Here is a 46,979-nt window from a genome sequence, read left to right as displayed (position 1 = left end):
TGCTTCCTTTTTGGGCTACATCCATAGATACACTAAGAGTAACCAGACCTTGGGTTATAGGGTTAGGATAGGCTTTCAAAGCTGAAACGCCATTAGAAGACTCTTCCTCTTCATTAGGCAAAGTATTGAAAAAGGCAGGATTGAAGCCATTAGTCAAATCATTGCTTGCTATACGAGCATCAACAAGCGCCTTACTAGCTGCTTCTACTATCTCCCTGTTAATAATTATTCCATCTACATCATACCCATCTGCTGAGGGGGGAAAGAGTGAGCTATTGGAAGCATCAGTTATTTTAATGTAACGGGCATATTCCATACCCTGGTCTACGGCTGGCTTAATATCAATAAAAGATGTTCTACAATAAAGGTTAGGTAAACTATACCAGCTGATGCCGTCTTCTGACACTTCTACAAAAGCTTGCTCAGGATAATTATTATCCTCATCAGAATAACAGTATTGATCGGCCCTACCATAGCTGGTTTCTACTAGGATCATATCCGGCTCTGCTGTGCCGTCATCCCAAACCTTACTAGCCAGCTCTAAAGTAATGCTTCCTCCAAAACCCAGAGCCACAAAGTTATAATCATTATTTTCCTGAGGGTTAGCCAAGGTATTACCTGCATCACTACGCTCTTCAGGTATCTTACCTCCGTTATTTTTTTTTCCCTGCGTAAAAGACATCACCCTACTCACTCCAATAGGATATCTGTATATTTCCGCGCCATAATCTAGGTCAGGATCATATTCATCAGGACTAGTAGGGTAATGTTCTGCTACAAAAAGCACCATACCATCATGCACTGCTGACGGCTCATAAACAAGCATATTAACCTTATTTCTGAAAATCATTTTAGTACCTTTAGAGGTACCATCAGTAGTCCATAGCTCAACCTTGTGACCATTATTTTTCCAAAAATAAATCTGATCTCCATACTGATGATTCAAATCATGTTTCTCAAGTCCTTTAGAATCAAGATATTCCCTGGCACCTGTAAGCACATCATAACTCCAAAAGCCCTTGTCATTACTTACAAAAAGCTTAGCATCCCCTCCTATCAGGTTAGCCTTGCCAGTCATAAATTTCTTAGTTCCTTCAGCCGTTCCGTCAGAAATCCATACTTGATAGCCTAATATGTGACCATCATTATAATCATGTTCTGCAAATTTGAAAAAACTAAAATCACCTACTTTTACATATTCGTCGATTATCAAGTTATCAGGAAACGTAGAAATGAGTTCAATATCATTTTCATTCACCTTCCATAATTCTGTATATTGCCCATCTGAATAGTCATTAGTCTTATCACTTACTATTAAACTATACACGTCATCGCCTATTTCGACCACCTCAAAAGGTTCATAATAACTGAGTTTTTCCGGCGTATAACCAAGGAGCTCTTGCTCTTTATCTTTTATCCGATATATGCCATATAAGGTAGAATCTGTAGTACCTCTATAATACACCTCATCGCCAAAAACATAAGGCCGAGTAGCCCAACTATAATGGCCATGATAATCCTTATTAGTACCATCAGGATAAATAATACTTACAAAACCTTCATTGTTACTTACAATCCCCACCACGGCTATCTCTTCCGAGAACACCGTACCCCAAAAGTTATATACGGTATCAGAATAGTATGATCGAAACAAACTAGAAGCATATGCTCTACCATCACTCTTATAGACATCATAAGAAGCATAGTCATCTCTGTAATACACATAATTTTCTAAGCTAAAGAAATCAGCAGTAGAGGTACTTTCCATAATATAAGTTCCTGTTTCTGTTCCATCAGTTCTAAGAATTGCTTGACTTCCGCTGATATAAACAGCCTCATCTGTTTGCGTAAACTTATAGTCATAAGTATACTCAGATGGATAAAAAGAGCCGTAAAATTGGTCCTTCACTAAAGATATTTGAGCATAAGATAAGGTACAGACCAACGCAAAAAGGATCTGCAAAATGGTTTTTGTGATTAAATTTTTCATGGTAGACTAAATTTTAAAAGTTTAAGATGAATCAAACCATCCATTATAGCTTCTTGATTTTCAAATAAATACGCGCAAAATATCATTTCACACTTATTTAAATAATTAAAGTGAAAGCCTATAAATGATGGGAATATGATACTCGTATGGCCATCAAAATGAGTGATCATGATGAACCTTTTGAGCAAGACAAAGCACTAAGCATGCTTCTTCTCATCTCTTACAATAAAGAGAAAGAGACAGCAATACCACTCTGCTTACTGACAGTCCGCTTAATACTCTGAGTTAGAGATATTAATTTGCCAACAGCCTATAATCACATGTCAGATAGGTGCAACATACAATGGAAAATCATCCATTGCATTTTTAATAATATTAAGATAGCTCTTAAATGGCTTCCGTCGAGAAGAGATATGCTAAAGCCAAAAATGCACTGAGGAAGTAGGTTAGGTAATTATTTTTCATAGCCAACTATTTTTTATTTCACTTATTTAATATATCATATATTTTATTTAAACTGTAATTACAAAATAAAGTTATATATTTTAATATTTAATTAAAATACTGAACATTAATAAATTGTAAACTTTTATTATCTGGATGTGACTTTTCAGTTTTATAAAGTCTTAAGGATAAATAAAATTACAAGTTTATTTATTTGGTTATTCCAAATAAGTTTTTAACCTTTGAATGCAAATGACCAGTACTAACTCATATACACTAAAAAACTACCCAGCTTCTCCGGCTGTGGTTGTGTATGCCCCTGAGTTTAGGATAAGGACATTTAGGCCCCTTTTGGGGTAATATAATCTATGCGTGGGTACGTCCCGGCGCAATCACACACACCATTTAGTATATTTATTTTAAATTTTTGCCGCCAGGCATTCACTTAAATAATTTCGATTTTCAATAATGTCGGAAATAAAACTCACTATCGCGAACGAGGATCATCTTGAGTTTGCGGAAGAAATTTGTAACATGATGGAGCGCGCCGCAGCCCAGAGAGGCACCGGTATCGCTAAGCGTTCACCTCTATACGTAAGCGCTAAAATGATGGAAGGAAAAGCGGTTATCGCCATTTCTGACAATCAGCCAGTAGGGTTTTGTTATATTGAAACCTGGGGGCATGGTAAGTATGTAGCTAACTCAGGTCTCATTGTACATCCTGATTTTAGAAATACAGGACTGGCCAAGCGCATTAAAGACGAAATTTTTCAGCTCTCAAGAAAGAAATATCCAGAGTCTAAAATATTTGGAATCACTACCAGCTTGGCAGTGATGAAAATAAACTCTGACCTAGGCTATAGACCTACAACATTCTCAGAGCTCACTACTGACGAAGACTTCTGGAAGGGCTGTCAGAGCTGCAAAAACTATGACATCCTTACTCGTACTAACAGGGCTCACTGCCTCTGCACAGGTATGATCTACGATCCTGCAAGGCAAACTAAGTCCACTTCTGCCAAGCTTACTAAAGAAGAAAGATGGAAGCGATTCACAGGATTTTTAAAAGATGGCGCTGATCGCCTGAAAGGAAAAATCAAACTAAAATTAAATAATCAAGATCCTAAAAATTCTAATAAATTATCATGGCTGACCAAAGTAAAGTTGTTTTAGCTTTTAGTGGAGGACTAGACACCTCCTATTGTGTAAAATATTTAAAACACGACCTGAACATGGAAGTTCACTCTGTGTTGGTTAACACCGGTGGCTTCGATCAGGAGGAGCTTAAAGCAATTGAAAAACATGCTTTGGAACTTGGAGTAGCGCATCATGAAAGCATCGATGTGGTAGATGAGTTCTATCAAAAAGCTATCAAATACCTTATTTTCGGTAATATTCTAAAAAACAATACCTATCCCCTTTCAGTAAGTGCGGAGAGAGTTTTTCAGGCTATGGCCATAGCAAGGTATGCCAAAGAAAATAATGCAGAATATATAGCTCATGGTAGCACAGGAGCAGGAAATGATCAGGTTCGTTTTGACTTGGTATTCAACATTATGGCTCCTGAAGCTAAAATAATCACCCCTATTCGTGACTTGCAGCTTTCACGCCAGCAAGAAATAGATTATTTAAAATCTCATGGGGTGAATATGAACTGGGAGAAAGCCAAATACTCCATCAACAAAGGCTTATGGGGCACCAGCGTAGGCGGTGCAGAAACGCTTACTTCTAAAGAAGCTCTGCCAGAAGAAGCTTACCCTAGCCAACTCACTAATAAAGAGCCTAAAAGCATTACTTTAGAATTTAAAGAAGGCGAAATAACGGCTATTGATGGAGAAAGCATGAGTGCTCCGAAGGCTATACAACTATTAAACAAAATAGGTAGCGAATATGCCATAGGCAGAGATATACATGTGGGAGATACCATTATTGGTATAAAAGGAAGAGTAGGATTTGAAGCAGCTGCCCCAATATTGCTTATTAAAGCTCATCACTTACTAGAAAAGCATACGCTTACCAAATGGCAACAGCACTGGAAAGAACAACTATCAAGCTGGTATGGCATGATGATGCATGAAGGTCAGTACCTCGACCCTATTATGCGCAATATTGAAAAATTCATGGATGATACCCAGCAGTTTGTAACTGGCAAAGTGCACCTTAAGCTCAGCCCTTACCAATTTGCCTTACTAGGCATTGAGTCTGAGCACGATCTTATGACTTCTAAATTTGGTAACTACGGAGAAATGAACAAAGGCTGGAGCGGTGAAGATGTCAAAGGCTTTACTAAAATTTTGGCCAACCAGACCAAAATTTTCTACGCCGTAAACGAATTATAAAAACACCAGAAAGCCAATGTCTAAACAATCACAGCATTGGCTTTCTTCTGCTGGCATTTTGCACAAACCAGCTCTAACTAAATACTTAAACAATGATTAAAGCAGGAATAATTGGGGCGGCTGGTTATACAGCTGGAGAGCTTATTAGAATTCTCATCAACCACCCTGATACTGAAATAGCATACCTATATAGCAATAGCCAGTCTGGACAAGCCATCACCTCCATTCATGATGACCTGCTAGGGCAGACACCCTTAAAATTCACAGATGAAATAAAAGAGGCCGATGTGGTGTTTCTATGCCAGGGTCATGGAAAATCGAAAGAATTTTTAGACAACCATACTTTCAGTGATTCTACAAAAATCATTGATCTTAGTCAAGACTTCAGACATCAAGCCCAATCTCAATTAGGTAATAGGCAGTTTGTATATGGCTTGCCAGAGCTCAACCGCTCAAAAATCATTAACGCCCAGAACATAGCTAACCCAGGCTGTTTTGCTACTGCTATACAGCTAGCATTGCTACCACTAGCACAGGCAGGCTTACTTCAGCAAGAAGTACATGTAAATGCCATTACCGGCTCTACCGGAGCAGGGCAAGCCCCTGGTGGCACCACACATTTCAGCTGGAGAAACAACAACATTTCTATTTACAAGGCCTTTGAACACCAACACTTAATAGAAATCACCGAGAGCATTACAAGCCTTCAAGCTGACTTTGATCAAGACATCAATTTCATTCCTGTGAGAGGTAACTTTAGTAGAGGAATTCTGGCTTCAGCTTATACTCACTTTGATGGCACCGCAGAAGAGGCACTAAAACTATATCAGGAATTTTATGCCGATGCAGCCTTCATCACGGTGACTGACAGCAGCATACATTTAAAGCAGGTAGTAAATACTAATAATGCCATTGTAAGTGTAGAAAAGCATAAGAATAAAATACTTGTCACCAGTATTATTGATAACTTACTCAAAGGTGCCTCAGGACAAGCCGTGGAAAATATGAACCTCATGTTTGGGCTAGACCAAAGCACCGGACTTAGACTCAAAGCTAACTTATTTTAACCATGCAAAAGCAATCTATAGCCATTCTTGGGGCAGGCAATTTAGGATTAGCCATATACAAAGGGCTGGAAACTGGCGGACTATTAGAAAACAACCAGGCCATTCTCACCAGAAGAGACACCAATGCCATTAAAAACGTTAGCCACCCAGCTACCACCATCACCTCAGACAACAGGAAGGCCGTAGAAGATGCTGATATCATCATTTTTGCTGTACAACCCAAGCAATTAAAAGATGTAATTGATGAAGTAAAGCCAGCTATCCACCAAGATAAACATACGCTGATATCTGTAATTACTGCAGTATCAACTGAAGAAATTGAAGAGATGATTGGCTTTGACCTACCTATTATCAGAGCTATGCCTAATACAGCCATAGCTGTAGGGCAATCTATGACTTGCATAGCTTGCAATAAAGCTGGCAAAAGTAAGCTGGATGCTGTTCAAACTATATTTAATTGTGTAGGTAAAACTATGGTTATTGAAGAAAACCTGATGCAGGCCGCCACAGTGGTTTGCGCCAGCGGCATCGCTTTTTGGATGCGATTTATCAGAGCTACCACCCAAGGAGGTGTACAGCTAGGCTTTGATGCTGAAGACGCTCAAAAAATAGCTGTGCAAGCTTGCCTAGGCGCTGCCAGCTTACTCAATAACAGTGAAAGCCACCCTGAACAAGAAATTGATAAAGTAACAACGCCACAAGGCTGCACCATTGCCGGACTCAATGAAATGGAGCACAATGGACTCAGCTCTGCTTTGATAAAAGGCCTTGTAACTTCTTATGACAGAATTAATAAAATGAAAAAATCATGAAGCCATTTGATGTATATCCACTCTTAGATATAGAACCGGTAAAAGCCGAAGGCTGCAAAATAATAGATAAAAATGGCGTGGAATACCTGGATTTTTACGGAGGTCATGCCGTTATATCCATTGGCCACTCTCACCCTGTTTATGTAAATAAAATAAATGAGCAACTACTGCAGTTAGGCTTTTACTCCAACTCGGTGCAAATACCACTGCAAAAAGAGCTATCAGAAAAGCTGGGGCAGCTATCTGATTATGAAGACTATGATTTGTTCTTATGCAATTCTGGAGCTGAAGCCAATGAAAACGCATTAAAACTGGCTTCATTTCATACGAATAAGAGTAAAGTAATCGCCTGCAAAAAGGCTTTTCATGGTCGTACTTCGGCTGCTGTGGGAGTTACTGACAACGTAAATTACTCTGCCCCCATCAACAAAACTGATCATACCATTTTTGTAGAGCTGAATGATCTGGAGGCTGTAGAAGATGAATTGAGCAAAGGCAACGTATGCGCTGTTATTATTGAAGGCATACAAGGGGTTGGAGGCATTCATATCCCTGATGATCAGTTTTTAAGAGGCTTAAGTAAGCTTTGCAAAGAATATAATGCTATATTAATATTAGATGAGGTTCAGTCAGGCTATGGCCGCACCGGCAAATTCTTTGCCCATCAATATGCTCAGATAAAACCAGACCTGATCACTACCGCCAAAGGCATGGGGAATGGTTTTCCCATAGGCGGTGTATTAATCAGCCCTGAGTTTGAAGCTAAACAAGGGCAACTGGGTACTACATTTGGAGGCAACCACCTGGCGTGTGCTGCCGCGCTGGCAGTATTGGAGGTTTTAGATAATGAAAAACTGATTCAAAATGCAGCTAAACTGGGCAACTATTTACTAAGTAAATTCTTAGAAATACCAGAAATAAAAGAAATTAGAGGAAGAGGACTCATGATTGCAATTGAGTTTGACTTTCCAATAAAAAAATTAAGACAAGTGCTTATTCAAGAAGAGCATGTTTTTACGGGGGTAGCATCTCACCCCAATGTACTTAGACTTCTTCCTCCTTTGAGTCTAAGTGAAAATGATGCTAATTTGTTTATACAGAAATTAAATACTGCAATAGGAAAAATAAAGGCTAATGAAGAAATTCATCTCCGTTAAGGACACAGAAGACCCGAAAGGGTTAGTAAAGAAGGCAATAGATATAAAAAAAGATCCATTTTCTAATCCCATAGGAAAAAACAAAACCATGGGACTTGTATTCTTCAACCCTAGTTTAAGAACCAGGATGAGCACCCAAAAAGCGGCCATGAACCTGGGCATGAACGTCATTAATATGAATATAGATAAAGACGGGTGGAAAATAGAATTTAATGATGGAGCCGTGATGGATGGTGATAGTCAGGAGCATATTAAAGATGCGGTAAAAGTAATGAGCCAATATGTAGATATACTTGGTGTAAGAACTTTCCCTGGCCTTAAAGACAGAAATGCCGATTATAACGAAGAAGTAATTTCTAATTTCATAAAATATAGTGATGTACCCGTGGTAAGCCTGGAGTCTGCCACACGCCATCCGTTACAATCGCTAGCTGATTTGGTAACTATTGAAGAAATAGGCATTAAAAAACCCAAAGTAGTACTTAGCTGGGCACCACACCCCAGAATATTACCACAGGCAGTACCTAATTCTTTTGCGGAATGGGTAAAAGTAACTGATGCTGATCTCACCATCGCTTGCCCAGAAGGATACGAGCTTGCAGATGAATTTATGGCTGGAGCTAATGTATCTTATAATCAAGAAGAAGCGTTTAAAGATGCGGACATTATTTATGCTAAAAATTGGAGCAGCTATCATCATTATGGTGAAAAACCAGAAGTAAAAGAAGATTGGAGAATAACTTCTGAAAAAATGAGCTTAACTAACAATGGTAAGTTTATGCATTGTTTACCAATAAGAAGAAATGTAATAGCCACGGATGAGGTTATTGACAACTCCATGATTTACAAGGAAGCAAAAAATAGAGAATATGCCGCTCAGGCCGTATTACAGGAAATTTTAGAAAACTTATGAAACCGAAACTAACCATAGTTAAGATAGGAGGAAATGTTATTGATGATCCGGAAATGCTGCAAACTGTGCTCAAAGAATTCGGGCAGCTTGACGGCGCAAAATTACTGGTTCACGGTGGCGGTAAAATAGCATCAGACATATCCAAAAGATTAAAAATACCTACTCAAATGGTAGATGGCAGGAGAGTGACTGATGCTACTACCTTAGAAGTAGTAACTATGGTTTACGGAGGACTTGTAAATAAAAATATCATTGCACTACTTCAAAGCTTAGGCACTGATGCAATAGGACTAACAGGGGCCGATGCTAACACCATAACTGCTCATAAAAGAGCTGTAAAAGAAGTAGATTACGGTTTTGTAGGCGATATAGACGTAGCTAATATTAATACAAAAAAGCTCAGCTTTTTAATTAATGGAGGCCTGGTACCCGTATTTTGTGCATTAACTCATGATAAACAGGGTCAACTGCTTAACACCAATGCTGACACCATGGCTTCTTCTCTAGCCATTGCTCTGTCTGGAGAATATGATACTGAACTGATCTATTGCTTCGAAAAAAATGGTGTACTGCTCGATGTGGAAGATGATAACAGCCTTATAAGAGAACTTACCTATTTGCACTTTCAGCAACTAAAAGATGATGGCGTAATCCACCAAGGTATGATACCTAAGCTGGACAATGCTTTTTTAGCTAAAAGACACAATGTAGGTGTAACTGTAAAACATGCGCTGAACTTAACCTCTCCTATAGGCACAAGCTTATTATGACAATAAAAGAAGAAGCTATTTCACTTTTAAAATCACTCATCTCCATTCCTTCATTCTCAAGAGAAGAAGACAAAACCGGAGACTTACTTGAGCAGTTTTTACAAGAGAAAGATATAGAATACCAACGTAGTAGAAATAATATTTGGGCTAAGAACAGGCATTTCTCTACAGAAAAGCCTACTATTTTGCTTAATTCACACCATGATACGGTTAAACCAAATTCTGGTTATACGAGAGATCCTCATGCCGCTGAAATAATGGAAGGAAAACTTTATGGGTTAGGCAGCAATGATGCCGGAGGTCCTTTAGTATCATTGCTAGCTACCTTCCTTCATTTTTACGAACAGGAAAACCTTACCCATAACCTCATTTATGCGGCTACTGCCGAAGAAGAGGTGTCCGGCAAAGATGGTATTGAAAGCATTCTACCATTATTAGGTACTATTGACCTGGCCATTGTGGGAGAGCCCACCAGTATGGAGGTGGCTGTATCAGAAAAAGGCCTTATGGTTTTAGACTGTGTAGCAAAAGGTAAAGCCGGCCATGCCGCCAGAAATGAAGGTGAAAATGCCATTTACAAAGCTGTAACCGACATCGAGTGGTTTAGGAAATATGAGTTTGAAAAGGTGTCTCCTACTTTGGGACCTGTACACATGAATGTAACCCAGGTAAACGCTGGCACCCAGCACAATGTGGTGCCAGATGAATGCCACTTTGTAGTAGACATTCGCCTTACCGATGCTTACTCTCACGAAGGTTTGCTAGAGATTATAAAAGAAAACACGCTAAGTGAAGTGACACCACGCAGCACCCGATTAAAGCCCTCAGGCATCAGCATGGATCACCCATTGGTAAAAAAAGCCATTGAAAAAGGCATGAAAACCTATGGATCACCTACCATGTCAGACCAAGCCTTAATCAACGCACCGAGCATAAAACTTGGGCCGGGAGACTCTAAGCGTTCACATTCGGCAGATGAGTTTATTTATGTTCACCAGATAGAAGAAGGCATAGATACTTACATAGATTTATTAGAAAGATTTTTAAAAGATTAACGCCTGAAACACTCATAATACTTTAGGCTATATTTCAATATTTTTTGACAAATAAAGCCTATCGTGTTTCAACATAGTCGTTAATAAACAAACAAAATAGACATGAAACTTTGGGATAAAGGATATAAAATAGAAAGTGCAGTAGAGGAATTTACAGTAGGTAATGATCGTCAGCTAGACCTACACCTGGCAAAATATGATGCGCTAGGCTCACTAGCTCATGCACAAATGCTGCATGAAGTGGGCATACTCACTGATGAGGATATCAAAGGCATTGATAAAGAAATCAGAGCCATTCTTACCAATATTGAATCGGGAGACTTTACTATAGAGGAAAGCTTTGAAGATGTACACTCAAAAATAGAACATCAACTTACTGAAAAGCTGGGTGAGGCTGGAAAAAAAATACATACTGCGCGCTCTCGTAATGATCAGGTTTTGGTAGACATGCACCTATTCTGTAAAGAGGAAGTATTCACTATCAAAAGCCTGGTAAAGAATCTTTTTGATCGTTTAATTTCACTAAGTAATGAGCATAAGGACGTGCTTATCCCTGGCTACACACACCTGCAAATCGCCATGCCTTCTTCATTCGGCATGTGGTTTGGCGCTTACGCAGAAGCCTTAATTGATGATATTCATTTTCTAAATGCAGCCTTCAAAATATCTGATCAAAATCCTTTAGGATCAGCGGCAGGTTACGGAAGCTCCTTCCCTATCAACAGAACATCTACCACTCAAAAGCTAGAATTCGCTACATTAAAATATAACTCCGTAGCTGCCCAAATGAGTCGTGGTAAATTGGAAAAATCGGTAAGCTTCGCCTTAGCCAGTACAGCGGGCACCTTAGCTAAATTTGCTATGGATGTATGCCTGTATATGAGTCAAAATTTTGGATTTCTCACTTTCCCTGCTCACCTCACCACAGGCTCTAGCATTATGCCACACAAAAAGAATCCTGACGTATTTGAGCTGATCAGAGGAAAATGCAATAAAATTCAGGCCCTCCCTACTGAGCTAACATTGATCACTAATAACTTGCCTAGCGGCTACCATAGAGATTTCCAACTCTTAAAAGAAAGCCTTTTTGCAGGCCTTTTCGAGTTAAAATCATGCCTCCAGATTTGTGAATTCATGCTTCAGCATATTATCATCAATAAAGAAGCTATTAATGATCCTAAGTATGATTATCTGTATAGCGTAGAAGTAGTAAATAAAGAAGTGCAGAATGGTCTGTCATTTAGAGAGGCTTACCAAAAAGTAGGAAAAGAGATAGAAGAAGGCAACTATTCTCCCAGCAAAGAAGTGCATCATACCCATGAAGGTAGCATAGGCAATCTTTGTAACGATAAGATTGTAGAGAAAATGGAGAAAGCATTCAATTGAATTTTATTAATAATCACTAAATATTAATGGCTAAAACACTCATTTATATATTGGCAATTTCATCCATATTGGCAGCATCCTGCAGCAAAGATGATGAGTCAGTACTCAGAATTAATTCTTTTGTATTAACTACTAAGTATGGAGTAGATAACGGGGAATTCGGCTTTGACCCTTCAGACCAATGGCTTTCTACAGATAACGAGAACATAGAAGGTTTTGGAATTTTAGCCGAGCAGCAAAATGAGACTGCAATAACCAACTCAGGAATCTCTAACGAAACTAATTTAAGAATTAGAGCTTACCCTAACCCGGTAGTTGATCACTTAAATTTACGCCTTTACCCTAAGTCCGAAACGTATTTTGATATGATCATCTTAGATGAAAAGCGGAAGATCACCCATAAGTCTAGCTTAAAAGTAAAGTCAGACACCACCTTAAATTTGGATTTTAGAGATTTCAGTTCAGGAGATAAGTTTAAAGTGATTTATAGTCTCTCCAATGAAAACACACTCAACTTTGTTAAAGGGTATGGAAATATTGCTTACTGTCCGGACCTAAATGATAGCTATGAGTTGGAAGAATTAACTCGATGCTTACATTAAACCTATAAGCAACTCATCACCTCTTCTCTTTTTGGAAGAGGTGATGATCATACTAAAACTAAAAAGCAGAAGGTGCCATCGTCTTTGTAGAAATCAGATACATTGTGAAATTATCTTCAAGCAGATACTATTACCAGTAAGAGCTAAGGGTAATTTTGACACTAAAAAATCACAATCACCTATAAATCTTCATATTACAGGATTTTTCATCTAAAGACATCTGTTAAAACAGAACCATAATCATCAATAAATCGTTAATATCATAGATTATATTATAGAAAAGCGATATATTTAACACCATGGGTAGAGATAATGAATTGATTAGTTTGCTGGCAAAACCAGATATGCTGAATTTGTTTAAACGAATTCTGAAGTCGAGGATATTATCCAGATCTGAACTGGAGAGACAATATAACCCCGTCTCTATTGAAGCTAGTTTGAATGAACTCGAGATGCTTGGCCTAATTAACCGACAACCTTCAGCTTTTCATGATTTTGATAAATTCTATCCCACCAGAGAAGGATTAGAAATCGAAAAAATGGTTAGATGAATGACGTAGCCTGCGCGCTCCTTGTAAGCTCTTTACTATCAGTATTACTAGCAACCATACAAATATCAATAGATGCAAAAACGAATGATCTGAGAAGTATTATCACTTCCTCTTTCGTCTTTTACATTCTTATTATGATGATAGGTAATATTATCACTACATTGCTATCCGCTAACTTAATAGATAATAACCTCCCAGCTCCTGGCAGCACCAAAACATCATTTTTATTAGCTGGCCCCAGGTGGGTCTGGTATTCAATATTCGGAGTATTTGGCTTTGAGGCTATTATTCAAAAAGTCAATGTCACGTTTTTTGATCAAGGTGTACTCACTATTCATGATTGGCTAACTAAAGCCAAAAAATCAGCCACAGCAGCCTCCTTAGAAAAAATAGTAATACTCAACTTTCAAGATTCTCAACTACTCGCCACCCGTTTGAAGGCACAGCTCGACCAGGAATCTATTCACACCTTTGCCTCTATGCAGCTTGGCTTTGATCAATACGAAAAAATCATAGCTTCTATTAAAGGTAACGATAAAATCAACCATGAAGAATATCTGGCCTATGTCCTTGCTGAACAATCTCCAAGGGTAGTGAAGGCTAAAATTAGGGCAAGATAATAACTTAATTATTCCTGCCCATCATTTGATCTCAGCACCATACCCTCCTCATGTCTTCACCATTTACTATAAAAGGTTATTTAAGTGATCATTATAACTCCTTATAATGTTACGAAAAGCTAACTCTATTTTAGGCTATAAGACAATTCCATCCAGACTATCAAGCTAACCCACGTAAACTCCTACTATATCTAAATTGATTTTCTAGGCAGGTAATTTCACATTAAAAGAGGTGCCTTGGCCAAAGGTAGACTCTACTTCTATTTCACCATTAAGTAATGTTACAGCCTCCTTCACTATATACAGACCCAGTCCGGAGCCGGATCGGGATTCATCTGCGCGGAAAAACATGTCAAAAATATTACTTAGGTATTGCTCAGGAATACCTATCCCATTATCCGTAACGGTAATATATATAAAGTTATCTTTCTTACTCACCAAGATTTCTATTAGAGAATCTTCTTTATCTGTATCACAATATCTGATACTGTTAGAAATCAAATTATTAAAAATAATCCGAAGCCTGTTTTTATCAGAAAAATATACCCCCCTCTCCACTCTTACTACTCTTTTAATTTTATTAAAATGGTTTAGGTATTTATATACACTAAAAACTTCACTAATTATTTCATTAAAATCAATCTCCTCTTTAATAACATCAAGACGAGAATTTTTAGAGTAAGCTATCACATCTTTTATAAAAGAATCTAGCTTAAGAATACTTTCCCTCATTCTCTGTATCAGCTCATCTTTAGACTCCTGAGTAGTTTCCAGGTTATACAGGTTAAGCAAGCCTATCATTGAAGATAATGGAGCTTTTAAATCATGAGAGGCTGAATAGACAAACATATCCAACTCTTTATTGGTCTGGCGAAGCTGCTGATTAGAAAGCTTAAGCTGGGCAGTTCTATCCTCTACTATGGCATTTAACTTATCTTTTGCCTTCCTAAGTCTATAAGAATAGTACGCAGATAATGCATAAATAACTATAAAGGCAGTGACAATACAAGCTATTACAAACCACCTCCTTGAATAAAAAGGCTCTGCAACAGTAAATTCAATCTTTTCAGACTCACTCCATAAATAGTTTCCACTTTGCCGAGCTCGTATCTGCAGTGTATATGTGCCGGCGTCAAGCTCATTGAGCTTAACTATATTATTTAACTCAAGATCGGCCCATGGTGCGCTATCATTTATTTTATACTGATAAGTAAGCAAAGAACCAGGGAAAGTCAACGACAGAAAATGCAGCTCAACTATTGAATGATTAGGAATGGACTTATTGCTAATATCATCTAAGCTCCACTCTCTTCCATTAATAATCAAATCAGTTAAAAAAGGCTTTTGTGTGTTATTAAACTTTTGGCCGCCCTGTATTGAAGAGGATAGCCCAAGAGCCGTACCTACCCATTTAGTACCATTATCATCAACCCTCAAATCTCTGGGGTTACCGGAACTAGAAGGCAGCCCAGAATCTTTATCAAAGGAGATCCAACTTTGCATATTAGTGAGGTCAACCCTAACAACCCCCATAGTATTGACCAACCACACAAATTCACTTTCCAGTGCTACAGCTCTTACAGGAATGGTGGTCATGCTTCCCAACTCTAGCCTATTCACTGTGCCATTAACATATTGAATAACACCATCAGTGGAAGCTAGCCAAAGCGTATCGTTCCTGGCCGCTAAATCTGATATCTCAAAATTATCACTTAACTCAAAGCTTATAGGCACACTTTCATTAACAAAACGATCAGATTTTTCATCATACCTATAGAGGTAAGAATCTTCACCTATGCCACCAAAATATAAGGTTCCATTCACCTCACAGCCAGAAATCAGCATACCATCAACACCGTCTTTACTTTTATAATGCTTTAGCACTCCCTCAGGATCCAGCTTACAGATACCGTCCATATTCTGCTGATGAATCCATAGATTATGTTTACTATCTGCATACATAAAAGACACAAAACTCATTTGATTGGATAGCCGAACAGTATCCGTAATTACATCTTCCTGCAGGTGTAATATGTTAAATTTATTACTTACCCAAACATCAGACCCTATCCCAGCAATAGCGATAAAAAACTCATTATTCCCTGTTACAATAGTAGATTGCTCATAACCATCTTCATTGTGCTCCAATTTAATAAGCGCATCTTTGTGGGAATAGTAAACCTTATCATCCAAGGGCATAATAGCCTCAATATAATGATCACTATTATTAATCTGTCTAAAGTAATTTTTCTTAAGCATGACAAGACCTTCATCTGACCCTACCCAAAAATGGCCGTCGCTATTGACCAAAATATCATTAGATCTTAAAATATCATACTTATCTTGAACAGAAAGGTCACGCTCCTTTACTAATAAAAGCTCATTTTGAAAAGTACCTATAAGTATCTGAGTACTGTCATACCTTACTATATTAGCCACCTCTTTCACAGGGATCTCATCCACTCTTTCACCATGAAACCCATCTTCAGATCGCCATACTTTATGCACTCCACTTATATTACCCACTAGGATAGTATCTCCTAAATCTAAACATACATTTACATTCATTAAGGGAATGTCTGACTTCAGTGACTCTCTTTTAAATTCATCATCCTCTTCATCATAGCGATACATACGACCTCCGTAGGCAATAACGTATAACTCATCTTCCATTTCAAAGAAAGAGAAGGAATCTAGAAAGCTGTGTGAAAACTCACTGGCATCAAATGTGTATCTTGTCAAGCGCTTTCCCTGAAGCTTTACCACGCTGGCAGGTTCTGATACCCATTTATTAGATTTACTATCTATGAAAATCTTTTTAGGATACCACAAAGTACTATCAGACATATAGATACTTCCTTTAAAGTACTCTTTAAATTGCACTTCAGAAATGCCAGGAACAATTTCTGTAATACCCAAATCAGAAACGGCCAGCAATTGGTTTCCTGTATAAATAATATCTTTAATATATCTACTTGGAGTAGCCTGAGGATAGTTTTGAAACTCGCGTCCGTCATACCTAACGAGGCCTTCATCTGTACCCACCCATAAAAAACCTAGAGAATCAAACTCTACCGCTTTAATCAAATGAGTCACCAACCCCTCCTCAACTCCATATATTGTCTTTTGAAAACTTTGAGAATATGACGTTAGAGTAATTACTGCACTTATAATAAGAATAAAAAGTGCTCTCATAAATTATATTAAATAGGGTAGTTTAGGTAGTTTAGGCACAATATACAATGGTTATTGAGCAAATTAATGAATTTAAAAGGCCAATTGTAACCATATTTTCAAGGAAAAAATTCTAATCTTGTCAATTAAAAATCCTTAAAAAAAACACATAATTAAGTTTTTATTATCAGAAATTATATTATGTATCCTTATAAACCTATCTTTTGAAAGTCTTTTTACTTAGACTCGCGAAATATTTTTTAAACTATAAAAATAAATATTTTTTTATAAACAAATTGCTGACATTAATCTTGACTGCAAGTTTACTCGTATTCTCTTGCTCTGATGATGACGAAACACCTCTACTGGTGCATATAATTACAAATGGGAATTTTCCGAAGGAGCCTCAGTTATGACCTCTATAGAACATACTCCCTCTGAAATCATGGTAGATAAAGCAGGAGAATTTAAAATAACGCTTACTGCTTAGGCGTCACGTGGACGGGGAGATCAGAAAACGGCTACTATCAACATAAAAGGAAATAATGCTATAATTGAGTTTTCAAATGTAGAATTTGGCTTGGAATCAGATGATAGCTACGGAAGATTCTTCTCTATTAAAGATGGTAAAAAGTTTACTGATAGTGAAGTTACCGAAGAAAATGGAGCTTCTATAGATATCACTTTTGGCAGCTTCGGCCATTCTGTTAACTTCTTCCAAAGTCCAACTTCATCATCATTTGATATTCCTAATGCTTCAGAAACTTATTTTATGAACTATCAAAGTGAAGTTATAATGACCGCAGAAGATTTTAATGAAATGAAGGATGATGCAGCCTTATCAAAATTTTCTATCACTAAAGATGATGAAGAGAGCTTTAGCGGCAATTCCATCCCTAATGTGATTTTATTTGAAACAGCTGAAGGAAAAAAAGGAGCTATTAGAACTAAAGAACGCAATAGTGACCGTCTTTTAGTGGATATAAAAGTACAGAAATATTAACACCGATATATTTATAACTAGGTGGCATCAAAAGCGAAAGATCAGTTCAGTCTAGAACTTTTGATGCCACTTATTTTCCTGCAATTAAGGCCATTAACTCCTTACTTCTATCACTACAGACTTAGAAATAGGGGTATTACTCTTTGTAGCATATTTATTATGAGGCACTAGCACATTAGCTTCAGGGAAATAGGTCGCCACACACTGAGTAGGTATATCATAAGGAATCGCCAAAAAGCTTCTGGCCACTCTTTCCTCACCATCATACACGCTCACTAAATCCACCTTTTGCTCTGGCTTTAACCCTGCCTTGGACATATCTTTTTCGTTCATCAGCACTATTCTTCTATCATAATGAACGCCTCTGTACCTATCATGCAAGCCATATATCGTGGTGTTATACTGATCATGACTTCTGATAGTCATCATGATGTATTGACCTTCTTTGAGCTGATGATCGGCTAATTCGTTAATCGTAAAATTCGCTTTCTTTGTATCGGTATGAAACTCCGCCTCTCTAGCTCCATTGGGTAGATAAAATCCTCCAGGCAACCGTACTCGTTCATTAAAATCATCAAATCCGGAGCAGGTCTTCTCTATTCCGTCTCTTATATTATCATAGTTAGCCACCATATCATCCCAATCTACAGTGCTTCTATCTCCTAAAGTGTGCTTGGCCAATTCTGCCACTATCCTAGGCTCACTATATAAATTATCTGAAGCAGGCCTTTTATTTCCTCTGGAGCTATGTACTACTCCTGTAGAGTTTTCTACAGAAACTAATTGCTGACCCGACGACTGAATATCTCGCTCTGTTCTACCAAGACATGGAAGTATTATAGCTGTTTTACCATGAACTAAATGACTTCTATTAAGTTTGGTGGATACCTGTACAGTTAAGTCACAATTCATTAATCCCTTAGCCGTGTATTCAGTATCAGGCGTAGCAGAAAGAAAATTTCCTCCCATGGCAAAAAACACTTTGGCTTCACCTTCATGCATTGCTTTTATCGCTTTAACAACATCATAACCGTCTTTTTCAGGAGGGGCAAAATGAAAAGTATCCTGAAGTTTCTTCGCGAATTCCGGCTGAAGTTTTTCCCAAATCCCTACAGTTCTATCTCCTTGAACATTACTATGACCTCTTACTGGGCAGGTTCCTGCTCCCGGCTTACCTATACTTCCTTTTAGCAAAAGTAGATTTACTATTTCACGAATATTATCTACAGAATTTTTATGCTGAGTAAGGCCCATGGCCCAACAAATAATAATCTGGTTCTTGGCAGCCAAAAGCTCAGCCACCTCCCTTATAGCAGGTGCTTCTATACCTGTCTGGCTAATAAGGTTATCTAAATCATGATTTAATAGATCATTTTTAAAATCTTCATACCCTGCAGTCTTTTCTTCTATAAATTGATGATCAAGTACTTTTCCCGGGTTTTGCTCTTCCATCTGAAAAAGCATTATCATCAACGCTTTTAAGAGAGCCACATCTCCGTTAATTCTTACTTGCAAAAAGTGATCTGTGAGCTTAGTACCCTTCCCAAGCATGTCTTTTACATTTTGAGGATGCTTAAAAGTCATAAGACCTACTTCAGGAAGTGGATTTACCGAAACGATCTTAGCCCCTTTGCTTTTTGCCTTTTCAAGTGCCGTTAGCATCCTCGGATGGTTCGTGCCAGGGTTTTGCCCCATGATCATGATCACCTCTGCCTTGTAAAAATCATCTAACTTGACTGATCCTTTGCCTATTCCCACTGTCTCAGTCAGCCCCGTGCCACTAGATTCATGACACATGTTAGAGCAATCTGGCAAATTATTAGTACCAAACTGCCTAACAAAAAGCTGGTACAAAAAGGCAGCTTCGTTACTAGTTCTTCCTGAAGTATAAAATATTGCCTCATCAGGAGAATTCAATGCATTAAGGTGGCCACCTATAGTTTTAAAAGCTTCATCCCAAGCAATGGGCTCATAGTGGGCACTCCCCTCTCTTAAAATCATAGGATCGGTTATTCTTCCGCTCTTACCTATTTCATAATCCGACCATTCAGAAAGCTCTTGAACAGAATATTTTGCAAAGAATTCACCATCAACCCTTGCCTTAGTAGCCTCTTCGGCCACCGCCTTGGCGCCATTTTCGCAAAATTCAGCTATGGATCTATGCTTGTCAGGATCAGGCCAGGCACACCCAGGGCAGTCAAAACCATCGAACTGATTCAGCTTAAGCAGAGCCTTGGAACCTTCCACCACTCCTACTTCTCCAAAAACATGTTCTAAAGATGATTTTATGGCCTTTATTCCAGCGGCCACCTCTGTTTTCTGACCATATAACAACTTATCATGACCTTCAGGAGGCTGTGCCTTTATCTTTTTCTTATCCATAGCGTTATCATTTACAATTTACTGAGCCAAAGGATTCTTATAAAGATCCTCTTCATCTTCTCCCGGTCGGGCTTTAAGGCATTGAAAATCTTTTTCCACCAGCACTGTTAAAATATCTCCTTGAGGCAAGGATATTTCTGCATCAAAACCTACCTTATCAGTATTAACCCACTCAGATAAAGTTTGTTCTGGCACTCTTATGGTCACAAAGGTGCCATTAAAACTTACAGATAGTTCACTGTCTTCAGTAACTTCCATCCCATAAATCAATTTTCTATCTCCAAAATCAACACTGTCGCTAACCACACCTTCCTTACCTATAATGGCTACTTCACTTTGAGAAAGCCTAAACCTTAAAGAATTCCCTTTAATTCTAATTTTCATGCTTAATTTAATGTTTAAAATGCTCGATTTTCTTCCCTACCCTTTTCTCTCCATGGTAAATATTAAAACCGCTAGACTTAATAAACCCGATGAGTGTCATATTAGTTTGCCTGGCTAAATTGACGGCAAGGCTAGAAGGGGCACCTACAGCTAACAACATAGGCACATGAGCTAACGCAGCCTTTTGCACCAACTCAAAACTGGCTCTTCCACTTACCAAAATAAAACTTTCTCTAAGTGAGGCTGATGAGGAATCTAAAAGACTACTGCCAATCAATTTATCAAGAGCATTATGCCTGCCTACATCTTCTCTAAGTCTGATCAATTTTCCCGCCTCACTAAATAAACCCGCAGCATGAAGCCCCCCGGTATGCTCAAAAACATTCTGTTTTTCTCTTAACTGGCCTGGGGCATCCATAATGGCTTTTTCAGTAACATTCAAAACAGCATTGATCATTTCACAAGATTGCTGTACCGATTCAATAGAACTTTTACCACATACTCCACAGCTGGAGGTCATGTAAAAATTCCTTTGGGCAGCCTCTGGGTCAAACTTCACTTGCGGGTGCAGTTCCACCCTAATCACATTTCCCCTCTCCTCTTCACTCTCTAAACGATTACAATGTTTTACCGAAAGAATATCTTGAGCCGAGCGTATTATTCCTTCCGTGAAAAGAAAGCCCACAGCCAGTTCTTCATCATTTCCTGGCGTACGCATAGTTACCATGAGCCTTTGCTCTTTACGAATATGCTCCTCTCCAAAGCCTAATCTCAGCTCTAATGGTTCTTCCACCGCCAACAAATCAGGCACGGTTTGATAGTGATGATCGGTAAACTTGTTAATAGATGTAGCCTCCACTCGCATAACACGCCTTTTTTTATAATTACTGCCAACCTCAAATCTCGGCTTGAGGTTATCACACAAATTAATATATCATTAGCTTAACCCAGATATTTTACCATTGTTATCTATGTCCATATCAATAGCAGCAGGCACTGCTGGCAGACCGGGCATTCTAAGCATATTGCCAGTTATAGGAATGCAAAAACCTGCTCCGGCTGCAATTTCTATCTCCCTCACTGTAAGCGTAAAATTTTGAGGCCTTCCCAGCTCATGAGGATCATCACTCAAAGAGTTTTGAGTTTTAGCTATGCAAATAGGCTTGTCACTGAGACCTATACGTGCTATTTTCTTTAAATTTTGCTTAGCCTTAGGTAAGAACTCCACCTCTCTGGCTCCATACACCTTACGCGCCACAGCTTCTATCTTATCTTCTACAGACCAGTTCCAATCATATACAGGCTTAAAAGGTTGTGTACATTCTTCCACTGCCTTAAGCACCTCCTCTGCCAGCTGAGTAGTACCTTCACCTCCATGTTCCCAGCCTTCAGAAACCGCCACTTTCACCCCTAACTCGGCGCACCTTTCCTTTACTATTTCTATTTCTTCATCAGAATCAGAAGAAAATCTGTTAACTGAAACCACAGGCTGAACACCGTATAACTTGACATTTTCCAGATGCTTTTCCAGGTTTACCAAGCCCTTCACTAAGTGCATTGTGTTTTTTTCTTTGAGGTCTTCTAATTTTTGACCTCCATGATATTTCAGAGCTCTTACAGTAGCTACCACCACTATCGCTTTAGGCGAAAAACCCGCATAACCACACTTAATATTAAGAAACTTCTCTGCCCCCAGGTCTGCGCCAAAGCCAGCCTCAGTAACTACATAAGGCGTAAGAGACATTCCCATTTTAGTGGCTATAATAGAATTAGTGCCTTGTGCAATGTTAGCAAACGGACCTCCATGAATTATGGCGGGGTTTCCTTCTAGCGTCTGTACCAGGTTTGGCTTAATAGCATCTTTTAACAACGCCGCCATAGCCCCTTGCGCTCCCAGATCTCTTGCAAAAACAGCTTTCCCATCAAAAGTGTCTCCTATGTAGATGTTACCAATCTTTTGTTTAAGATCATCAATATCTTTGGCCAAACATAAAATAGCCATAATCTCAGAGGCCGCGGTAATGTTAAAACCAGTCTCACGCATCATACCTCCTGACTTACCGCCCATACCAGTAACTATATTCCTGAGACCACGATCGTTCATATCCATCACTCTTTTCCACTCTACGGTACGAGGGTCTATACCGAGATTATTGGTCTTAGTTTGAATATTATTATCGATCAGTGCTGCCAATAAGTTATTAGCCTTCTCAATAGCAGCGAAATCTCCAGTAAAATGTAAGTTAATATCTTCCATAGGCACCACCTGACTATAACCTCCTCCCGCTGCACCTCCTTTCATGCCAAATACAGGACCTAAAGATGGCTCTCTAAGTACTACAGTAGTTTGCTTACCCAATTTATTGAGTCCCTCAGCTAAACCTATAGAAGTGGTAGTTTTACCTTCTCCGGCAGGTGTAGGTGTCATAGCGGTAACTAAAATGAGCGTACTCTGAGCTATTTTCTCTTCATTAACCAGATGTAAAGGAAGCTTTGCCTTGTATTTTCCATACATTTCAAGGTCATCTTCACTTATACCTACTGACTGTGCTATGCCCTTTATATGCTTCAGCTCCGTAGATTGTGCTATTTCTAAATCTGATTTATAGGTTTGTTTTACTGACATTTGTTTTCATGGTTTTAGAGGCTAACAAAGATATCATTCCCCATCTAAAATGAAAGGTTTTAGGCTGTATTGTCAATCCTTTGCATATTCTGGGTAATTTTGAGCTTTACAAGGAAGAGCATGCGCAGAAAACATCAGTTTGACTTTAAACAATTTTCTATCATACAAGAAAATACAGCCATGAAGGTGGGTACCGATGGTGTTCTTCTTGGCGCCTGGGCCACTGTTGATGCCCCCGAGAAGGTACTGGATATAGGCACAGGAACCGGGCTCATCGCCCTAATGATTGCTCAAAGATGCAATCAATGTAAAATTGAGGCTATTGATGTAAGTGAAGCAGCCGCAGCAGAAGCCAGCATGAATTTTCAGGTTTCTCCCTGGAGTGATCGACTCTCTTCTAAGACAATATCAATACAAGAACTAAGCAATAAAAAAGAAAGGCATTATTATGATCTGATCATATCTAACCCTCCCTATTTTGAGCAAGGAGGCACTAAAGCACAATCAGAAGGCCGCCAGCAAGCGCGGCACAACCATACCTTGAGCCAAGAAGAGCTGCTCAACTCTGTCAACCATTTATTAACACCACAGGGTAAATTTAGTGTGATACTTCCTTACCAGGAAGGCTTGTCGCTAATTGAAAAATCAAATGATTTTGAATTATTCATCAATAGGAAAACTGGCTTTTTCAGCAAAGAACGTAAACCTCAGGAAAGGTGGTTACTGGAATTTTCTAAAGTGAAAAAAGCACCTATTGAAGACTCATTAATACATTATACACCCAGCAATGAATGGACAACACCTTATAAGCTTTTAACAAAAGATTTCTACATCAAACTATAACCATCCGGAAATTTGATTTTAAAAAACAATTCAAAATGATTTTAGCATTTGACTCCTTTTACTTTAGTAACAAAGCAAAAACAGTATGCCTTCTCTTTGAAAACTGGGAAGACGCAGCCCCATATAGCATCTTGTCAGAAATAACCGAAGGAGTAGCGGACTACGAACCTGGTGAATTTTACAAAAGAGAACTACCATGCATCCTCAGCTTACTGGAAAAGGTAGAGCATACCATTCACACTATTATTATTGATGGCTATGTAACCTTAACCGATAAAGGCAAGCCTGGATTAGGCGCTCACTTGTACCAAAGCCTAGATCCGAAAGTGCCGATTATAGGAGTAGCCAAATCGGGATTCCATGAAAACAGCAAATTAGTGCGAGAACTGCATAGGGGAGAAAGCAAAAATCCGCTCTACATTACAGCTGCAGGAATGAGCGCTGATGAAGCCTATGACAACATCAAAAAAATGGATGGCCCCTATAGAATGCCAACATTATTAAAATTACTTGACAAAAAAACAAGAGAAGCCCTTCCTGAATAATTAATTAAATGCTTTTAATTTCATGTTAAAAACTAATTATTTAATGGAATAAATATAATTATGATCAAATAACATAATAATCTTATGGCATTATAATTAGTTTTAATCAAACTCTTTCTTATCTTTATATTAATGTTTGTGCATTTATAAAGTAATAGCGTTGGCTCTTCAAAAAAACGACCTTTGCTACACTATATTTCTCAAGCAGTTTTAATTTATTTAATTTATTTTACAATGAACATTTTTGTAGCAAAGTTAAACTACCGAACAACTAGCGAAGCCCTACAAAGACAATTTGAAGCTTTTGGTGAAGTGACCTCAGCTAAAGTAATCTTTGACAGAGAAACACAACGATCTAAAGGTTTTGGATTCGTAGAAATGCCTGATGATGCAGCGGCTAAAGAAGCCATAAGCACTCTTAATGAATCAGAATTCGACGGCAGAACCATCGTAGTTAAAGAAGCAAGACCTAAGACTGAAAGTTATTAATTATTAATAAATTTATCGGTATTTGAAAACGACCTCAATTCTCCGAGGTCGTTTTTTTAAAAAAATATTCATTGTTTAAACATTAATGTTAAAACATTATATATATTTGCAGACATAAACATTAAAACATAACAGAGATGAAAAAAATATTATTCAGTTTACTAGCAGTAATAACTGCCGCAACAGGAGTTTCAGCCCAAACTAATTGGGATCTTGACAAAGCACATACTAAAATAGGTTTTAGTGTGTCTCACATGACTATAAGTGAAGTAGAAGGTTCTTTCCAAGAATTTGACGGTAGCGTAGTTTCTTCATCTGATGACTTTGATGGCGCTGAGATATCTTTCACAGCAAAAACAGCCTCTATTGACACCGATGTTGAACAAAGAAATGAACACCTAAAATCTGCTGATTTCTTCAATGTAGCCAAATACCCTGAGTTAACTTTTAAAGGAAAACTTAAGAAAAGTGGAAAAAAATATAAGCTTGAGGGAGACTTCACGCTTTTAGGAGTTACTAAACCTGTTACCTTTGACGTTAAATATAATGGTACTATAGTAGATCCTTACGGAAACACTAAAGCTGGTTTCCAAATAACAGGCACTATCGATAGAACGGAATATGGCATGACATGGAATTCTACTCTTGATGCAGGCGGTCTTCTTGTAGGAGAAGATGTAGAAATAACTGCTAACGTAGAATTACAAAAAAAGGCATAAAATGTCTTAAAAACATTACATCAAACATATCATATAGAGGTTATTGAATTATTAAAGCATAAGTTTGTTAATAATTCGATAACCTCTACTTGACTTTAAGAGCCTAAATATTCTATTTTTGAAATCTCCCTAACATATAAACATGAAATTTGAAGAAGAAATAAAGCAATCAAAATTTACAAGTGAATGTCAGAAAGCCACCCTTAACCTGATTTTCACCTCTGGCTATGTTAACAATATGCAAAAGGACTTTTTCAAACCTTTCAATATTACTAACCAGCAATATAACGTCCTTAGAATACTACGAGGCCAACACCCTAAATCAATCTCTACCTCTGGCATAAAAGATAGAATGCTAGACAAAAACTCAGATGTTTCCAGAATAGTAGACAGACTTACTTTAAAAGGATGGGTTCAAAAAACCGTGTGCCCTGACGATAGAAGGTTAGTAGATGTGATCATCACCTCTGAAGGCCTCGAACTACTGGAAAGCATGGACACTGATGTGAAAAAGCACAATGATCATTTAGGAACCCTTACAGAAGAAGAAGCCAAACAATTAAGTGAGCTATTAGATAAAGTAAGAGGGTAAAAACTTCTACTTAAATTGATATGCAGGCAGATATACAGTAAAAACACTGCCTTCATTTTCTACTCTTATACCTCACCTCCGTTAATCACTGCAACTTGATAACTTGATAAATTAATTTGTGTTTAATATTAACATGATTTTTTGATATTTCGTTCAAAAGCATATCTTTTCAGAACATTACCATATATGATAATAAAAACCATATTTAGTATTATATTAGTAATTATGATAAGTAAATGAGTGGATATCTAATGATGTATTAACAATCAATATAAGCGGGTAAATAAACAGTAAAAATACTTCCTTTATTTTCTTCACTCTTTACAGTCACTTTTCCGCCATTAAGCTCTGTAAATTGATAAACGAGTTGCAAGCCCAACCCTAAGCCTTTCTCTCCTTGCGTTCCCCAAGAGCGCTTATTACCATCAAGTTTAAAAAGGCTATCTAGTTTATCCTTTGAAATTCCAATGCCAGTATCCTCTACCGATATAGCCACCATTCCGTTAGACCGCTCGGCTGTAAGTTTAATTTTACCTTTATCGGGAGTAAATTTAAGAGCGTTATTAAGAATATTACGCAGAATAGTATTCAGGCAATTCATGTCTGCATGCAACACTAAGTCCTCTTTAAAATCAGCGGTTAATTCAATATCCTTGGCTCGTGCCATATTATGAAATAACTCAAATAAATCATCTGTTAATTTATTTAGTTCTACCTTTTCCGGCTTAACTGGTATATTCCCCTGCTGTGCCACAGCCCAATCTAGCAGGTCATCTAATAAGCTGGAAAGTTGATTCACTGAATTATCAAAATGAACATTCAGCTCTTTTAAGTCCTCAATATTTTCCTCTTCTACCAGTATTTTAATAAGCCTACTCATGCCTTTAAAAGCATGCACAGGGCCACGAAGGTCATGAGATATGATAGAAAAGAAACGATCTTTGGTACTATTCAATTCATCTAGTTGGTCTCGCTGAGCTTCAATTTCTTCTTTCTGCTCTCGAAGTAAATTATTAGCTTGTCTTCTGTGTTTGTTATTTTTATATAAAAGGAAGGCCACAATACCCACCAATACCGCAACGGCACCAAGCGAAATTGCTACAATACTTTGCCTTCTTTTCTCTGACTCTAAAAGGTCAACTTCCGCCTGCTTCTGGTTCACCTCATACTCAGTGCGCATATCCGCCATTTTACGGATGGTTTCCTGATCTACTACACTATCCTTATAAGCATAGTATTTACCCTGATAATCAAAGGCTAGCTGATAGTCGCCTAATTCAGAATAAATTTCTGATAGTTTTTGACTAGCATCACGTACTTGCTCCTTAAAGCCTTCTTCAATGGCTACATCAAAACTACTTTGAGCGTATTTTAAGGCTTTTTTGTACTCGCCTCGATCTTTGTAGATATCTGCCATGGAGATATTATAGACTGCAACAGGGTATTTATCTCCAAACCTCTCTAAGGTACCTATTGCATTAGCCAAATTCATCTCTGCAGAATCATATTTACCTTGTTGGGCATAGACTAGTCCTATATTTCCTTCATTATAAGCTATCCCTATGTCATAATTATTCTTTTCAAAGATAATTTTAGACTCAGCAAAGTAAAGTAATGCGGAATCCTCCTTTTGATTTAAACGATACAGATCACCAGTATTTAAAAGGGTGGTTGCTAATTGTATGCTATCATGAGATATTCTAAAAATATTAATAGATAAATTATAATATTCAATAGCTGTGGAGTAGTTTGTCTGAAATAAATAAACCCCTGCAATCTCATTATATACTGAAGCTCTTAAATGATCCTTGTGAGTGACATTCGCATACCTCATTGATTTCAGTAAATTTCTTAAGGCCTCCTCTAAATCACCTTTAATTTTATATGCTTGTCCTTTATTTAAGTAGGCCAGCGCTAACCACTCTTCCTTCTTTACATTATCCGGATAATTATTATTCAATTCTAGGTCAATAGCTTGATCAGCATACTTAATTACCACTTCAGGATTAGGATGAGTAGTATATATTCCCCATAGAATACGCTCCTTCAAAGTATCAGCCAAAACTAAATCACTACTTCCCAGAACATTAATTAAACTATCAGCTCTAGCCAGATCTTGACTAAAGCTATTTGTGAAAACGAAAAGCGGAAGGATCATAATAATTACGACCTTCCATACTTTCTTTATACTTATTGACATAAATCAACTTGGTGGGTTTGGCTGGATCCTCAACTGAGGATCAAAATAAAATTTCTCACCATTACAATTAGAGTTACCATTAATTTTAAAATAGAAGCCATAACTAGCGGAAGTACCAGCATCTAATTCAGCCACTTCTCCCGTCCAAGATTTACTTCCTCTATCTTGAGTTGGTAAATCTTTAAAGAAATCCTGACAGCCTTTACTATCGTCAAAACTTGTGAGTTCCACTTCATCATCATTATTTATCGAGGTTGGTTTCCATGTTACTATCCCTTCAGGAGCAACATTTGTAATCAGATTAACAGAACCTTGATTACTATCTGGTGTAGGATCATCATCCACCATATAAATAACCGGTTCAAAATTACCTGATTCATAATTTTTAATAGTAGCCTGTGTATCTACTATTACAAGAATATGCGCATTCGCATCCATATTAGCCATGCTATAAACAATTAAGGTTAAAAATTAAGTTTCTAGGGTTAATTTTAAGCAAAAAGGCTCAGACTTCAAATCATAATGCTTATAAAAAAACATAGATCTTTATTATTTAACCTCAATATGCGTATAAGCGTATAATACTGTATTATAATCCAATTAAAACGGTTTACAATTAGAATAAAAACAACAGATGAAAAGTGAACGGTTTTCTTTAATTAAATAAAATGTTAGCTATGTCACATTTTATTAGTTCCGGTATCAACTAAAATAAAAACCTAAACTACTTGAATGCAAGTATAAAACTTTTGTCGCCTTAATCTTTTAACTGAATGCTATAATTTAGCTATTTCCTCACTAACCTAAAATTTTAAGATTAGCAGGTCTTATTATCATGTAAAAATTAATATCTACCAAACCATAGCTTCAAAAAAAATAAAGATGCATAAATACATTCAAAAAACTAAGCCTCAACCAATTGATTTTAAATTCATCAAAGCAGGATAGTTTCTTAGCTTAATATAATAAAGTATAAATCAATTCCAATATTATATCATCATTATATGTAATATTATTTCAATAACTGATAAAGTAAATAATCAAGCACCACCTTTTCTTGGATAACAACAGTAGCAGTACCTGTCATTCCCTTTACCATTTGCGGGAAACGCTCATCCAAATTATCCAAGGTTAACTTCACGGAATAAAAGCCTTCTTCATTAGTGCTAGAACTAATGGATTTAACCTTTGCATTTATACTGCCATAGTAAAAATGAGGATAAGCATCAAATTTTAATACAGCTTTTAGATTATCTTGCAACTCTCCTATTTGAACAGGATTAGCAAAAGCATAAGCAATATACTTTTCTTTCCCGTTAATTACTTTCAAACCAATTTCCTCAGGGTTCAATTCAGACTCTTTAACAGTTAAGAAAGAGACCTGACCCAAGGTATCACAAATTAAGGTTATACTATTTTCCTTGACCATACATTTACCATAATCAAGCTGCAACTGTCTCTGAGCTAAAGCCAATGCACTTAACAACTCACCTTCTAGTTCCTTTTCCTCCGCCTTAATCTTTTGCACCTCTATCAAAATACTCTCCTTTTCAGTCTCCAAAGTCTCTAAGTCATATTGATAATCAGTAATTTGCAAATTTGAACTATTTATAAAATGAACCAGTTCTTGCTCTTTCATCTTATAACTAGCTAATGCATTCTCCCAATCAGCATCTGACATCACGTTCTTATCATGCAAAACACGACTACGCTCATAAGATTTTTTAGACAATTGAAGCTGCTCTTCTAAGTTCCCTTCCTCTTCAACTTGAGAGTTTCTTGCTAAACTTATCAGCTCTTTTAGTTTAGTTAAGCTATTGCGTAACCCCTCAGCTTTAGTCTCTAACATCTTTATTCGACTAGCTATTGCAGGAGCTTTTATTTCATAAAAATTATTTAAATTATGCCTTGCTTGCTCAATCTCCCCTATTCTTTTAGATATTTCTGGTGAACTAATAGTCATCAAGGGTTGTCCCGAATTGACTTTATCACCAGAATTAACCATAACCTCCTGTATATAAACTTTATGAGGAAACTGGTAAACTTTCTCGTTTATTCCTCCCATCAACTTAAAATTCAAATTAACCTCTCTAGGTATAGGAATAATTAAACTCAAAACCACAATAATTAGCAAGAACACTACCCCTATATAAACTAGTCTTTTCACTAACAACTCACTAACATCATTAAAAGGCACATCATCCTCCCTATATAATTCCTTGTACTGCTGAGGCTGAAGATCATTATAACTATTTTGCATTTTCAATAATTAATATAAGTATCAATAAACTTCTTATACACCCCTTCATTCTCCAACAACTCTTCATGACTTCCATTTTCCACTACTACTCCATGATCCAATACAATAATTCTATCTGCACCTCTTAAGGTATTTAATCTATGAGCAATAGAAATAATGGTCTTTCCTTTGAAGTATGTCTTGATATTAGACATAATTTTCATCTCCGTTTCCACATCTAAGGCACTACTTGCTTCATCTAAAATAATAATGTCAGGATTTGCCACAAACAATCTAGCAAAAGCCACTTTTAATTTTTGCCCTCCTGAAAGACCTGTTCCATTCTCTCCTACTTTGAGATTATACCCCAAGTATTGCTGCTTTACGAAATCATGTAAGTCAGCTTTCTTTGCAGCTTCTATAACCTGCTGATCGGTAGCTTCAAAGTTTCCATATTTAATATTATCTTTAATGGTACCATCAAACAAGAATACCTCCTGCGGTATAACTCCCATCTTTCTTACTAACTCATTTCTTGCAATATTTTTTATATTTTGTCCATTAATGGTAATCTCTCCCGTGTAGTGATCGTACAATCTGCTTATTAGTTTTATAAGAGTAGATTTACCAGAACCATTTCTACCAACTATCCCCACAAATTCTCCATGCTCAATATCAACATTTACACCTTTGAGTATGTAATTCTCTTGATTACTTCGATATTTAAAATATACATTTTTGACACTCAAAAGATCAGCAGATTTCAATCCTTTTTTGTTTTCGAGCGAATAATCTGCTACTTCTTGAATAAATACATCATTTAGTTTATCAAAAGTTACTGTTAGTTCGGTGAATAAAAATGAGATTTGGGTTATCCTACTCAAAGAGTTCATAACCATAGTATAGATAGTTATAAACGCAATATACTGACCTATTGATATCTCATTCATGAAAGCAAAGTAAGCTCCCAACCAATATATACTAGTTCTACTTGTGAAAAATATAGCATTTAAAATAGTATTAAGTGTAATGTACTGCCGCTCAGTTTCTAATACTTTATTAAGTGCCTTAGTATATTGATTTTTCCATTTCCAAAATTTAAGTTTTTCTATCCCTAAAAGGCGTACCGTTTGGATACCCAAAAGCGTGTCCATCACTTGACCAATGGTTTTAACATTTTCCGCAAATACTTTATTTTCAAGATTCTTTAATTTAGGAAAGAAAAATACAGCATATAAAACATAGAGCAGAATGAATATGGAAGCAATTAAACCTAAAAGCCAATGATAAGAAACGAGAATGATTAGATAGAAAAAAATAAAAACCAAATCTAATAAGCCCTCTAACACAGAGGGATTTAATGCCTTTCTTATTTTTAAGTTTTCTTGAAATCTATTGATGAAATCTTCCTTTTTATGATTATCAAAATATATTTGATTTAACTTAATGAGATGATCAAAAAATTTACTAAAAAACTTACGCTCAAAAGTTGCCTTAAGCTGAACCAGGAGCATATTTCTCCCATATGTGGTGAATATTTGAGCAAAAAAAACCAATACCAGCCCTACCAGAATAGCATATAATAGTTTAACATTTTTATTTACTAATACATGATCTATAATAGCTTGAGTAAAGAATGGCAGAACCAAGCCCAAAAACTGCAAGATAAATGTACCTAAAAGTATCTGTATTATAAGTTTCTTTGATGAAAGTAAAGAAGGAAGGTAAACCTCACGTACAATACTTTTCTGTTTAATACGCTCCGCCTCTACTAACTCAGTAAGTTCATTATACTTAAAAATATTATCAGTAGGATTAAGTACAAGTACTACCCCATTCCATTTGGCGTTAAATTCTGATTTTGTTAGCTTATATTTACCTATGGCCGGATCAGAAATCCAAACATATTTATCAGAAGAGCGATACACAACCACAAAATGATTTCCTTCATAGTGAGCAATACATGGCAAGTGAATCTCTTGTAAATACTTATATTCTAATTCATAACCATCAGTTTCAAAACCAAACCCTTCTGCCAGCTCACTCAGCGTGAACAAGTCTATACCTTGGGCACTCACCTCTGCCTTGCCAGCTAAAAAACTTTTAATGTCATAATAACCATAATACTTAAAAATCATAGCCAGGCAAGTGGTGCCACACTCCATCATACCTGCCTGCTTTATAAATGGAAAAAACCGTCTTTTCTTCAATAGATTTTATTTAAAACTTATAATAAATCAAATCTTAAAACTATAATCTTTCCCTATAAAACCATAACTAATTTTTAAAATTGTTTGCAAAACTTACAAATAATAATTATCATTAGTTTTTAAACATTTTTTAATCATCTAAAATTTATCAAAATGAAAAAATTATCTAAAAAAGAACTTACTACTGTTGTGGGTGGACCCGAACTTCGAATTGACCGTCGTCCTTGATGATGATTAGGTAATAATAAAACTCAGAGCTGCACACTACAATAATCAGCACTGATAAAAAATAATCTTAGTATTATATAACTTTAAAATNACACTACAATAATCAGCACTGATAAAAAATAATCTTAGTATTATATAACTTTAAAATTTATAACAATGAAAAAATTATCTAAAAAAGAACTGGCTACTGTTGTGGGTGGACCGGAAATGAAAATACGAGAGAGAGACTGATTATCAACAATAATCAACTTAACAATTAAGATCATTAACAATACGTTTTATCAACTTTAATTTTATCAAAATGAAAAAATTATCAGAAAAAGAACTGGCTACTGTTGTGGGTGGACCGGAAATTAGAGTAGGCCCAGGCAGTTAAATACAATAAAAAAATTATCTAAAAAAGAACTGGCTACTGTTGTGGGTGGACCGGAAATTAGAGTAGGCCCAGGCAGTTAAATACAATAAAAAAATTATCTAAATCAAAATAGATAATGATTTATAACATTTAGAACTCTCTACTCCTCCTGTTTAGAGCAGGGAGTTCTAAGAAATTCTATGTACGATAAACCTCGGCAATATGGCCTCAAGTAATATTACCTATTTCTAAGTGAACAAAATCAATTAATTCCTTAATATAAGATTTGCTAAAATCAAATTTAATGTTAGCAGCTTCATATACTTCTGGTATTGATCTCGTATAACCTAACTTTAAGGCATTTATATATCCTTCAAGGCCTTTTTGGTTATCTTCTTTGAAATTTTTCCATACGGCTATCGCTCCTAGTTGCGCCATGCCATATTCAATATAGTAAAAAGGAACTTCATATAGGTGTAATTGCTTCTGCCATAAGAAATTTCTGTTTTGCTTCAGCCCTTTCCAATTAGTAATGTTATCAGAAAAGTCTGCAAATATTTCATTCCAGGCATCCGTTCTTTGTTCCTCTGTATGATCAGGGTTTTCATAAATCCAATGTTGGAATTTATCTATGGTCGCCACCCAAGGCAAAGTCTCTATTAGCTGTTCCAGATGCTCTTTCTTCGCTCTTTTTAGATCTTCTTCATTATCAAAAAACAAATCCCAATGATCCATAGAGATCAGCTCCATACTCATAGATGCCAATTCTGCCACTTCACTAGGGGCGTGTTTAAAATCAGTCAATTCCAGATCTCTGGTAAGGAATGAATGCACGGCATGTCCACCTTCATGCAATATAGTAACCATGTCTCTAAGCGTAGAGGTAGCATTCATAAATATAAATGGAACGCCTATTTCTGCTAAAGGATAATTATACCCTCCTGGAGATTTTCCCTTTCTACTTTCAAGGTCTAGATGCCCCATTTCATCCATTATTTCAAGGCATTCTCCCAAATAAGGATCAAGTCTCTTAAAGCATTCAATGGTTTTATTAGTTAGGTCTTTACTGCCTGCAAATGGCTTTAAAGCCTCTCTATTTTGCGGATCTACAGCTTTATCCCAAGGACGCAACTCATCTACACCCAGCTGTTGCTTTCTCTCTTCTGCCAGGTCATTAAGCAAAGGCACCACTTCCGCTTTCACTGAGCTATGAAAATCGAAGCAATCTTGAGGCGTATAGTCAAAACGGCCCATAGCCTTAAACATATAGTCTCTGAAGTTAGAGAAGCCTGCATTATGAGCCACTTTATCTCTAAGCTGTATTAAAGTGGTAAATAAATCATTGAGTTTTTCCTTATCCTCAAGTCTTCTTTCTGCAATTTTATAATATACCTCCTCGCGCTTAGCCCTGTCTGTAGATTGGAGAATAACACCGGCTTGCTGCAAAGTAAGCTCATTACCCTCTAGTTCTACCGTCATAGCTCCATTGATCTGACCAAACTTCTGTGTCTCCGTCTGTATTTGAGTAAACACTTCGATATTCTCTTCTCTGAATATCTCAATATCCTTACGCAAACTGCGGATCATGATATCATAGCCCTCTTCGCTTTCCAGCGCTTTCAGGTAGGGGCTATTTACCGCCTTCTGATTTAATTTATCTGACACAGGAGCTATCTTAGGCTCAATCTGCTGTACGAAATGATGAAAAGCCTGCGTGTATTCTTCATTATCAGTATACCTGGTCATATTAATATATCTCCAGGCCATGTCTTCAGAAATGATAGCTTCTAACTCGCTCCTATCTTTAAACCAACTCTTTAATTCTTCCTTGCTGCTAATTTCTCTTTCCAGAAGATCTTTGAAGTAAGGTTCCAAACCTTCCCAATTTTCTACTTTAAAGCCTTCTGGCAAAAAAGTTCTGGGTTTTCTTTCTGGTATAGTTATATCTCTACTCATTACTTTCTTTTTATTTTTTAAATGAAATTTAAGTGGTGATTAACCCACTTCAATCACTACATCATCAGTAAGCGGATGTCCTACACACATGAGCACATAACCTTCCTTCACCTCAGCCTCAGAAAGACCTTCTTCTTCATCCATTTTTACTTTTCCAGAAAGGCATTTGCCTCTACAAGCGGTACATAAACCACTCTGGCAGCTAAAAGGAAGATCTATTCCTAAATCCAGTGCTTTTTCTAAAATAGTAGTGCTAGGCTCCACTTCAAATTTATGTTCTTCACCTGAATACATCACCGTCACTTCTCTGGTTACCACCTCGCCGTCAGCAGCATCGGTAGATTTCTCCGCCTTATCTAAAGTACCAGAAACAAAGCTTTCTTTAAATATTTTAGACTTATCTATGTTCTGTTCTGCCAATATATCAAGTACATTCTGCATCATACCTTCAGGTCCGCACATAAGATAGGTAGTTTTTTCTTCTCCCCACTGAGGTATCCTTTCAAATATTTTCAAAAGCATATCATGAGTTAAGAATCCAGAGTGCCCTTGCCAGTTCATAGGCGCATCGTCTAAAACATGTATTACATTCAAGCGCCCTTCATGTTCGGCTTCCATTTTCTCTAGTGTTTCTCTAAAGATTACGCTATCCAGGTTGCGATTACAATAGATGAGGGAAATGATACTATCCGGCTCTTGATTAAGCAAAGACTTGGTAATAGAGATAATAGGGGTAATACCGCTACCTCCGGCAAACATTACTACATGCCTCTTATTCGTAGAAACATACTCAGTAGTAAATGTACCCATTGGCTCCATAATCTTAATGGTATCTCCTACCTTGAGGTTATCTGGCAGCCAGTTAGAAACCAAGCCATTTTCTACCCTTTTTACGGTAACGGCAGGCTTCTCATCCAGAAACGGAGAAGAACACAAAGAATAAGATCTTCTCACCTCTTTACCATTAATGGGAACAATAAGTGTTAAAAACTGACCTGATTTATAGTTAAAATTTACTTTGGGGATATCGAAAACAATAGTGATTGCATCGTTCGTTTCCTGAATGATATCATTAACGGTCAAATCATAATATCTGCTACTATCAGTTGTAGCCTTATTTGCCCCTTTATCTTCTTTTTTATTTTTTTTAAAAAAACTAAATGCCATGGTAACAATTTTAAATCTAATATTAAGAATACTCCATTTCACCTACAGAGCAAAAGACTGTTAAGTTCTTGAAAAGTATGCACAAAACTACAAAAATTGCAAAAAAGCCAGATGATTAAATCTTCATTTCTTACCTTCTGCTAAAGGGTATTTTATTAATTTTGCGGCTTCTTTAACAAAATACCAGCCATGGAATTAAATACACTTACAGCTCTTTCGCCTGTAGACGGAAGATACAGAAGACATACTTCAACCTTATCTCCCTACTTATCTGAGTTCGGCCTGATTAAATATAGAGTATGGGTAGAAATTGAGTATTTTATCGCCTTGTGCAATGCAGATTTACCTCAATTAAAGAATTTTGACCAGTCTCTTTATAACGACCTTAGAAATATCTACAAGAGATTTTCTGAAGAGGATGCTCTCACTATTAAAGAAACAGAAAAAATCACTAACCATGATGTGAAAGCTGTAGAATACTTTATCAAAGAAAAATTTGACAGCCTCAATATTAGTGACTACAAAGAGTTTATCCACTTTGGACTCACCTCTCAGGATATTAATAACACGGCCATTCCCTTATCTTTAAAGCATTCTTTAGAAGCTGTAGTACTTCCACTCATCTCTTCTATTCATGACAAAATAAGCAGCTGTGCTGATGAGTGGAAAGACATACCGATGCTAGCAAAAACCCATGGGCAGCCAGCATCACCGACCAGGCTAGGGAAAGAGTTCAGAGTATTTTCTGAGCGCATCAAAAATCAATTATACTTATTAAAAACCGTTCCTTACGCAGCTAAGTTTGGAGGGGCCACTGGTAATTTTAATGCGCACCATGTAGCTTACCCTAAAAATGACTGGGTCAGCTTCGGCGACCATTTTGTGAAAGAACATTTGGGCTTAGAGCGTAGCCACCCGACCACTCAGATAGAGCATTATGATCATTTGGCCGCTTTATTTGACAATCTAAAAAGAATCAATACTATACTTATAGATTTCAGCAGAGACATTTGGCAATATGTTTCTTCTAACTATTTCAAGCAGAAAATTAAAGCCGGAGAAGTAGGATCTTCTGCTATGCCTCACAAGGTAAATCCTATTGATTTTGAAAATGCAGAAGGCAATCTGGGAATAGCCAATGCTATTTTTGAGCATTTATCAGCTAAGTTACCCATCTCCAGGTTACAGCGAGACCTCACTGACTCTACGGTACTAAGAAATATCAGTGTGCCTCTAGCTCATACGATTATTGCCTTAAAATCATTAGAAAAAGGCATAGGTAAACTAGAGCTTAATGAAGCCGCTCTTAAAGCTGACCTTCAGGACAACTGGGCGGTGGTAGCAGAAGCTATTCAAACTATTTTACGAAGAGAGGGATACCCTAAGCCCTACGAAGCTTTAAAAGACTTGACTAGAACCAATGAGGCTATTACTGAGAACTCCATAAAAGCCTTCATAGAAACGCTTAATGTAAACGACGACGTAAAAGCTGAATTAAGGGTAATTACTCCTTATAATTACACAGGAATGTAAACTCCGAACAGCATAAAAAAAGCCACAGCACTAAGTGCTGTGGCTTTTTTATGCTATCTACATTCTGAAATTATACTTTTAAGCCTCGCCGCCTTACCCCGTAAAATCCCCCATCTGCTGCCTGCATTCTTTTCTTTTCTTCTTCAACTTAAACTTCCAAAAAGGTCCATTTTTAAAGAAAATAGTGACTTTAGAGCCGAAGTTATGCCAAAAACGAGCAAACTCATTTAAATGTCCTGGCTGACCTTTGGGTTGTGCTATATATTCAAAACCCATGGCAGTAGTTACATCTCGCATACATTTGTTACCTAGCAATAGACCTTTAGTATCCGTTTTCACTATACTCACCAGCCTTTTTTGCTTATAATCTTTATCTCTGGGCCTGTAGGTAGGGTCAGTGTTAGTAGTGCCTGTATCTCCAAAAATCAATTTCTCTTGAGCCTGAGATCTTACATTTACCAACCATAGCATAACACAAATGAAAAATATGTACTTTTTCATGCCGCAAATATAACCCAATTAATCTCCCTTATCATTATTGATCTTCAGGAACATATAGCAGCTCCCTATTTTCAAAATCATAAAGCGTGAGTCTTCTGAGGTTATAATAAGCTGACCAGAAAGCTCTGAGAGCATTAATATACCCTCGCTTGGCATCATCTTTTTCTGTAAGTGCAATATTTAGGTTTGTAATATCAATCTTACCAATCAGATACCTGTTTTGTGCTACAACATACCGTTCCTGAGCCACTTCATCTGATTTTTTGGTGATTTCAAGTTGAGTTCTAAGCACATCAAACTGCCTCACTTGAGTTAATATCTCTTGCTCAAAATTTTGCTCGTCTTGCACAATGGTATAATCCACCAGTCTTTGATTAGCTAAAGCCGTTTGCATTCTAGCCTTATTCCTTCCCCAATCTATCAGTGGTATGTTAAAACTAATATTAGCACGCACCTGGTTGTTAGGGTCTGTATAAAGTTGGTCTACATGAGGACTAGCGTTATTAGTACCATAAGAAGCGGTAAGGTCAGTCTGAAAACGCTGAGCCCGAGCCTGAGCTACATCCCGCTGGGCCTCCATTTTTCGTCTTTCAAAAGCAACAAAATCCGCTCTGTTTTGCCTGGCATAATCAAGTGCTTCTCCATATATAATTTCAAATTTAGGCACGGTTTCTGGCAATAATAAAGAAAAAGTATCGCCTCCCTGTAAGCCTATAAAAGCTCGTAATTGAAGCATAGATGTCTCCATGTCCAGCCTGGCCTGAGCCACATCTTGCTTAGACCTAAGAAGCTGAAGTTCCACTTGTAGTAACTTATCTTTTGAAGTGGTTCCTATATTATACCTGCCTTGCTCTATTTTGTATATAGTATCATTATTAGCCTGATTAAACTGAGCTATTTGCAGGTTTATCTGAGCACTCAGAAAAGCAAAAAAATAATCAACCGCATCTGATGAAATAGACTCCATTTCTTCAACATACTCCCTTTTAGATTCTTCAAACCTCAAAGGCTCAGTTTTCTTATCCCATTTCAGTTGGTTAAAGCCAAACAAAGGTTGCTCCAGCATTACATTAAATAAAGTAGAATTATACTGGGTGAGATTTTGGTTGTAATCTTTAAAGTGATTGAGATTAGAATTTACAGAAACAGTACCACCAGTAAGGCTAATAGGCTGCTCTATGCCCAAATTCACGTAGGAATTAATCTGCTCTCTGCTTTGAAAAACAATGGTACCATCGTCTAACCGGTTACTAAAATAATCCATGTTATAATCAGGGGCTGATCCGCTAAGCCTTAGCTGAGGGTTATAGTTAGACCTATAAAAGCGATATTGCCAATACTTGTTCTCCTTGCGTGTTTCTGCTTGCTTGGAAGCAGGAGATTGAGACTTGGCCCTTTCTATGATATCTTCAAGAGTTAAAGTCTGCACTTGAGCATGTAATGGTTTTAACATCACATAAAAAGCAATAATTAAAATATATCTCATGAAATTACTCATATCTTAATGATGAAATAGGATCTTGTTTGGCAGCTCTTCGGGCCGGGGCTATTCCAAATATTAAACCCACGGTAGCAGCTACGCCAAAAGATAAAATGATTGATGAAAAAGAAACAATAGTGGGAATTTCTGCTACTCTCGAAACTGTGTAGGCCAAACTCACCCCTAAAATAACCCCTATAATGCCGCCTGAAATACTAATCATGATAGATTCAAATAAAAACTGGTTTACGATATCAGTTTTTTTCGCGCCCAGGGCCAGTCTTAGACCTATCTCTTTAATTCTTTCCAACACAGAGGCCAGCATAATATTCATGATACCAATACCACCCACCAAAAGTGAAATGCCAGCTATAGCGCCTAGCACATAATTAAAAATATCATTAGTGCGCTGCTGTTGTTTCAGTAGCAATTCAGGAATCTCCACTTCAAAATCCACCACATCAAAATGCCTTCTTTGCAACATCCTTGAAACTACGTCTGCCGTAGGGTTGAGCATATCAGTTTCATCCACCTGAACAGTAAGCCTGTCTAGCTGATGATAATTAACCACCTCACTGGCACCTTCCTTCTCATCGTTATTATTACCTATACCGTAACTAGATTGATTAGCCTGTTGTATCATAGACTGAGTAATCAGATCTCGATTTCTATAGCGGATAAGCACCGTTTGCAAAGGAGTATATACATCCATATTATAATCTCTTATACCCAGATTACTCATGCTGTGCTCGCTAATTATCCTTTCTTTGAGAACTCCTATTATGGTAAGCCAGTTATTACCACATTTAATAGTTTTACCTATAGGGTTTTGAGTAGGGAAAAACTTAGCCTGAATAGATTTTCCTATTACACATACCGGAGCACCACGGAGCAGATGGTCTTCATTGAACATTTTACCTGCTTGTAATTCAAAATTTGTGATTTTAAAATAGCTAGGCTCTACCCCCACTAACTTGGTAGACCTTCTAATACCATTTTTTATGAGATAAGTCTCTAATATTATTTCAGGGCTGATAGTCTGGATTGAAGGAATAGCTTCTTTAATAGCAGCAACATCTCTCAGGGTAAGGCCCGGGGAGAACTTTGATTTTTGGTTGCCATCTGCTCCTTCAGATAACTTCTCTTCCTTTTGCTCCACCACCGGAGAAATCACAATATTATTTACACCTACCAGCTTAATCTGCTCCAGTATTTCTTCCTGAGCACCATTACCGATGGCCAACATGGCTATTACTGCAGCCACTCCAAAAATAATCCCTAAGGCTGTTAAAATTGAACGCACTTTGTTGGCTATTACAGCCTCCAGCGCAATATGAAAATTAGCTAAAAGTCGTTTATCAATATTCATAAACCTTTAGTTGTTTACCTCTTGTGCAGAGATATTATTTTTACTTTCGGCCTTTACTTTTTCGTCAGCACCCTCCATACCTGAAGGTTTACTTCTTTTCCCGTTCAATTCAGGGAGCAATTCTATTTTTCCCTCTTCATCATCTGGAACAGACATATATATACGGTCTCCCTCTTCCAAACCTGCCAATATCATAGCATCAGTGGTGTTAGTTTCTCCTACTTGCACCTCTTGCCTTACTATATTGATGCCTTCTTTTTTATACACATAGGTAATTGAGTCATTCTTGCTATGAAGACTTTCTAAAGGAAAATGCAAAACATCTGCCACACGCTTGGTTATGATAGTGTTGCTAGTAGTCATAGACGGAAGTAGCAAAGGGTCATAACCGTTAATTTCTATATTTACCTGAAATACCTTGGCGTCAGAGTTAGGTTTTTGCTCCCCTACATTAGCGATACTGATCACCTTGCCTGTTAATTCTTTCTCAGGAAAAGCATCCAAACCAATTTCTACTTTCTGACCTACCTTTACTTTTCTTACATCCACCTCATTCACGTAGGTTTTTGATAACATTACAGATAAATCAGGCAACGTAGCTACCACCGGATCCCAAGCACTAATCTGAGAGCCCTCCTTAATAGGCTTACCGTCCCAGCCTTTCCGATAGATTAGCATACCATCCTCTGGTGCTTTTATCTGAAAAGATTCACCTAAAGCCATCAGCTCGCTCAACTCACGCTTAGCTTTATTAAGCCTGCCGGCAGATATGCGCATTTTAGTGGCATTTTGCTCGAGTTTAATTTTGTAATTCTCTTTAGCCTGATTATAAGCTCTCTTTGATTTATCTACCGATATCTGAGCTTGTTTTATAGTGGCGGGAGGCTCGTATTGAGATTGCTCCAATACTATTTTCTTCTCCTCCACATCATACTTCAGGTTGATAAGCTCATCTCTGGCTTGCCTCATTTCCAGAGTAGTATCTAACTTCATCTGGGTATATTCAGACTCTCTGGTATCAAGGTCGGCCTGTACATCAGTAATTTTACCTCGTAGTTCAGAAGGGTCTAAGGTGGCTATCCAACCGCCCTTTTTCACTTCAGTACCTTCCTCCTGAATACTTTGAATATTTACCTGATATATACCAAAATTTCTTAAGCCGGAGGGGCCGAGAATCTCCACTGAGTTCTTGGCTTCCAGCTCACCGGTAGTTATAATTTTAACTTCAAAATCTCCCTTTTTCACTGTAGCCATCAGCTGTGAATCTGTGGCACTACTCCCTCCAAACACTAAAAAATAAATAATTAAAAGCACCACCAAGGCACCTCCAATGATTAAAATCTTCTTCATAAGAATGGATAGTATAAGTATTAAATAATTTTAGAATGGATTAACAGAATCTTAAAATCAGTGAACATTGAATATCGCTGAGATAAACGAATCTAATTAATATTATTGCATAACAAATATAAAATATAACTCCATGAATTATATTTTGGTAATATAGTGTACTTATCTTACATATGAAAATTATAGCATATTGATCGGCTCATTAGAATTAAAAAAGCTGCTGATTTAGTTATATTTGTCAGCCATTATGAAAAAACTTATCAGTTACATCATCCGTTTTGTGCCTCGCACCGTATTGCAAAGAGTAAGTGTACCAGCCCTGAAAGTAATGGGACTTTTCTTACGTGGTAATAATGTAACATGCCCTATTGTAAATAAAAGCTACAAGAAGTTTTTACCCTATGGACGTATAAAACCACGTCCTAATGCCCTTTGCCCTGATTCATTATCACTGGAAAGGCACCGCCTTATCTGGTTATTTCTTAAACAAAAGACAGACTTTTTCGATAAGAAAATCCATTTTTTACACATTGCCCCTGAACAATGCTTTTTAAAGCCTTTTGAAGCTCAGCATGGCGAAAATTACATCACCGCTGATTTGGTTTCGCCATTGGCTAAAGTAAAAATGGATGTGCACAACATACCTTTTGACAACAACACTTTTGATGCTGCCATGTGCAACCATGTGATGGAGCATGTAGAAGATGACATTCAATCGATGAGCGAAATCTGCAGAGTACTAAAACCAGGTGGATGGGCTATTTTGCAAGTGCCTTTTTTCTCTCCTGTGCCAGATGAAACTTTCGAAGATAAATCAATCACCAATCCGAGAGATAGAGAAAAAGCCTATGGACAAGATGATCATGTAAGGCTCTATGGAAAGGATTATGCTGATAGACTTAGAAGAGCGGGGTTTGAAGTAGATGAAAATAGGTTTGTATATGAACTGCCCGCAGAACAAGTTAAAAAATACGCTTTACCTGCGAATGAAATAATCTACCTATGCAAAAAGCCTGCTTAAAATCAGGCTTTATTTTTTTGTGATTTTCCTCCACCCTTCTTGCAAAAAGCCCACGCCGTAGGCAAACAGCTGGGTAAACGACGCTCCTACGCTCAACACAGCCACCTTTAAATTCTTTTCTTTAAAAAGGCTATCCAGAAATATGAGCCCAAAATAAAAGGTAACTAAAGAAGCCGCTATAAGAAATAGGTGAGTACTCACAACTGGCAATAGCCACATAAAAATAAATCCCAAAGTAAATAATACCGGGAACAGATGTACTAATTTAATTTCCCCGGGGTAAAACCTACTGATATTAATTCTTGCCCTACCAAAAAAGTGTAGTTGCTTGTAAAATTGCTTTAAGCTTGTTCTTCTTTTATGGTAAACATAGGCATCTTCTACAAGACCAGTTTTAAAACCTTGATCTATAATCCGGATGCTAAATTCAATATCTTCTCCCATTCGGGTAATGATATAACCATTGGTTTTTTCGAATACTTCTTTAGAAATACCCATATTAAAACTTCTGGGATGAAAAGCTCCCATTCGCTTCTTTCCACCTCTTATACCTCCGGTGGTAAATAATGAAGTCATAGAATAGCTAATAGCCCTTTGGGTAGGTGTAAAAGTTTTGAGTGCGCGATCAGGACCTCCATAAGCATCTAACTTATGATCACTCAGGTATTGATGTACAGTTTCAAAATAATGCTCAGGAATAAGACAGTCTGAATCAAACACCACAAAATACTCGCCTTTTGCCCTTTCAAACCCATAATTTCTACTAAAGCCTTGCCCTGAATTAGGTTTAGAGTAATAAGTAATATCTAGTTGTGATGCATACTTACCAACCTCTGCTTCACAATTATTAGTGGAACCATCCTCAACAATAATTACTTCAAAATGGTCATAAGTCTGCTTAGTAAGACTATCTAAGAGCTCATCTATTTCATCAGGCCTATTGTAAACAGGAATAATTACAGAAAAAAACATTTATTTATCTATTCCTATTTGCTCTACTACCAGATACTCGTTAGAAGACTGAGATTTCATAGCCATCATTTCTGCCAGGAAGCCGGTCAAAAACAGCTGAACGCCAACTATCAGAGCGACTAAAGCTAAAAAGAAAAGCGGCTGAGCTGTAACGTCTCTTACCTGCATATGATAATGCAAGCGATATAGTTTATCTCCTATAATAAACATAGTTATAATAAGACCAGCGAAGAAAGAAAGCGTACCTAAAGTGCCAAAAAAGTGCATGGGTTTACGCTTAAATTTAGAAACAAAAGTAATAGATAATAAATCTAACAAACCCACCATACGAGTAAAACCAAACTTGGTATAGCCGTATTTTCTAGCTCTGTGCTCTACTACCTTTTCTCCTATTTTATAAAATCCATTCCATTTGGCTATTACCGGAATGTAGCGGTGCATTTCACCATAAATCTGGATATTTTTCACTACCCTGTTATGGTAAGCTTTTAGTCCACAGTTAAAATCATGGAGCTTAATTCCTGAGATTATTCGGGTTATTCTATTGAAAAATTTAGAAGGGATAGTTTTACCAAGCGGATCATGACGCTTTTTCTTCCAGCCAGACACCATATGGTATTTCTCTGCTGTAATCATCTCATATAAGGCTGGTATTTCATCAGGACTATCTTGCAGGTCTGCATCCATGGAGATAACCACCTCACCTTTGGCCTTTTTAAAGCCTGTATTTAGAGCGGCTGATTTACCAAAATTACGATTAAAACGAATGCCTTTTATATTCGTATTTTTTTGAGAAAGTTCATTAAGCACCTCCCAAGAAGTATCTGTACTTCCATCATCCACTAAAATAATTTCATAAGTAAAGCCGTGCGTTTGCATTACACGGCTTATCCAATTACATAATTCTGGCAATGACTCCTCTTCATTATAAAGAGGCACCACTACTGAAATATTCAAATCATATGGCATAATTATACCTCAAGCTCTGGATTATTCTTCTTAGTAATAGCACTAATGACCAAAGATAAGATAAAACCTACTAAAACATTTTTTATAATAACAATAATTAGACCCAGATATGGATTAAACATATACTTGGTAAAACCCATGGCCTGTTCTATTTGCTCATCACTCATTCCTTGATTCTCCCATTCCTGCACAATATAATCCATCATTCTATCAGCTAAACCCGGATCAATAAACTGCCCATAAATAAAGGAGAATAAGGCTAGTATTAGTCCTCCTATTAAGCTGAGCATCAGCCCTATCTTCAGCCCTTCAGCATAAGTCATAAATTCATCACCCTGGTTTTTAAACTCTTTGTGAGCCATCACTATAACAACAATGAAAGGAATAAGACCAATGTAGCTTACTCCTTTGGTCATAATTAAGTCACCTAGAATAAGTATCAGGTAGAAAACAATACCTATAGCGCCTGATATAGCACCCCACTTTACGGCAACTGATTTTATCGAAACCTTATCTCCAAGCTCCTGATTATCAAATGTACTCATAGCAAATGTGATTGATTTTAATTATTAGATCTTTAGTAATCCTTCAAATTACTTCCAATTACATTTATTTCAAAACTGATTGAAATACAAGGCACTAATTAATGTTAAATGGCTTTTTAGCTACTTAGAAAACCTACTTTCGGTTCTTCTCATTAAAATAGAGATGATAATAGTAATAGGAAATCCGATAAAAAGGCTTTTACCTAAATAATCGAAAAACACTACAACAGATGTAGCATTGCGCATTTCCTCTACCTGCTCGTTAAACTGGGCCTCAGTGATAGTAATCTCTTCTCCATGAATAAGTTGCTCCTTATTAAGCATCATCCCATGAATAGTACCCTCAATATAAGAGGTTAAAAATTCTGGTATCAGCTGGCAGATAATAACTAAGCCTAACCCCACTAGCACGCCTATAACC

44 protein-coding genes (1 of these 44 cut by a window edge) are annotated in these 46,979 nt (G+C 37.1%); 24 read left to right on the top strand and 20 right to left on the bottom strand.

All coding sequences use genetic code 11. The features are described 5' to 3' along the window. Positions 1-1,990: hypothetical protein (locus JL102_RS18410; protein WP_317191649.1), on the bottom strand; the 1,990-nt coding region annotated here is incomplete at its 3' end. A 912-nt stretch (positions 1,991-2,902) separates the two neighbouring features. Here JL102_RS18410 and JL102_RS18405 point away from each other — a divergent pair. From JL102_RS18405 to JL102_RS18350, 12 genes are all read left to right on the top strand, one after another. Further along, positions 2,903-3,607, top strand: coding sequence for a GNAT family N-acetyltransferase (locus JL102_RS18405; RefSeq protein ID WP_202245917.1), 705 nt, complete (start codon positions 2,903-2,905; stop codon positions 3,605-3,607). After that, complete coding sequence (argG, locus tag JL102_RS18400; RefSeq protein WP_202245916.1) at positions 3,580-4,773, top strand: argininosuccinate synthase; 1,194 nt, start codon at positions 3,580-3,582, stop codon at positions 4,771-4,773. The genes JL102_RS18405 and argG overlap by 28 nt, the downstream gene beginning before the upstream one ends. Positions 4,774-4,865: 92 nt before the next feature. After that, on the top strand, positions 4,866-5,840 hold the full coding sequence (argC, locus tag JL102_RS18395) for an N-acetyl-gamma-glutamyl-phosphate reductase (RefSeq protein ID WP_202245915.1): 975 nt from the start codon (positions 4,866-4,868) through the stop codon (positions 5,838-5,840). Positions 5,841-5,842: 2 nt separating this feature from the next. Next, positions 5,843-6,652, top strand: coding sequence for a pyrroline-5-carboxylate reductase (gene proC, locus JL102_RS18390; protein ID WP_202245914.1), 810 nt, complete (start codon positions 5,843-5,845; stop codon positions 6,650-6,652). After that, on the top strand, positions 6,649-7,809 hold the full coding sequence (locus JL102_RS18385) for an aspartate aminotransferase family protein (RefSeq protein WP_202245913.1): 1,161 nt from the start codon (positions 6,649-6,651) through the stop codon (positions 7,807-7,809). The genes proC and JL102_RS18385 overlap by 4 nt, the downstream gene beginning before the upstream one ends. Next, the gene (locus JL102_RS18380; protein WP_202245912.1) at positions 7,787-8,722 is read left to right on the top strand and encodes an N-acetylornithine carbamoyltransferase; all 936 of its coding nucleotides are present in this window, start codon (positions 7,787-7,789) and stop codon (positions 8,720-8,722) included. The genes JL102_RS18385 and JL102_RS18380 overlap by 23 nt, the downstream gene beginning before the upstream one ends. Then, positions 8,719-9,492, top strand: coding sequence for an acetylglutamate kinase (gene argB, locus JL102_RS18375; RefSeq protein WP_202245911.1), 774 nt, complete (start codon positions 8,719-8,721; stop codon positions 9,490-9,492). The genes JL102_RS18380 and argB overlap by 4 nt, the downstream gene beginning before the upstream one ends. Next, a complete protein-coding gene (locus tag JL102_RS18370) occupies positions 9,489-10,547 on the top strand; it encodes a M20 family metallo-hydrolase (RefSeq protein ID WP_202245910.1) in 1,059 nt (352 codons plus the stop codon). The genes argB and JL102_RS18370 overlap by 4 nt, the downstream gene beginning before the upstream one ends. 102 nt (positions 10,548-10,649) lie before the next feature. Further along, the gene (gene argH, locus JL102_RS18365; protein WP_202245909.1) at positions 10,650-11,933 is read left to right on the top strand and encodes an argininosuccinate lyase; all 1,284 of its coding nucleotides are present in this window, start codon (positions 10,650-10,652) and stop codon (positions 11,931-11,933) included. A gap of 26 nt (positions 11,934-11,959) precedes the next feature. Then, positions 11,960-12,535 carry a hypothetical protein gene (locus tag JL102_RS18360; protein WP_202245908.1) on the top strand — a complete coding sequence of 192 codons (576 nt, stop codon included), beginning with the start codon at positions 11,960-11,962 and terminating at the stop codon, positions 12,533-12,535. Between the two features lie 299 nt (positions 12,536-12,834). Further along, on the top strand, positions 12,835-13,086 hold the full coding sequence (locus JL102_RS18355; RefSeq protein WP_202245907.1) for a hypothetical protein: 252 nt from the start codon (positions 12,835-12,837) through the stop codon (positions 13,084-13,086). Further along, positions 13,083-13,706, top strand: a complete 624-nt coding sequence (locus JL102_RS18350) for a hypothetical protein (RefSeq protein ID WP_202245906.1) — start codon at positions 13,083-13,085, stop codon at positions 13,704-13,706. The genes JL102_RS18355 and JL102_RS18350 overlap by 4 nt, the downstream gene beginning before the upstream one ends. A gap of 204 nt (positions 13,707-13,910) precedes the next feature. Here JL102_RS18350 and JL102_RS18345 read toward each other — a convergent pair whose 3' ends face one another. Continuing rightward, complete coding sequence (locus JL102_RS18345) at positions 13,911-16,901, bottom strand: sensor histidine kinase (RefSeq protein ID WP_202245905.1); 2,991 nt, start codon at positions 16,899-16,901, stop codon at positions 13,911-13,913. Positions 16,902-17,460: 559 nt separating this feature from the next. On the opposite strand from JL102_RS18345, the gene JL102_RS18340 reads away from it, so the two are divergent. Then, positions 17,461-17,883 (top strand): hypothetical protein, encoded by a 423-nt coding sequence (locus tag JL102_RS18340; RefSeq protein WP_202245904.1) that lies wholly within the window; start codon positions 17,461-17,463, stop codon positions 17,881-17,883. A 93-nt stretch (positions 17,884-17,976) separates the two neighbouring features. Here JL102_RS18340 and JL102_RS18335 read toward each other — a convergent pair whose 3' ends face one another. From JL102_RS18335 to JL102_RS18320, 4 genes are all read right to left on the bottom strand, one after another. Next, entirely contained in the window at positions 17,977-20,265 is a 2,289-nt protein-coding gene (locus JL102_RS18335) for an FdhF/YdeP family oxidoreductase (RefSeq protein WP_202245903.1), read from the bottom strand. A gap of 18 nt (positions 20,266-20,283) precedes the next feature. Beyond that, positions 20,284-20,649 carry a DUF7009 family protein gene (locus JL102_RS18330; RefSeq protein WP_202245902.1) on the bottom strand — a complete coding sequence of 122 codons (366 nt, stop codon included), beginning with the start codon at positions 20,647-20,649 and terminating at the stop codon, positions 20,284-20,286. Between the two features lie 7 nt (positions 20,650-20,656). Then, complete coding sequence (fdhD, locus tag JL102_RS18325) at positions 20,657-21,514, bottom strand: formate dehydrogenase accessory sulfurtransferase FdhD (RefSeq protein ID WP_202245901.1); 858 nt, start codon at positions 21,512-21,514, stop codon at positions 20,657-20,659. Between the two features lie 72 nt (positions 21,515-21,586). Then, positions 21,587-23,275: a formate--tetrahydrofolate ligase gene (locus JL102_RS18320; protein ID WP_202245900.1), complete on the bottom strand. Its 1,689-nt coding sequence runs from the start codon at positions 23,273-23,275 to the stop codon at positions 21,587-21,589. Between the two features lie 120 nt (positions 23,276-23,395). Between JL102_RS18320 and JL102_RS18315 the strand changes: the two genes are divergently transcribed. The 5 genes from JL102_RS18315 to JL102_RS18295 all read left to right on the top strand — a co-directional run bounded on the left by JL102_RS18315 (position 23,396) and on the right by JL102_RS18295 (position 26,463). Beyond that, positions 23,396-24,118, top strand: coding sequence for a tRNA1(Val) (adenine(37)-N6)-methyltransferase (locus JL102_RS18315; RefSeq protein WP_202245899.1), 723 nt, complete (start codon positions 23,396-23,398; stop codon positions 24,116-24,118). Continuing rightward, a complete protein-coding gene (locus JL102_RS18310; RefSeq protein WP_317191650.1) occupies positions 24,115-24,663 on the top strand; it encodes an endonuclease V in 549 nt (182 codons plus the stop codon). Before JL102_RS18315 ends, JL102_RS18310 begins: the two co-directional genes overlap by 4 nt. A 234-nt stretch (positions 24,664-24,897) precedes the next feature. Further along, on the top strand, positions 24,898-25,152 hold the full coding sequence (locus tag JL102_RS18305; protein WP_202245897.1) for an RNA recognition motif domain-containing protein: 255 nt from the start codon (positions 24,898-24,900) through the stop codon (positions 25,150-25,152). A gap of 137 nt (positions 25,153-25,289) precedes the next feature. Then, positions 25,290-25,871: a YceI family protein gene (locus tag JL102_RS18300; protein ID WP_202245896.1), complete on the top strand. Its 582-nt coding sequence runs from the start codon at positions 25,290-25,292 to the stop codon at positions 25,869-25,871. A 142-nt stretch (positions 25,872-26,013) separates the two neighbouring features. After that, a complete protein-coding gene (locus JL102_RS18295) occupies positions 26,014-26,463 on the top strand; it encodes a MarR family winged helix-turn-helix transcriptional regulator (RefSeq protein WP_202245895.1) in 450 nt (149 codons plus the stop codon). Between the two features lie 259 nt (positions 26,464-26,722). Here JL102_RS18295 and JL102_RS18290 read toward each other — a convergent pair whose 3' ends face one another. From JL102_RS18290 to JL102_RS18275, 4 genes are all read right to left on the bottom strand, one after another. Then, complete coding sequence (locus tag JL102_RS18290; protein ID WP_202245894.1) at positions 26,723-28,663, bottom strand: tetratricopeptide repeat-containing sensor histidine kinase; 1,941 nt, start codon at positions 28,661-28,663, stop codon at positions 26,723-26,725. A 3-nt stretch (positions 28,664-28,666) separates the two neighbouring features. After that, entirely contained in the window at positions 28,667-29,110 is a 444-nt protein-coding gene (locus JL102_RS18285) for a hypothetical protein (protein ID WP_202245893.1), read from the bottom strand. A 565-nt stretch (positions 29,111-29,675) separates the two neighbouring features. Further along, a complete protein-coding gene (locus JL102_RS24035) occupies positions 29,676-30,830 on the bottom strand; it encodes an HlyD family secretion protein (RefSeq protein WP_202245892.1) in 1,155 nt (384 codons plus the stop codon). Positions 30,831-30,925: 95 nt separating this feature from the next. Further along, positions 30,926-33,112 (bottom strand): peptidase domain-containing ABC transporter, encoded by a 2,187-nt coding sequence (locus JL102_RS18275; RefSeq protein ID WP_202245891.1) that lies wholly within the window; start codon positions 33,110-33,112, stop codon positions 30,926-30,928. 153 nt (positions 33,113-33,265) lie between these two features. Here JL102_RS18275 and JL102_RS24160 point away from each other — a divergent pair, with 153 nt between their 5' ends. The 4 genes from JL102_RS24160 (at position 33,266) to JL102_RS24145 (ending at position 33,796) form a co-directional block, all read left to right on the top strand. Beyond that, positions 33,266-33,340, top strand: coding sequence for a bacteriocin (locus JL102_RS24160; RefSeq protein WP_202245927.1), 75 nt, complete (start codon positions 33,266-33,268; stop codon positions 33,338-33,340). A gap of 156 nt (positions 33,341-33,496) precedes the next feature. Continuing rightward, positions 33,497-33,571, top strand: coding sequence for a bacteriocin (locus JL102_RS24155; protein ID WP_202245926.1), 75 nt, complete (start codon positions 33,497-33,499; stop codon positions 33,569-33,571). A gap of 70 nt (positions 33,572-33,641) precedes the next feature. Then, entirely contained in the window at positions 33,642-33,716 is a 75-nt protein-coding gene (locus JL102_RS24150; RefSeq protein ID WP_202245925.1) for a bacteriocin, read from the top strand. A 5-nt stretch (positions 33,717-33,721) separates the two neighbouring features. After that, positions 33,722-33,796, top strand: a complete 75-nt coding sequence (locus JL102_RS24145; RefSeq protein WP_202245924.1) for a bacteriocin — start codon at positions 33,722-33,724, stop codon at positions 33,794-33,796. Positions 33,797-33,923: 127 nt separating this feature from the next. On the opposite strand, the gene JL102_RS18250 is transcribed toward JL102_RS24145, so the two are convergent. Both JL102_RS18250 and JL102_RS18245 read right to left on the bottom strand, forming a co-directional pair. After that, the gene (locus JL102_RS18250) at positions 33,924-35,651 is read right to left on the bottom strand and encodes a M3 family oligoendopeptidase (RefSeq protein WP_202245890.1); all 1,728 of its coding nucleotides are present in this window, start codon (positions 35,649-35,651) and stop codon (positions 33,924-33,926) included. Positions 35,652-35,690: 39 nt separating this feature from the next. Further along, complete coding sequence (locus tag JL102_RS18245; protein ID WP_202245889.1) at positions 35,691-36,818, bottom strand: ferredoxin--NADP reductase; 1,128 nt, start codon at positions 36,816-36,818, stop codon at positions 35,691-35,693. 189 nt (positions 36,819-37,007) lie between these two features. Here JL102_RS18245 and purB point away from each other — a divergent pair, with 189 nt between their 5' ends. Continuing rightward, the gene (gene purB, locus JL102_RS18240; protein ID WP_202245888.1) at positions 37,008-38,351 is read left to right on the top strand and encodes an adenylosuccinate lyase; all 1,344 of its coding nucleotides are present in this window, start codon (positions 37,008-37,010) and stop codon (positions 38,349-38,351) included. A 93-nt stretch (positions 38,352-38,444) separates the two neighbouring features. On the opposite strand, the gene JL102_RS18235 is transcribed toward purB, so the two are convergent. From JL102_RS18235 to JL102_RS18220, 4 genes are read right to left on the bottom strand one after another with little or no spacing between them, the layout of a single operon-like run. Then, entirely contained in the window at positions 38,445-38,852 is a 408-nt protein-coding gene (locus tag JL102_RS18235; protein WP_202245887.1) for a hypothetical protein, read from the bottom strand. A gap of 34 nt (positions 38,853-38,886) precedes the next feature. Beyond that, a complete protein-coding gene (locus JL102_RS18230; protein WP_237390656.1) occupies positions 38,887-40,338 on the bottom strand; it encodes a TolC family protein in 1,452 nt (483 codons plus the stop codon). A gap of 4 nt (positions 40,339-40,342) precedes the next feature. After that, positions 40,343-41,701 (bottom strand): ABC transporter permease, encoded by a 1,359-nt coding sequence (locus tag JL102_RS18225; RefSeq protein ID WP_202245886.1) that lies wholly within the window; start codon positions 41,699-41,701, stop codon positions 40,343-40,345. A gap of 6 nt (positions 41,702-41,707) precedes the next feature. After that, a complete protein-coding gene (locus JL102_RS18220) occupies positions 41,708-43,051 on the bottom strand; it encodes an efflux RND transporter periplasmic adaptor subunit (protein WP_202245885.1) in 1,344 nt (447 codons plus the stop codon). Between the two features lie 247 nt (positions 43,052-43,298). On the opposite strand from JL102_RS18220, the gene JL102_RS18215 reads away from it, so the two are divergent. Next, the gene (locus JL102_RS18215) at positions 43,299-44,072 is read left to right on the top strand and encodes a class I SAM-dependent methyltransferase (RefSeq protein ID WP_202245884.1); all 774 of its coding nucleotides are present in this window, start codon (positions 43,299-43,301) and stop codon (positions 44,070-44,072) included. A gap of 9 nt (positions 44,073-44,081) precedes the next feature. On the opposite strand, the gene JL102_RS18210 is transcribed toward JL102_RS18215, so the two are convergent. From JL102_RS18210 to JL102_RS18195, 4 genes are all read right to left on the bottom strand, one after another. Beyond that, on the bottom strand, positions 44,082-45,044 hold the full coding sequence (locus tag JL102_RS18210) for a glycosyltransferase (protein ID WP_202245883.1): 963 nt from the start codon (positions 45,042-45,044) through the stop codon (positions 44,082-44,084). Further along, positions 45,045-46,013 (bottom strand): glycosyltransferase family 2 protein, encoded by a 969-nt coding sequence (locus tag JL102_RS18205; protein ID WP_202245882.1) that lies wholly within the window; start codon positions 46,011-46,013, stop codon positions 45,045-45,047. It abuts the gene before it with no gap. Between the two features lie 2 nt (positions 46,014-46,015). Continuing rightward, positions 46,016-46,558, bottom strand: a complete 543-nt coding sequence (locus JL102_RS18200; protein WP_202245881.1) for a DUF4199 domain-containing protein — start codon at positions 46,556-46,558, stop codon at positions 46,016-46,018. 120 nt (positions 46,559-46,678) lie between these two features. Next, positions 46,679-46,979: the 3' portion of a DUF4199 domain-containing protein gene (locus JL102_RS18195; RefSeq protein ID WP_202245880.1), read on the bottom strand. The gene runs 242 nt beyond the window's last position; the window shows 301 of its 543 coding nt (coding positions 243-543); its start codon lies beyond the right edge, outside the window — the gene reads right to left on this strand; it ends in the stop codon at positions 46,679-46,681.

Origin of the sequence: Fulvivirga sediminis (assembly GCF_016757215.1) — a bacterium.
Taxonomy (GTDB): domain Bacteria; phylum Bacteroidota; class Bacteroidia; order Cytophagales; family Cyclobacteriaceae; genus Fulvivirga; species Fulvivirga sediminis.
The sequence above is the reverse complement of the archived record's forward strand: the minus strand, read 5'-3'. Positions and strand labels throughout refer to the sequence as shown.

What these genes read in the sequence shown, in the direction of transcription:
- argB (WP_202245911.1), top strand. Translation starts at nt 8,719, where the DNA reads ATGAAACCGAAACTAACCATAGTTAAGATAGGAGGAAATGTTATTGAT.
- JL102_RS18235 (WP_202245887.1), bottom strand. Translation starts at nt 38,852, where the DNA reads ATGAAAAAGTACATATTTTTCATTTGTGTTATGCTATGGTTGGTAAAT.
- JL102_RS18295 (WP_202245895.1), top strand. Translation starts at nt 26,014, where the DNA reads ATGAAATTTGAAGAAGAAATAAAGCAATCAAAATTTACAAGTGAATGT.
- JL102_RS18290 (WP_202245894.1), bottom strand. Translation starts at nt 28,663, where the DNA reads ATGTCAATAAGTATAAAGAAAGTATGGAAGGTCGTAATTATTATGATC.
- JL102_RS18385 (WP_202245913.1), top strand. Translation starts at nt 6,649, where the DNA reads ATGAAGCCATTTGATGTATATCCACTCTTAGATATAGAACCGGTAAAA.
- JL102_RS18300 (WP_202245896.1), top strand. Translation starts at nt 25,290, where the DNA reads ATGAAAAAAATATTATTCAGTTTACTAGCAGTAATAACTGCCGCAACA.
- JL102_RS18330 (WP_202245902.1), bottom strand. Translation starts at nt 20,649, where the DNA reads ATGAAAATTAGAATTAAAGGGAATTCTTTAAGGTTTAGGCTTTCTCAA.
- JL102_RS18250 (WP_202245890.1), bottom strand. Translation starts at nt 35,651, where the DNA reads ATGAGTAGAGATATAACTATACCAGAAAGAAAACCCAGAACTTTTTTG.
- JL102_RS18245 (WP_202245889.1), bottom strand. Translation starts at nt 36,818, where the DNA reads ATGGCATTTAGTTTTTTTAAAAAAAATAAAAAAGAAGATAAAGGGGCA.
- JL102_RS18285 (WP_202245893.1), bottom strand. Translation starts at nt 29,110, where the DNA reads ATGGCTAATATGGATGCGAATGCGCATATTCTTGTAATAGTAGATACA.
- JL102_RS18345 (WP_202245905.1), bottom strand. Translation starts at nt 16,901, where the DNA reads ATGAGAGCACTTTTTATTCTTATTATAAGTGCAGTAATTACTCTAACG.
- argG (WP_202245916.1), top strand. Translation starts at nt 3,580, where the DNA reads ATGGCTGACCAAAGTAAAGTTGTTTTAGCTTTTAGTGGAGGACTAGAC.
- JL102_RS18380 (WP_202245912.1), top strand. Translation starts at nt 7,787, where the DNA reads ATGAAGAAATTCATCTCCGTTAAGGACACAGAAGACCCGAAAGGGTTA.
- JL102_RS18220 (WP_202245885.1), bottom strand. Translation starts at nt 43,051, where the DNA reads ATGAAGAAGATTTTAATCATTGGAGGTGCCTTGGTGGTGCTTTTAATT.
- JL102_RS18215 (WP_202245884.1), top strand. Translation starts at nt 43,299, where the DNA reads ATGAAAAAACTTATCAGTTACATCATCCGTTTTGTGCCTCGCACCGTA.
- proC (WP_202245914.1), top strand. Translation starts at nt 5,843, where the DNA reads ATGCAAAAGCAATCTATAGCCATTCTTGGGGCAGGCAATTTAGGATTA.
- JL102_RS18355 (WP_202245907.1), top strand. Translation starts at nt 12,835, where the DNA reads ATGGGTAGAGATAATGAATTGATTAGTTTGCTGGCAAAACCAGATATG.
- JL102_RS18210 (WP_202245883.1), bottom strand. Translation starts at nt 45,044, where the DNA reads ATGTTTTTTTCTGTAATTATTCCTGTTTACAATAGGCCTGATGAAATA.
- JL102_RS18360 (WP_202245908.1), top strand. Translation starts at nt 11,960, where the DNA reads ATGGCTAAAACACTCATTTATATATTGGCAATTTCATCCATATTGGCA.
- JL102_RS18405 (WP_202245917.1), top strand. Translation starts at nt 2,903, where the DNA reads ATGTCGGAAATAAAACTCACTATCGCGAACGAGGATCATCTTGAGTTT.
- fdhD (WP_202245901.1), bottom strand. Translation starts at nt 21,514, where the DNA reads ATGCGAGTGGAGGCTACATCTATTAACAAGTTTACCGATCATCACTAT.
- JL102_RS18230 (WP_237390656.1), bottom strand. Translation starts at nt 40,338, where the DNA reads ATGAGATATATTTTAATTATTGCTTTTTATGTGATGTTAAAACCATTA.
- JL102_RS18305 (WP_202245897.1), top strand. Translation starts at nt 24,898, where the DNA reads ATGAACATTTTTGTAGCAAAGTTAAACTACCGAACAACTAGCGAAGCC.
- JL102_RS18350 (WP_202245906.1), top strand. Translation starts at nt 13,083, where the DNA reads ATGAATGACGTAGCCTGCGCGCTCCTTGTAAGCTCTTTACTATCAGTA.
- JL102_RS18200 (WP_202245881.1), bottom strand. Translation starts at nt 46,558, where the DNA reads ATGAGTACATTTGATAATCAGGAGCTTGGAGATAAGGTTTCGATAAAA.
- argC (WP_202245915.1), top strand. Translation starts at nt 4,866, where the DNA reads ATGATTAAAGCAGGAATAATTGGGGCGGCTGGTTATACAGCTGGAGAG.
- JL102_RS18315 (WP_202245899.1), top strand. Translation starts at nt 23,396, where the DNA reads ATGCGCAGAAAACATCAGTTTGACTTTAAACAATTTTCTATCATACAA.
- JL102_RS18335 (WP_202245903.1), bottom strand. Translation starts at nt 20,265, where the DNA reads ATGGATAAGAAAAAGATAAAGGCACAGCCTCCTGAAGGTCATGATAAG.
- purB (WP_202245888.1), top strand. Translation starts at nt 37,008, where the DNA reads ATGGAATTAAATACACTTACAGCTCTTTCGCCTGTAGACGGAAGATAC.
- JL102_RS18225 (WP_202245886.1), bottom strand. Translation starts at nt 41,701, where the DNA reads ATGAATATTGATAAACGACTTTTAGCTAATTTTCATATTGCGCTGGAG.
- JL102_RS18370 (WP_202245910.1), top strand. Translation starts at nt 9,489, where the DNA reads ATGACAATAAAAGAAGAAGCTATTTCACTTTTAAAATCACTCATCTCC.
- argH (WP_202245909.1), top strand. Translation starts at nt 10,650, where the DNA reads ATGAAACTTTGGGATAAAGGATATAAAATAGAAAGTGCAGTAGAGGAA.
- JL102_RS18320 (WP_202245900.1), bottom strand. Translation starts at nt 23,275, where the DNA reads ATGTCAGTAAAACAAACCTATAAATCAGATTTAGAAATAGCACAATCT.
- JL102_RS18205 (WP_202245882.1), bottom strand. Translation starts at nt 46,013, where the DNA reads ATGCCATATGATTTGAATATTTCAGTAGTGGTGCCTCTTTATAATGAA.